A 55237-nucleotide genomic window follows, 5' to 3' on the forward strand; every position below is an offset into this window, starting at 1 on the left:
GACAGCAAATGGCCGACCTCACCCTGACCACCTTCAATTGGGTTCCCGAAGCGCCGCGAGGATTCGTGCGCGACCTTCGCGTGCGCTGGGCGCTCGAAGAGGCCGCGCTGCCCTATCGCGTCGCAAGCGCCCCGTTCGACGATCGCGGCGCCGCACATTTCGCGCACCAGCCTTTCGGCCAGGTGCCGTGGCTGACCGACGGCGACCTCTCGATCTTCGAGACCGGCGCGATCCTGCTGCATGTCGGCGGGCTCAGCGCGAAGCTGATGCCAACCGATCCGCGCGGTCGCACTGAGGCGACGGAATGGGTGTTCGCGGCGCTCAATTCGGTGGAGATGGCGAGCCTGCCCTGGGGAATGTCGAAGTTCATGGGCCATCCGACCGACACGGCGGCGTGGAAATTCGTCGACGACTTCCTCAAGCTGCGGCTGAAGCATCTCGAGCCGGTGCTGGCCGGCCGTGAATGGCTGGCGGGCTCCTTCTCCGTCGCCGACATCCTGATGTCGGACGTGCTGCGCGTCGTCGATGGTTTCGACGGGCTGGCGGACAGTCCTGCCTGCCGCGCCTACGTCGCGCGCGCGACGGCCCGCCCGACCTTCGCAAAAGCCCACGCCGACCAGATGGCGCATTTCGCTGCGGCGGATAAGGCACGCTCGTAATTCGTAGGGCGGATTAGGCGAAACCGTAATCCGCCAACGCCTGCATCCGGCGATAAAGACATTGGCGGATTACGCTGTCGCTAATCCGCCCTACACCTCACACCAGCTTCAGCGGCGCGTCGGCGACGACGCGCAAGTCGATGCTGCCAATCAACGCCGCACGTCGCGCCTCCGCAGCGCTGATAGCGTCGTCCGTCTGCCGCAACGTGGAGACGTTCGAGCCGAGCGACACAATCCCGCCCAGCACCAGCGCGATCGATCCGAGCGCTGCGGTCTGGCCAAATCCAAACAATCCGACGATCGTGATCAGCAACAGCGCGGCCCCACCGCCGATCGCGATCTTGGACGCCAGGATGTACTTCCGGCACCGCTCGGCGATCTCAGCCAGCCGCTCGATGCGATCTTCAATCTCGGAGATTTCGTCGGTCGGATCGTCTTCGGTCATCGGGATTCAACCAGCGATGCTAGCGAAGATAAGGCAATGGCTTGGCCATACCAGCATCGGCTAGCTGCAAATACTCTCTTTTCAGGATGGACCCAATAAGTCCCATGCCCACTGCGCGTTTTGTAGGCTCAGGTGTTCAATAAACGAAACCCCGATCGCGTTTTGCAATTGATCGTTTCCATCCCTGTAGAATTTCTCGGCGAACTCGAAGCACGACGCGACGTCTTTTGCATGCCCCACGGCGATGGCTCGTTGCACGAAGTCGGCAAACACGTGCATTTCCTGATGCAGCAAGCCATATTGCGCATTAATTTCAGATATCAGATCTGGAAAGGTGTCCTTCAGCTCCTTCAGGAAGATGCTTCGATGAAGGTCGCCCACTTGGTGTCCTCAAGGTTTTCGTGGGATGGGTAACCCGGATGTCGCTGCGCTCATCCGGGCTACGTTCCCTCACAACGGCAAATTGTCGTGCTTCTTCGCCGGGGCTTCCACCTTCTTGTCCTTCAGCATCGCCAGCGCGCGGGCGATGCGCTTCCGCGTCGAGTGCGGCATGATGACGTCGTCGATGTAGCCGCGCTCGGCGGCGATGAACGGCGACAGGAAGCGGTCTTCGTATTCCTTGGTGCGCGCGGTGATCTTGTCGGGGTCGCCGATGTCGGAGCGGAAGATGATCTCGACCGCGCCCTTGGCGCCCATCACCGCGATCTGGGCGGTCGGCCAGGCGTAATTCATGTCGGCGCCGATTTCCTTCGAGGCCATGACGTCGAAGGCGCCGCCATAGGCCTTGCGGGTGATGATGGTGACGAGCGGCACGGTGCACTGCGAATAGGCGAACAGGAGCTTTGCGCCGTGCTTGATCAGGCCGCCATATTCCTGCGCGGTGCCCGGCAGGAAGCCCGGCACGTCGACGAAGGTGACGATCGGGATGTTGAAGGCATCACAAAAACGAACAAAGCGCGCCGCCTTGCGCGATGCGTCGCTGTCGAGCACGCCGGCCAGCACCATCGGCTGGTTCGCGACGAAGCCGACGGTGCGGCCCGCGATGCGGCCGAAGCCGGTGACGATGTTCTTGGCGAACATGTCCGCGATCTCGAAGAAGTCGCCCTCGTCCACGACCTTCAGGATCAATTCCTTCATGTCGTAGGGCTTGTTCGGATTGTCGGGGATCAGCGTGTCCAAGGACATGTCGACGCGGCCGATGTCGTCGAAGCTCGGCCATTCCGGCACGCCGTCACTGTTGTTGGACGGCAGGAAGTCGATCAGGCGACGCATCTGCAGCAGCGTCTCGACGTCGTTCTCGAAGGCGCCGTCCGCGATCGAGGAGCGCGTCGCGTGCACCGAGGCGCCGCCGAGCTCCTCGGCGGTGACGACCTCGTTGGTGACGGTCTTCACCACGTCGGGGCCGGTGACGAACATGTAGCTGGTGTTCTTCACCATGAAGATGAAGTCGGTCATCGCAGGCGAATAGACGTCGCCGCCGGCGCAGGGGCCCATGATGACGGAGATCTGCGGGATCACGCCGGAGGCCAGCACGTTGCGGCGGAACACGTAGGAATAACCGGCGAGCGCAGCGACGCCTTCCTGGATGCGGGCGCCGCCCGCGTCATAGAGGCCGATGATGGGCGCCCGCGCCTTCATCGCCATGTCCTGGAGCTTCGTGATCTTCAGCGCGTGCGTTTCCGACAGCGACCCGCCGAACACCGTGAAGTCCTTGGCGAACACGAACGTCTTGCGCCCGTTGACGGTGCCCCATCCCGTGACGACGCCGTCGCCGGGCACCTTGTTCTTCTCCATGCCGAACTCGGTGGAGCGGTGCTCGACGAACATGTCGAATTCCTCGAACGATCCCTTGTCGAGCAGCAGCTCGATACGCTCACGCGCGGTCAGCTTGCCGCGGGCGTGCTGCGCCTCGATGCGCTTCTCCCCGCCGCCGAGCTTTGCGCCGGCGCGACGATCTTCAAGGGCGTCCAGGATGTGTTTCATTTGCTCCCGCCAGTTCTTAAGTGATGCGGGGTTCTAACACGGCATTTTGCGGACCGGAAAGCGCCTTTCCGCGCCGCAGAGCTGCCCTGTCCGGGCTAAAAGCGTGAGAGATTACAAAGTTTTGCCCGGGAGGCGAGCATGGACGAGAGAATGGCCGAGACTGGTGCGGCGACGGGCGGCGTCAACATTCTGCTGCGGTTGGAGGGCCTCACCCTGTTTATCGGGATGGTGATGCTTTACTGGGCCTGGGACGGCTCCTGGCTGGTCTTTGCCCTGCTCTTCTTCGTGCCCGATCTCAGCTTCCTGGCATACCTGTCCGACGCCAAATTCGGCGCGCTGGTCTACAACGCCGCCCACAGCTACATGGCGCCGGTGTCGCTGCTGACGCTGGGCTTCGGCCTCGGCTCGCCGCTCACCTTGTCCATCGCCTTGATCTGGCTCGCCCATATCGGCATCGACCGCGCGCTCGGCTATGGCCTGAAATATTCCGCCGGGTTCGGCTTCACCCATCTGGGCCGGATCGGGCGGCAAAAGGACGCCTGACGACGGCGAATTTGGTGGCCCGGCCCGGTTGACCGGGCCTGCCGATTCAGGCTTGCTTCGCGCTCGCGATCAGGCGCCGAATGTTGCGTGAGCTCAGTTGGTACGGCGGCGGTCATTACGCCTTGGCTCGAGCATCACGCAAGCATCACTGAGATGTCCGCGACGGTCGTCCCCCTGCCGCCGAACTCGTCATCCCAAACCATCGACTTCCTGCGGCGGATGGCCAGCATGGTGTCGGGGCGGAACGGCGAGATGCTGCTGCGTGCCGCAAGCCTGATCGAGTCGCTGGCACAGCGGGCAATGTCGGCCGAGCGGCTCTATCATGAGCAGCTGGATGCGAGCACGCGTAACGCCGAGCTGCGCGAGGCCGCCGATCTCGCCTCCGATGCCATGGTCGGCCAGATCGAGGTGCTGCGCGCACAACTTGCCGAGGTCACCGCGGCAGCCGCCGCCGAGCGCGCCGCCTTCGATGCGGAGCGCGGCAAGCTGATCGGCGTGATGCAGAATGCCGAGAGCCATATCGGCAAGCTCACGACCGAGCTGGACGGCTTGCGCGCCTCCGTCGACAGCTTCAACGCGACCGCGGTCTCGGTACCGATCGAGGTGCTGCGGCTGGCGCGCACGCAGTTCGATTTCCTCTCCGCGGGCTTTGCCCGCAAGGGGGACGTGATCTCGCAGGCGATGAGCGAGATCGGCGGCTTTGCGATCGACCAGGCGCTGACGGCGAAGAAGGCGGACACCGCCTGAGGCGGTCGCCCCTTGCGTCAAATTGACAGCGCGCGGGCCCCTTGTTCTACTGAATCAAAATCATCAGGGAGGATCCGATGCCGACGGCATTCCGCATCGCAGCCGCGCTCATCGCGCTTTGCGTTTCAACTGAGCTGGCGAGCGCGCAATCCCTGCCGAAGGAAGTCGCCACCCGGGCCGAGATCTATCCGATCCCCTCGCTCACCCTCTCCGACCAGCAATTCCTCAGCGGCGATGCGACGGTCGGCAAGCCGGTGACAGTCGCCGGCGAATTCCGCGTCGCGCAAGGCAGCGGAAAACTCCCCGTCGTGGTGCTGATGCACGGTTCCAGCGGCGTCGGCGCCACCACCGAGGCCTGGGTGCACGCGTTCAACGCCATGGGCATCTCGACCTTCGTGATCGACGGTTTCACCGGCCGCGGGCTGACGGTGGTGGGACCAAATCAGGCCCTGCTCGGCCGGCTCAATTTGATCATCGACATCTACCGCTCGCTGGAAATTCTGGCAAAGCACCCGCGTGTCGATCCGGACCGCATCGTGCTGATGGGCTTTTCGCGCGGCGGACAGGCGACGCTCTATGCTAGCCTCGCGCGCTTCAACAAGCTCTGGAACAAGTCCGGCATCCAGTTCGCCGCCTATATCCCGTTCTATCCGGACTGCTCGACGACGTATCGGAGCGACGACGAGGTCGCGGCGCGCCCGATCCGCATCTTCCACGGCACGCCTGATGACTACAACCCCGTCAAGAGCTGCAAGGCCTTCATCGAGCGGCTCAAGGCTGCGGGCCGCGACGTGGTGCTGACAGAATATCCTGATAGCGCGCACGGGTTCGACAGCGGCCTGCTTGGTGCCAACACCGTGGCCGTATCAGCCAATGCGCAGACCGTGCGCAATTGCCAGATCAAGGAAGGCGACGGCGGCGTGCTGATGAACGGTGATACCAATGCGCCCTTCAGCTACAAGGATGCCTGCGTCGAGCTCAACCCGCATGTCGGCGGCAATCCGAAGACGGCCGCCGAGTCGCGCAAGGCGGTGGAGGAGTTCTTGCAGGTGTTGTTCAAGTTGGGGTGAGAGGCATCTCGGCCTGCACCGGTGCCGTAGGGTGGGCAAAGCGACTTGTCCGCCGTAGCTCGAAGAGCGAAGGCGGAAGCGTGCCCACGAATCGTCGCTTACGGCATAAAGATCGTGGGCACGGCGCTACGCGCCTTTGCCCACCCTACGGCGGCTGCGCTCGACGAGAACGATTGCACGACTGACAGCACTAGATCGCGCCGATCTCGGAAAGGCAGGCTTGCGTCAGCGTCATGCGCTCGCCGACGAGTCGCGGCTCCTTGCAATCCATGTTGAGCGCGAACACCGTGTGCGCCTCGCCCTTCTCGGCCCAGCCCACCATCCAGCCGAGCGACGGCTCGCCGCGTTCGGCCCCCAGTAGTCCGGACTTGGCGCGAATGACGCTGTCGCCGACCTTGGTCACCGGCAGAATGTCGGCGACGAGATCCTGGCTGCGCTTGCTGATCGGCAGCGCGCGGCGCCGCAGCCGGTCGACGAAATCGATCTGCTCGACCGGATCGATGCGTAAATTCCCGGTCAGCCAGAACTGGTCGATGCCGCCGCCGATGTCGCGATTGCCGTAGTCGAACTCGTCGACATATTTCTGCATGCGCTCCTGCCCGATCCGGCGCGCAATCTCCTGATAGACCGGCACTGCGCTGACAGCGATCGCGCTACGCAGCGTGTGATCCTTGTTCCAGGCCTCGATCGAACGCTTCACGCCATCCCAGGCAAACACGTCCTTGTCGGGGTCAGTGACGACGCCCGTCTCCAGCGCAATCAGCGAGTTCGGAATCTTGAAGGTCGAGGCCGGCAGCTTGCCCTCGCCCGAGCGCTCCTTGTCGCTGGCGACGACCAGATAGTCCTCCACCTTGTAGCCGACGAAGGTGCCCGCCGTGCCGAGATCGGTGAAGCGCTTTGCGAGACTGTCGCGGATCTCATTGCGCGGCGGCGCGACATGGGCGAGCGCGCGCTGGGGCAGGATGGCGGATGCGGCGAGAAGGCCGAGGGTAGAACGGCGGGTGAGCAAGAGCGATGTCCATTGAGTCATGAAAGCGGCGCGACCATGCAGCCGCTCCGTGGTGAAACGATGACAGTTGAGTTCTATCGCCCCCGGCCCGACAGCCGCAGCACGAACACCAGCACCTCGGCGACGGCCTTGTAGAGGTCCGGCGGGATCTCCTCGCCGAGCTCGACCTTGGACAGCGCCCCGGCCAAAACCTCGTTCTCCTCGATCGGAATGTCGTGAGCCTTAGCGATCTCGACGATCTTCTCGCCGATCGTGCCCTTGCCCTTGGCGACGACGACGGGCGCGCCAGAGCCTTTCTCGTAATGCAGCGCGATGGCGAGCTTGGATGGGTCGCTCATGTCGCCCGATCCAGGAAGTGGCCGGCGCGGGCCGGTGCCGGCTGCGGCGGCGTGCCCTCACGGACCAGAATGTCGCCGGGCTTCAGCTCGGCTCGCGTCAGCGCCTGATTGAGCTCGCCGATGCCGGCGCGGAGCTGCTGCACCGTCGCCGGCCGCTCCGCCCACATCCGCACGAAAGTCTTGTCGCCGTTCAGCGTGATCAGCGCGTGCACAGGGCCGGCCGGCTCGACGTTGAGCGAGAAGCGCGCGCGCCAGGCGCGCTTGGCGGCATCGGCGGATTCGCCAGCGCCATCGCGCGAGATCTCGAACTGCGCCATCGCGGTGCCCTGCGGCGTTGCGAACGGAATCTCGAAATTCCACTGCGGCACGGCCGGGTCGATGCGGTGGCCAGAGGCGTCGGTGCGATCGGGGAGCGAAGCGATTTGCAACAAGGTCTGCCGCGCGATCGCGGCGTCGGTGTCGTCGAGCAGGCGATGCACGGTTGCGGAAAGCGGCGTGTCCGGCGCGAGCGAGGGCGAGGCAATCGCCTGCGGCGAGGGCAATGCGCCGCGGAACGGCGGTGGCGTCGCGCGTGCGGCTGCTTCGAAGATGTGGCCGTCCGGCACCGCCTTATTGGAGCCGGGAACGTTGCCGGTCAGACGCGGCAGGTTTTGCGTGGCCTCCTGCAGCAGGCTCGCGGCAAGGCCGGCGGACATGGTGCGCGGCATCGCGGCTTGCTGAGCGTTGCCGACAACGTCCGCCAGCACCGCGGCCGCGAGATTGGCGTTGCGCGACGTCTGCGCGATCTCGGGGCCGGAAGGGGACGCGGACTGCGCGGCTTCACCTGCGGCCTGAGCAGGCGCAGTGGCGACCTGCGGTGTCCCCGTCGTCGCAGCCGGAATTGCAGCGCCCTGTGGCGCGGCAGTCTCGAGCGTGGTCAGCGTCTGGCGCAGCACCAGCAGCGCCGCCTTCAGGTCGGGCGTCGTGCCGGCGGGCGGCCTCGCGCCCGCGGCCAGCGAAGCCTCGAAGAACAAGCCGCATTTCTGGAATGCGGTTTCGACATCGGCGCCATCGAGCCCGGGACTGAGCGGCGTCTGCTGCGCCAGCACGTCCAGCACCGCCTGCTTCAAGCCCGCAGGCAAATCGCTGCCGGTGACGACGGACGCCAGATTGGCGAACAGCGGCGCCTGGCTGCCCTGTTTTGTGGCAGCCTCGGCCGAGGCCGCGGTGACGGCGACCTGCTCCAATGGCGTCAGCGTGTTGCGTGTCGCGGCCGCGGACGGCGCCAGCGGCGGGCTTTCCACCAGCGAAGCCGCACGCGGCGTCAGCGTGATCTGATCGGCGGCTGACTCCCCTGCCCCGTTCATCACGGCGAGCCGGATCGTGTCGTCGTTCTGCGACACCGCGAGCTGGAGATTCTGCCCAGGCGTCAGCGCCACCTCCGACATCACATCCATCGAAAGGTTGGCGATCGCGATCCGCACCAGATTGTCGGCCAGCACACTGACGACCCTGGCATCGACGACGCTGCCGGCCTGCAGCACGAGGTCGCGCGTCGTCGCATCAGCCACAGGGCTGGCGGCACTGACGGGGAGGATGGAAGTGACCGGCGTCGGCATCTCAGGGGGCCCATGGAGCGCTGGCCACACCCTAAGGCCGCCGTCGTAAACCTCTCGTTAAGGACCTTCGGCCGCGGACGCCTTTGCCGCCGCCAGAACCGCCACGGCGGCCTCGAAATCCCTGAGACGGGTGGCCCGACGGCTGGCAGCCTCCTCGTCCACGCCCCATTGGTCGATGTTCCAGTCCTCATCGACATGGGCGGCGGCCCAGACCTGGCCAGCATCGCGCACGCCATGAGCCAGCGCCAGCGCCAGCAGCGCCGAGCCGGTCAGGGTCGTCACCACGTGGAGCGCGGCGACCGACCAGGCGTCGCCCGGCAGCGCCGCGCGCGCGGCCTCGACCGCCTCGTCGGGCTGCTTCACATGCATGACGCCCTCGGACAGGATGAAATGCGCGCCCAGCGTGTCCGCGGCCCAGAACAGCACGGGATCCCAATGCGCGGCCTCGCGGGCGACCAGCCCTTCGGGATGGCCGGCACGATAGAACAGCAAATCGGACTCGAAATATTTCGCGAGGTCGTCGCTGACCAGCTCGACCTTATCGACCACGCCCTCGACCACGCTGTTGGCGATCCGCGTCAGCGGCATGGTCACGGGGTCGATGCTCTCGCCCTGAGCCGCCCATTCCGCGGCCACCGCATCGGCGAGCGCGCGCGACGGAATCACCACCTGGCGGCCGGAGGGCGTGCGGATCGGCTTGCCGTCGAGCGTGATGGCGAAACCGCGTTCGGCTTCGGTCGCGCGCGCCTCCTTGTAGAAGCGCTTGCGCTGCGGCGGGCGTGCGGACGCGCGCGCCGATTCCCGCGGATCCGGCGGGGGCTGCCCTGCTGCTTCTTCGAACAATTCGCGCATGTGAGTTTTCGGTCCCGGTCGCTGGATGCTAGGCCTTTAAGATAAGAGCGGCGGCCGATAAAGCGAGCGTGGGCATGAGGGAACTTGCGGGCATTGCGGCCCTGCTGACCGGGCTATGGCTGGCCGCGGCGGAAGCAGGCTTTCGCACCCCGGAATCGCTGGTCCGCAACGTCTACGCCCATTACGGCGACGGCGCGCCGGAGCTGTCCAAAGGCCTGCCGCGGGATGCGGCGACCGCCCGGCATTTCTTCGATGCGCCCCTGCGCAAGGCCTGGAGCGCGCCCCGGGTCGAGCCCTACGACTTCCTGGTGCAGAGCCCGAGCTGGCAGCTCGGCCCTGTTACGATCGCGGTCGTGCGCAGGCAATACGACAAGACCTATGTCGCGGCGAATTTCGACAATCGCGGCCGGAAGGTCGCGCTGAACTTCGTCCTGGTCGACGGCCCCGAGGGCTGGCTGATCACGGACATCGAGAGCGCGCATGACAGTCTGCGGATGTTTCTGGAGCAGTTTCGGAAGTGAGCGGATGAACATCGCTGCTTCCGCTCGCAATGACGGGGTTAGCAGCGGAGCCTACTCCTCCGGCGCGTTCTCGATCGGATCAAACCGGCTTGCATCCAGCCCGAGCAGATTCCACGACTGCTGCATGTGCGGCGGCAACGGCGCGGTGGCGTCGATCACGCCGCCGCGCGGATGCGGAATGACGATGCGGCGTGCCAGCAGATGCAGCCGGTTTTGCAGGCCGCCTGGCAGCTGCCAGTTCTCGATGTTGAAATATTTGGGATCGCCGACGATGGGATGGCCGATATGCTCCATGTGGGCGCGCAGCTGGTGTGTGCGGCCTGTCACCGGCTTCAGCGAGACCCAGGTCAGCTTGTTGCCGGCGGTCTCGACCACCGCATAATAGGTCACCGCGTGGCTCGCGCCCTCGTCGCCATGCTGGGCGATGCGCATGATGGTGTCGTCCTCGCTCTCTTCCTTGGCCAGGAAGGTCGAGATGCGGCCCTGCTTCGGCTTCGGCAGGCCCGGCACCAGCGCCCAATAGGTTTTTCGCGCCGAGCGCGAGCGGAACGCGCCGGTCAGATGCGAAGCGGCGAAGCGCGTCTTGGCGACCAGCAGACAGCCTGACGTCTCCCGGTCGATACGATGCACCAGGCGCGGCTTCTGCCCCTTTGAATCGCGCATCACCTCCAGCATCTGGTCGATGTGCCGCGTCATGCCCGAGCCGCCCTGCACGGCAAGGCCGGCCGGCTTGTTCAGGACGAGGACGTCGTCGTCCTCAAAGATCGTCATCTCCTTCAGCGTCTTGAGCGTCTTCTGGGCGGCTTCCGAGAGCTCGCCGACGGCCTTCGGCGTGTCGAGCTTGAGCGGCGGAATGCGGACGCTCTGGCCCTCCTCCAGGCGGTCCTTGCTGTCGACACGCTTGCCGTCGACGCGCAACTCGCCTTTGCGGACGACGCGCTGGATGTGGGAGAACGACAGGCCGGGAAAGCGCGCCTCGAGGAAACGATCGACGCGCATGTTGTTCTCGTCGGCAGTCACCTTGACGGTCTGCACCTTGGCCGGCAGCAGCGCCTCGACGGGCTTCTCGGGCGCGGCCCTTTCCAACTCAGCCTTCTCCAGCCTAGCCTTGGGCGCGCGCCGCTCGGCACGCTCGCCGGCAAAACGCGGCGGCTTGCTGCCGCCGGGCTTGCCACCCGGCCGCGGTCCCGCGGTCTTCGCGCTACGCGCCTTGAACGGGCGGGATTCCTTGCGCTCGTCGCGCGAGCGGGGCTTTGGATCGGTTCTTTTGATGCGGCGGCTCATGGTTGCCTGCGTACCCTAAAAGCCGGGTCCCGTCACGGCGAAATGGCCGTTTTTAGCGCGAGCCGCCCCGCTCCTTCCGCAGCTTGGCCCAGTAATCCAACCGCTTCCTGATCTCGCGCTCGAAGCCGCGCTCGGGTGGGTCGTAGAAGGTCTGGCGGCCCAGGGCTTCCGGAAAGTAGTCCTGCCCGGAGAAGGCATCGGGGGCGTCGTGGTCGTATTCGTAAGACGCGCCGTAGCCTTCGGACTTCATCAGTTTGGTCGGGGAATTGAGGATGTGCTTTGGCGGCAGCAGCGAGCCGGCCTGCTTGGCGACCTGCATCGCCGTGCCGAAGGCGGTGTAGACCGCGTTCGATTTCGGCGCGGTGGCGAGATAGACGACGGCCTGCGCGATGGCGAGCTCGCCTTCGGGATGGCCGAGGAAGTCGAACGCGTCCTTGGCCGCATTGGCGATGACGAGCGCCTGCGGATCGGCAAGGCCGATGTCCTCCACCGCCATGCGCACGACGCGGCGGGCCAGGAACAGCGGATCCTCGCCTGCATCTAACATGCGCGCGAGATAATACAGCGCGGCATCGGGATCGGAGCCGCGCACCGATTTATGCAGCGCCGAGATCAGATTGTAATGGCCATCGGCCGATTTGTCGTAGATCGGCGCGCGACGCTGCAGGATCTCCTGCAACTGCGCGGCATTGAAAATCTCGTCCGCCCGCGCCGAACGCCAAACCTCTTCGGCAAGCGTCAGCGACGCCCTTCCGTCGCCATCGGCCATGCGCACCAGCACCGCGCGCGCCTCGGCATCGAGCGGCAGCTTCTTGCCTTCGACCTCCTCGGCATGCGCGAACAGTTTTTCGATCGCGGCGGCATCGAGCGAGCGAAACACCAAGACGCGCGCGCGAGAGAGCAACGCCGCGTTGAGCTCGAAGGACGGATTCTCGGTGGTGGCGCCGACCATGACTACGGTGCCGTCTTCCATGACGGGCAGAAACGAATCCTGCTGGGCACGGTTGAATCTGTGCACCTCGTCGACGAACAGAAGCGTGCCCTTGCCCATCTCGCGGCGGGCGCGCGCGGCGTCGAAGGCTTTCTTCAGATCGGCGACGCCGGAGAACACCGCGGAAATCTGCTCGAAATGCAGGTCCGTCGCATCCGCCAGCAGCCGCGCCACCGTGGTCTTGCCGGTGCCGGGCGGGCCCCAGAACACCAGCGATCCCAATGTGCGCGTCTCCAGCATGCGCGTCAGCGCACCGTCGGGACCGAGGATGTGGTCCTGGCCGACGACCTCCGACAGCGCGCGCGGGCGCAGCCGGTCCGGCAGCGGATGCGGAGCTTCGTGGTCGAGCCCCGCCGCGGCAAAGAGCGTTGGCGTTTGTGGTCGCTTCGGACTCATCCGCCCAGCGTGACGTTGATCTGCTGGCCGCCGCGCACCAGCGTGATACGCCAGACGCGCGGGCGCTCACCTGCCGCCTTCTCGAGGTCGCCGGTCCTGCTGATCTTCTGGTTGTTGACCGCCAGAATGATATCGCCCTTCTGGAAGCCGACATTTGCGGCCGCACTGTCGCCGCCGAGATCGGTGATCACGACACCCTCGGTATCGGCGTCGAGATGCAGCTCGTCGGCCACCGCCGGCGTGATGGTCGAAACCTTCGCGCCCTGGAACGGCGATCGCGCGGTGACGACGAGCTCGTTACGTCCCGTATCGGGCGCGGTCTCCAGCGCCACCGTCAGCTTGAGCGGCTTGCCGCTGCGCTGCACGTCGATCTGCGCGCTGCCGCCGAGCGGACGGGTGGCGAAGCGATAGTCGAAGGCATTGGGATCATCCACGGTCTGGCCGTCGATCCCGGTGATGAGATCGGAGGATTTCAGGCCGGCCTTCGCGGCGGGGCCGTTCGACACCACGCTCGCGACCAGCGCGCCGGTCGGCGAGCGCAGGCCGAGGCTCTCGGCGATCTCGGGCGTCACCGCCTGCAATTTTGCCCCGAGCCACGGCCGCTTCACCGCCTTGCCGCCGCTCTTGGCGGAGGCGACGACGACACGCACCATGTTGGCAGGGATCGCAAAGCCGATGCCTTGCGAACCGCCGGAGCGCGAATAGATCGCGGTGTTGATGCCCGCGAGCTTGCCAGCCATGTCGACGAGCGCGCCGCCGGAATTGCCGGGATTGATCGCCGCATCGGTCTGGATGAAAAACTGATAATCGGTGATGCCGACCTGCGTGCGCGCCAGCGCCGAGATGATGCCGTGAGTCACGGTCTGGCCGACGCCGAAGGGATTGCCGATCGCGAGCACGACGTCGCCGACCAGCAATTCGTCGGAATTGGTGAAATCGAGGGTCGGGAATTTCTCCTTGGTGTCCTTCAGGCGCAGCACGGCAAGATCGGTGCGCGTATCCTTCAGCAGGATCTCCGCCTCGAACTCGCGCTTGTCCGACAGCGACACCTTCACCTGGTCGGCGCCCTCGATGACGTGGACGTTGGTGACGACGAGGCCGGACGCATCGACGATGACGCCGGAGCCGAGCGAGCGCTGCATCTGCTCGGGCTGCTGGCCCGGCACGCCGAAGAAGCGGCGGAAGATCGGATCGTCCAGCAGCGGGTTGCGGTTCTGCACCACCTTGGCGGCATAGACGTTGACCACGGCCGGCTGCACCCGCTGCACGATCGGCGCATAGGACAGCCGCAGCTCGGCCGGCGACGACGGGACTCGACGGTCCTGCGCCGCAGCCGGGTTGAAGTGGGCGGAAAAGCCTATGCACAATGCCGTGACGACGGCAGTCCGGATCGATCGAAACATTCCTACCTCTTGGAAAAGACGCCGGAATATAGGCGCGTTCGCCCCCCAATAGAAGGGCGCCGGGCGGCAATATTCGGCCTTCATCGGGCGCCTGCTTCCTGCAAGCCAAACGTGCGAAACGGCGATTTGCCTCGCCTCGTGGATTGGCATGACGCGCATCATCTTGCATTCTTGCTCACGGTGGATTCGGTTGCGGCGAATTTGCACCAGTGGGAACCCACGCAACCGATGCGCGTCGTCGCGGGGCAGTCATCAATCGTTCCTAGCCTCACCGCCTGCGACTTGGGGAATTGGTCAAACCATGGAGTCATGACGTGAGCAGGATAAGGATTGCAGCCACGGCGATCGGCCTCGCCGGAGCGTTGGCGGCCTCGCAGGCCCAGGCCCAATCAGCAAGCAGCAGCGAACAGGAGATCGCGCTGCTCAAACAACAGTTGAAGATGCTGGAGCAGAAGCTCGACAAGCTCCAGAGCCAGACCGCCGCGAACACGGCGGCCACGGCCAAAGCCAAAGCCGAAGCAAAGGCCGAAGCCAAAGCCGAAGCGCGCTCGGAGGCGAAGGCGGTGGTGGCCAATGCGAACGCGGCGATCCCCGTCAAGGGACCGGCGCCTGCGTCCGGCGTCGTCGTGACCATGCCGAACAACCGGCCGACCATCTGCACCGCCGATCAGGCCAATTGCGTCGCCATCACCAGCCGCCTGCACTGGGATGTCGGCGGCTATGACTATCGTCCGAACACGGCGGCGACCGTGCCGCAGAAGCTCGACAGCGGCCAGAACGTCCGCCGCGCGCGCATTGGCGTCACCGGCAAATTCTTCAACGACTGGAACTTCGCGCTGGTCTACGATTTTGGCGGCTCGTCCGACGGTTTTGGCGGCACGGCTCCTGGATCACTGCCGGGCGGCGGCGTCTCCGGCGTCGAAAACGCCTATCTCAGCTACACCGGCTTGAAGCCGTTCGGCGGCAAGATGGCGATCGAAGCCGGCATCATGGACCTGCCCTACACGCTCGATGAGGCCACGAGCTCCAACGACATCATGTTCATGGAGCGCGCCTCGGCCGGCATCATCGCCACCAATATCGCCGCCGGCGACTTCCGCTCCGCGGCCGGTACGCGCTGGTACAACGACCAGCTTTGGATCGGCGGCTATGTCACGGGACCCTCGACCGGCGCGATCCACTCGGCTTCGAGTGCGGCGCCGGCAGGCACGAGCGAGCAATACGGTGCTGTGGCGCGCATCGCCGGCAACCCCATCAGCGGCAAGGACTATTCGGTGCATATCGGCGCCGACGCCCAGTGGCTGATCCAGCCGCCGCGCAATCTCATCGCCAACACGCAAACCGTCACGCTCAGCGATCGTCCGGAATTGCGTCTCGATCCGACCACGCTGATCTCGACCGGCGCGATCGCCAATGCCTCGGGCGCGCAGGTCTACAGCGTCGAAGCCGCGGCAACCTACGGCCCGCTCATCGTTCAGGGCGAGTACTTCTGGTACAATGTCGACCGGACCGCCAACACCGGCGTGCCGCTGGTCGGCGCACCCAGCCTGAAATTCCAGGGTGGCTACGCGCAGGCCGGCTACGTGTTGACGGGCGAAGGCCGCAGCTACAACGCGGCGAACGCGGCCTATAGCGGCGTCAAGCCGGCGCATCCGTTCTCGCTCGAAGGCGGCGGCTGGGGTGCGTGGGAAATCGCGGGGCGCTTCTCGACGGTCGACCTCAACAATCAATTGGGCGCAGCGACCGGCATCGCCGGCGGCCGACAGACCGTCTACACGCTGGCACTCAACTGGTACGTCAACGGCAACGTCCGCTTCATGCTCGACTATCTGCACGGCACGGTGTCGAGGCAAGCCTCGCCGATCGCGACCGCAGATGTCGGCTCGAAGTTCGATGCGGTCGCGATGCGCACGCAGTTCGCGTTCTGAGGGGTATCTCTCCCGGGAGCGGCACGCCGCTCCCGGATCTCTAAGCTGCGCGCTTCGGCTTCTTCACGATCGCCGGCGGCGACGCACCGGACAGCCGCTGCTGGTGGCTCTCGCCCCAGGCCTTGAGGATATCGATCACCGGCCTGAGGCTCTCGCCGAGTTCGGAGAGGCAGTATTCGACGCGCGGCGGCACCTCGGCATAGACCTTGCGGATGACGAGCTTGTCCTCCTCCAGCGCGCGTAGCTGCTTCGTCAGCATGCGCTGGGTGATGCCGGGCATCCGGCGGCGCAATTCGCCGAAGCGCTGGGTGCCGCTCTGGAGGTGATAGAGGATCACGCCCTTCCATTTGCCGTCGATCAGGTCCAGCGTCGCCTCGACCGAGCAGCCCGGGCGCCGGGTAAACTCGCGCCGTTTCATGCGTGTTTTCCCAATAGTATCCAAACAGGGACTATATCCCCGAATTTACAGTACTTGCCAAATTGGAGCTAGCGCGACAGTTAGCAGGCTAGGCGCGCCCATGCCAAGCTGCGCCCCATCTGATGGAGACAAGCCATGAAGGCCGTCGGCTACAAGAAATCGCTTCCGATCGAGGATCAGGACGCGCTGATCGATTTCGAGACCGCAAAGCCCGAGCCCGGAGGGCGCGACATCCGCGTCGCCGTGAAGGCGATCTCGGCCAATCCTGTCGATTACAAGGTGCGCAAGCGCGCAGCGCCGCCCGAGGGCGAGACCAAGATCCTGGGTTATGACGCGGCCGGCGTGGTCGATGCGGTCGGGCCCGAGGTCACGCTGTTCAAGCCGGGGGAGGAGGTGTTTTACGCCGGCTCGATCCTGCGCCAGGGCACCAATTCCGAATTCCATCTGGTCGACGAGCGCATCGTCGGCAACAAGCCGAAGAGCCTGTCGTTCGCGCAAGCCGCCGCCCTTCCCCTCACCTCCATCACCGCCTGGGAATTGCTGTTCGATCGGCTCGGCGCGGTGCCCGGCAAGAGCGTCGATCCGCGTACGCTCTTGATCACGGGCGGCGCCGGCGGCGTCGGCTCGATCCTGATCCAGCTCGCCCGCCGCCTCACCGGCCTCACGGTGCTTGCGACCGCGACGCGGCCGGACTCGCAAAAATGGTGCCTCGATCTCGGCGCACACGCCGTGATCGATCACGGCAAGCCGATGAAGGAGCAGATCGAAAAATTGAAACTGCCGCCGGTCGCGCTGGTGGCGAGCCTCACCTTCACCGATCAGCATTACAAGGCGATCGCCGAGTTCATGGCGCCACAGGGCCGGTTCGGCCTGATCGACGATCCCCCGGAATTCACCATGAGCACGTTCAAGGGCAAGGCGATTTCGGTGCACTGGGAATCGATGTTCACGCGCTCCTCGTTCCAGACATCAGACATGATCGCGCAGCATCATTTGCTCAACGACGTCGCCGACCTCATCGACAAGGGCGTGCTGCGCACCACGCTCGACCAGACTTTTGGCACGATCAACGCCGCCAACCTCAAGCGCGCGCATGCGCTGCTCGAGAGCGGCAAGTCCCGCGGCAAGATTGTGCTGGAGGGGTGGTAGGCGAAAGCCTCGTAGGGTGGGCAAAGGCGCATTAGCGCCGTGCCCACCACTCACCTTTGACGCGCTCGATCAAAGTTGGTGGGCGCTTTGCCCACCCTACGGCAGCTATATTTCCGCCGCGCCCTCGACGAACAGCAGCCGCCGCTCCAGCGCGGTCTGCCGCAGCTTGAGCGCCTCGGCATATTCCGGCGAGGCGTACCATTCCTTCAGCCGAGCCATCGACGCGAATTCGACGATGACGATGGCCTTCGCTGGAAGGTTGCCTTCGGCAAGCTCGGCCTTGCCGCCGCGGACGAGATAGCGCCCGCCATACTGCGCGATCGTCTCTGCGGCGAGCACACGATAGGCTTCGAACCCCTCGGGATCGCGCATCTCGACTTCGGAAATCACATAGGCTGTCATGCGCGGCTCAGGCGATGGTGTTGACGATGCCGCCCTCGGCCCGCAGCGCCGCACCGTTGGTCGCGGACGCCTCCTTCGACGCAACATAGACCACCATGTTGGCGATCTCGTCGACGCTGGCGAAGCGTTGCAGCAGCGAGCTCGGGCGATGCTGCTTGACGAAATTGGCCGCAGCCTCGTCGACCGACTGGCCGTTCTGCTTCGCGAGATCCTTCACAAAGGTCTCGACGCCCTCCGACATTGTCGGGCCCGGCAGCACGGAATTGACGGTGACGCCGGTGCCGCGGGTGAGCTGCGCCAGACCGCGCGCGACCGAGAGCTGGGCCGTCTTGGTCATGCCGTAGTGGATCATCTCGACGGGAATGTTGAGCCCGGACTCTGATGAGATGAAGACGATGCGGCCCCAATTGCGCTTGAGCATGCCCTTCAGATAAGCGCGCGACAGCCGCACGCCGCTCATGACGTTGACCTCGAAGAAGCGGCTCCAGTCATCGTCCGGAATCTCGAAGAAGTCCTTGGGCTCGAAGATGCCGGCATTGTTGATGAGGATGTCGACTTCTGGCAGCGCCGCAACGAGCGCCTTGCAGCCCGCTGCGGTCGAGACGTCGGCGGCGATACCGCGCACCTTCGCGCCCGTCCCTTCCAGCTTGCGCACGGCGGCATCGACCTTGTCCTGGCCGCGCCCGTTGATCACGACACTCGCACCTGAGGCCGCGAGGCCTTTGGCGATGGCGTGGCCGATGCCGGCGGTCGAGCCGGTCACGAGGGCGGTCTTTCCGGAAAGGTCGATCTTCATGTCTCATCTCCATCGATGTCGGTGGAAATATCGGGCTCTCGACATGAGACCGCAATTGGCGCTCACTCAGGCGTGAGAAAGACATGGGCTCGTCGTCACGGCGAAAGCCGGGACGATACCGCAAGCACCGATAAGGTACCGGCGCCGGCCAAAAAAAAGCGGCGCCCGAAGGCGCCGCTCTCTGAATTCAATACCGATCGGCTTACGCCGCCTCGGCTTCCTTCTCCTGCACCGGACCGGAATCCTGGCCCTTGGCATCGACGTCGCGATCGACAAACTCGATCACGGCCATCGCGGCATTGTCGCCGTAGCGGAAGCCGGCCTTGATGATGCGGGTGTAGCCGCCCTGGCGATCCTTGTAGCGAGGCGCCAGCACGTCGAACAGCTTCTTGACCTGGTCCTTGTCGCGCATCTCGGAGATGGCCTGGCGGCGCATGGCCAGCCCGCCCTTCTTGCCGAGGGTGACGAGCTTCTCGACGATCGGACGCAATTCCTTCGCCTTCGGCAGCGTGGTGACGATCTGCTCGTGCTTGATCAGCGCGGCGCACATATTGGCGAACATCGCGCGGCGATGCTCGGCAGTGCGGTTGAGCTTCCGATGAACCTTGCCGTGACGCATGTGACTATTCCTTACGTAAAAACTGCCGCGACGGTTCGTCGGACATGTTGCTCAGGTGGGCTGCCTGCGTTCGCCCGTTAGAAGCGAGTGGTGAGTAGCGAAATGGCGAATAGTCGTCTCACAACGCTATTCGCCACTCCCTATTCGCCATTCGCTCAGTAGTGATCCTCGAAGCGCTTGGCGAGCTCGTCGATGTTCTCCGGCGGCCAGCCCGGCACTTCCATGCCGAGATGCAGACCCATCTGGGCCAGCACTTCCTTGATCTCGTTCAGCGACTTGCGGCCGAAGTTCGGAGTGCGGAGCATTTCCGCCTCGCTCTTCTGCACGAGGTCGCCGATGTAGACGATGTTGTCGTTCTTCAAGCAGTTGGCCGAACGCACAGACAGCTCGAGCTCGTCCACCTTCTTGAGGAAGGCCGGGTTGAAGGCGAGGTCCGGGATGATCTCCTGGGCGACTTCCTTGCGCGGCTCTTCGAAGTTGACGAACACGTTGAGCTGATCCTGCAGGATGCGCGCGGCGTAAGCCACGGAGTCATCCGGCGAGATCGCGCCGTTGGTCTCGATCGTCATGGTCAGCTTGTCGTAGTCGAGGATCTGGCCCTCGCGGGTGTTCTCGACCTTGTAGGAAACCTTGCGGACCGGCGAGTACAGGCTGTCGACCGGGATCAGGCCGATAGGCGCGTCCTCGGGGCGGTTGCGCTCGGCGGGTACGTAGCCCTTGCCGGTGGCGACCGTGAACTCCATGCGGATCTCCGCGCCCTCGTCGAGGGTGCAGATCTGCAGATCGGGGTTCAGCACCACGACGTCGCCGACGGTCTGGATATCGCCGGCGGTGACGACGCCCGGACCCTGCTTCTTCACGACCATGCGCTTGGGGCCTTCGCCCTGCATCTTGATCGAGATGTCCTTGATGTTGAGCACGATGTCGGTGACGTCCTCACGAACGCCAGCGATCGAGGAGAACTCGTGCAGCACGCCGTCGATGTGCACCGACTGCACCGCCGCGCCCTGGAGCGAGGAGAGCAGGATACGGCGCAGCGCGTTGCCGAGCGTCTGGCCGAAGCCGCGCTCAAGCGGCTCGGCGACGATGGTCGCGAAACGGTTCGAATCGCTGCCGGGCGTGACCTGGAGCTTGTTCGGTCGAATCAGTTCTTGCCAATTTTTCTGGATCGTCACTGTTTCACCCATACAGGCCAGTCAATTTGAGAGTTCAAATACTGGCGTTGGAGAAAGGCCGCAGATCATTCCCGCGGCTTCTTAGAAAAGTCATTGCGGGCGCCAATGCGCCCGCAACTCGGGATCAAACGCGCCGACGCTTGCGGGGACGGCAACCGTTGTGCGGGATCGTGGTCACGTCACGGATCGAGGTGACGGTGAAGCCTGCGGCCTGAAGCGCGCGGAGCGCCGACTCGCGGCCCGAACCGGGACCTGCGACTTCGACTTCCAGCGTGCGCATGCCGTGCTCCTGCGCCTTCTTGGACACGTCCTCGGCGGCAACCTGCGCGGCGTACGGGGTCGATTTGCGCGAGCCCTTGAAGCCCATCGTGCCGGCGGAAGACCATGCAATCGTGTTGCCCTGCGCGTCGGTGATGGTGATGGTCGTGTTGTTGAACGAAGAGTTCACGTGCGCGACGCCGGAGGCGATGTTCTTGCGCTCACGACGACGAACGCGGGTGGCTTCCTTGCCCATGGAGTACCTTTCCTGAAGATCTCAAACGCCGCCGTAATGCCAGCGGCTACACCTGTGGAACGAAAGGCGCGTGGCGAACGGGTCATCCCTGTTCGCCACACGCCGCGATTGGATTCGAAAACTTACTTCTTCTTGCCGGCGATGGCCTTGGCCGGACCCTTGCGCGTGCGCGCATTGGTGTGGGTGCGCTGGCCGCGCACCGGCAGGCCGCGACGATGACGCAGGCCGCGATAGCAGCCGAGGTCCATCAGACGCTTGATGTTGATGCCGACCTCACGACGCAGGTCGCCCTCGACGAGATAGTCGCGGTCGATCACTTCGCGGATCTGGAGCACTTCGGCGTCGCTCAGCTGATTGACGCGACGATCCACGGGGATCTTCACCTTCTCCAGGATCTCACCGGCGATCTTCTGACCGATGCCATGGATGTACTGGAGCGCGATCAGCACGCGCTTGTTGGTCGGGATGTTCACGCCGGCAATACGGGCCACGGCCTTCTCTCCTGTTGCCGATCCCTCGTCAGGAACCGGTCTTTAAGTGCTTGGTTTCTCGGGCAGGTGTTCACAAACGCGAACACGACGCCCACCCCTAGTCTTCCTGGGGCCCGGCATCGTTTGAAACTATCCGACTTGGATGCGGGGCTTATTAGGGGATTCCAGGGGCTTTCGTCAACCGCTGCTAGCGCTTAGCTCGCTTTTTCGTGACCTTTTTTGCGGCCTTCTTGGCACCCTTTTTGACAGCCTTCTTGGCGGTCTTTGGGGCTGCCTTTTTCGCCGCTTTCTTGACGGTCTTCCTGGCCGCCTTCTTGCCGGCTTTGTTGGCCGTCTTCTTGGGGCCCCTCACCGCCGTCTTGGCGGCCTTTTTGGCCGATTTGGCGGGTTTTTTGGTCGTTTTGGCCGGCTTTTTGGCTGTTTTCCTGGCTTTCTTGCTCGCCTTGGCCTTCTTGGCCGGGCCCGCCTTGGCTGCGCTTTTGGCGTGGGTCTTGGGCTCGACCGCCCCCAGCGCCAGGAGCTGGCGATGGATGGCGCGGGTGACCTCGTCGATGGCCATCATACCGTCGATGGTCGAAAGCTTGCGCCGCTCGGAATAGTAGTGAATCAGCGGTTCCGTCTGGTTGCGGTAGCTGGCTAACCGCTTGGTCAGGACCTCCGGCGTGTCGTCGAGTCGGACCTCCTCCCCGCGCTCACGCATCTGGGCGACGCGGGTCTCGACACGATTCAGCAGCGCGCTCTCGTTGACGCGAAGCTCGATCACGGCGTCGAGCTTGAGGTGCTTGTGCTTGAGCAGCTCGTCCAGCGCCTCGGCCTGCGGCACGGTGCGCGGGAAACCGTCGAGGATGAAACCGTTCTTGGCGTCCGGCTGGTCGATCCGATCGGAGATGATTCCGACCACGACCTCGTCGGGTACGAGACCACCGCTGGCCATGATCTCCTTGGCCTTCAGCCCGACCGGCGTACCGGCCGCAACCGCGGCACGCAGCATCTCGCCGGTCGAGAGTTGGACGATGCCATAGCGTTGCACCAGCAACTGCGCCTGGGTCCCCTTGCCCGACCCCGGCGGTCCCAGAAGTATAATTCTCATCGGCGTACGCCCCCCGGATTGGTGAGCGATACGTCGCGCACCTGTGCTTTGATATCAAGAGCGGTGCAAACCACAACCAGCGCCCCACCGCCATTGATCATCATACTATAAGGCAGCCCGATCCCGTAAAGCTCGAAGACCTCCGGAATCAACTGCAACACAGTCAGGTAGACGGCTCCGACGACTGTCGTCAATGACACGACGCGATCGAGATAGTCGGCGGTCGCCGCGCCCGGTGCGACACCGGGAATCGTGCCGTCGCGCGCGGCCAGGGATTTGGCCGCGTGCTCGGGATCGACGACGTAGGCAGTGTAGATGAATGCCAGCACGAACACGGCGATCGACACGAGGATGAGATGCGCCGGCTGCCCGAGCTGAAGATGCCGGTACGCCGCGGCGACCAGGGGATGATCGCCGCCAAGGATGAGGCCCGCAAGGGCGAGCGGCAGAAAGAAGATCCACGGCGCCGCGGTGACCGGAATCAGAAAGCCCGCGCTGTTGAGCTTGATCGGCAGCACGGCGTCGCGCGCCGGCAGTTGCCGCGCTCCAACGCTGAGCGCGCCGAATTCGACGCGCACATTTCGCCGCGCACCTTCGACGAGCACGATCACAGCGACGGTCACGATCCAGAACACGGCGTGGGCGAAGACGAGATTGCCCGAGATCGCTCCTCTCCGCACGAGTTCCACGATGGCGGCAGCGTCCGGCGGAATGGAGACGAGAATGCCGAGGCTCAAGATCAGCGCCAAGCCGTTGCCGATGCCGTAGCGGGTGATCTGTTCGCTCAGCCATACCAGCACGAAGACGCCGCCGACCATGGAGGCCGTAGCCGTCACCACGAACCAGCCGCCGGGATTCTTGACCAGCCCTGGGATGGACGTCAGCGCGGTGGCGATGCCGTAGGCCTGAAAGGCAGCAAGAGCCAGCGTGAGTCCGAGCGTGGCACGGGCGATCCTGCGCCGGCCGCGCTCGCCTGACCGTTCGAGCGTATTCAGGCCGCGCCAGACCACGGACAGCAGCCGGATGAGGATCGCAGCGGTCAGATAGGGAATGAGGCCGAGCGCAAAGAGCGAGAGACGGGCGATCAGGTCCGACGTCGGCGAGAAGCTAGACGTGCTCACCCCCGGGACCGGGATCTGGGTGCCGAGCCTGAAGAGGAGCAGCGCGCCAATCGTGAAAGCGATCCGGCGCGCGAGCTCCCTGCTCATCTACGGCGGCCGCGGAGCTTCGACTTGCGGATCAGGCCTTCGTACTGATGCGCCAACAGATAACCCTGCACCTGTGCCACCGTGTCCATGGTGACGCTGACCACGATCAGCAGCGAGGTGCCGCCGAAGTAGAACGGCACCGAGGCGTAGGAGATCAGGATCTCCGGGATCAAGCAGACGATCGCCAGATAGACCGCGCCGAGCACGGTGATGCGCGAGAGCACGTAGTCGATGTATTCCGCGGTGCGCTCGCCGGGACGGATGCCCGGAATGAAGCCGCCGTGCTTCTTCAGATTGTCCGCGGTCTCGGTCGGGTTGAACACGATCGCGGTGTAGAAGAAGGCGAAGAACACGATCAGCGCCAGATACATGATCAGGAACAGCGGACGGCCATGGCCGAGCTGGGTCGTGATCCACTGGAACCATTCCGGCCCGCTGCCCGCGTTGAAGTTCGCCACCGTGGTCGGCAGCAGCAGCAGCGAGGACGCGAAGATCGGCGGGATCACGCCGGAGGTGTTGAGCTTGAGCGGCAGATGCGAGGACTGGCCCTCGAACATCTTGTTGCCGACCTGGCGCTTCGGATACTGGATCAGGAGGCGGCGCTGCGCGCGCTCCATGAACACGATGAAGGCGATCACGGCGACCGCCATGATGATCACGACCAGGATCAGGCCGGTCGACATCGCGCCCTGACGGCCGAGTTCGAGCATGTTGGCGAGCGCGGCGGGCAGCTCGGCGACGATGCCGGCGAGAATGATCAGCGAGATACCATTGCCGATGCCGCGCGAGGTGATCTGCTCGCCCAGCCACATCAGGAACATGGTGCCGCCGGTCAGCGTGATCGCCGTGGACAGGCGGAAGAACAGGCCAGGGTCGCTGACGACATTGCCGGCGCCCTCGAGGCCCACCGCGATGCCGTAGGACTGGAACGCGGCCAGGATCACCGTGAGGTAGCGGGTGTACTGATTCAGCAGCTTGCGGCCGGACTCGCCTTCCTTCTTCAGCGCCTCGAGTTGCGGCGAGACGGTGGTGAGGAGCTGGATTATGATCGAGGCCGAGATATACGGCATGATGTTCAAGGCGAAGATCGCCATGCGGTGGATGCCGCCGCCGGCGAACATGTTGAACATGCCGAGGATGCCGCCCGCCTGGGAGCGGAACACCTGCTCCCAGATATTGGGATCGATGCCGGGGAGCGGGATGTAGGTCCCGAGCCGATAAACGAGCAGCGCACCCAGGGTGAACCAGATGCGCTTCTTCAGTTCGTCAGCCTTGGCAAACGCACCGAAATTGAGATTGGCTGCCAGTTGTTCCGCTGCAGAGGCCATCTTGGACTTTCTCCCGCCGCCTGTTGCGCCGTCATGCCCGCGGCCGGGCTACATTATACCGGACACCGGACATTATCTGGGGCTCGGCTTCGATAAGTCCACGTCCCGCACGCGTAAAGGCCCGCGAGCCGCGGGCCAATGACGCAGTTGTTACGCCGCCTCGCCTTCTTCCTTGGCAGGGGCGAGGATCTTCACCGAGCCGCCGGCCTTCTCGACCGCGGCGATCGCGGTCTTGGTGGCGCCGTGGACTTCGATGTTGAGCTTGGACTTGAGCTCGCCGCGGCCGAGCAGCCGCAGGCCACCCTTAGGCCGGCGCAGCACGCCGCCCTTCACCAGGGCCTCGACGTTCACGACGCTGCCGGCGTCGATCTTCTTGGCATCGACCGCTTCCTGCAGCCGGTCGAGATTGATCTCGGCGAACTCGACGCGGAAGATGTTGTTGAAGCCGCGCTTGGGCAGACGGCGATGCATCGGCATCTGGCCGCCTTCGAAACCCTTGATGCGCACGCCCGAACGCGCGGTCTGGCCCTTGCCACCGCGGCCGGACTGCTTGCCCTTGCCCGAACCAATGCCACGGCCGACGCGCATACGCTTCTTGCGCGAGCCGGCGTTGTCGGCGATATCGCTGAGCTTCATCGCCCTTCTCCTTATTTACTTCTCGTCGACGATGCGAACGAGATGGTGAACCTTCTCGATCATGCCGCGGACCGCCGGAGTGTCCGGCAGTTCGCTGGTGCGGCCGATCTTGTTGAGCTTGAGCCCGATCAGCGTCGAGCGCTGCGAGTGATGGCGGCGGATCGCGCTGCCCGTCTGCTCGAGCTTGATCGTCTTTGCGGCCTTGGCCATGGGAGTCTACTCCGAAAGCTTCCGTTAGTCGGCAGCCGCCTCGGCATCGCCACCGATACGGCGCGACTGCAGAGTGGACACCTTGATGTTGCGGCGGGCTGCGACCGAACGCGGCGAATCCTGATGCTTCAGCGCGTCGAAGGTCGCGCGAACCATGTTGTAGGGGTTCGACGAGCCGATCGACTTGGCGACCACGTCCTGGACGCCGAGCGTCTCGAACACGGCGCGCATCGGGCCGCCGGCGATGATGCCGGTACCGGCGGGAGCTGCACGCAGGTAGACACGGCCCGCGCCATGACGGCCGGCGATGTCGTGATGGAGCGTGCGGCCCTCGCGCAGCGAGACGCGCGTCAGGTTGCGCTTGGCGGACTCGGTAGCCTTGCGGATCGCCTCCGGCACTTCGCGCGCCTTGCCGTGACCGAAGCCGGCGCGGCCCTTCTGGTCGCCGATCACGACCAGCGCTGCGAAACCGAAGCGCTTGCCGCCCTTGACGACCTTGGCCACGCGGTTGATGTGGACGAGCTTGTCGACGAACTCGCTGTCGCGCTCCTCGCGCTCCCTGCGTTCACGTCCGCCGCCGCCGCGTTGATCGCGTCCACCACGTTGTTCGCGTTCTGCCATTTTTCCAATCCTTCAGAGGCTTGCGCCTCAATCCTCAAATTCTGTTAGAAGCTCAGCCCGCTCTCACGCGCTGCGTCGGCGAGAGCCTTGACGCGCCCGTGGTAGAGGTAGCTGCCGCGATCGAACACGACTTCCTTGACGCCCTTCTCGGCAGCGCGCTCGGCCAGCAGCTTGCCGACCGCCTTCGCCGCATCGATGTCGGCGCCGGTCTTGCCGCCGTCGCGCATCGACTTCTCGAGCGACGAGGCTGAGGCCAGCGTCTCGCCCTTCAGGTCGTCGATGACCTGGGCGTAGATGTGCTTGGACGAGCGGAACACCGACAGGCGCGGACGACCACCACCGGAGCGGCGCAGCTTCAGCCGTACACTGCGCTTGCGCCGGGCATTCGTAACCTTGGCTTTCGACATGACCGGCTCCGTTACTTCTTCTTGCCTTCCTTGCGGAAGATGAATTCGCCAACATACTTCACGCCCTTGCCCTTGTAGGGCTCCGGCGGACGATAGGAGCGAATCTCGGCGGCGACCTGGCCGACGCGCTGGATGTCGCTGCCGGTTACCGTGATCTCGGTCGGCTTCGGCACCGTGATCGTGATCCCTTCCGGGATCGCATAGACCACGTCGTGGCTGTAACCGAGCGCGAGCTGCAGGTTCTTGCCCTGCATCGCGGCGCGGTAGCCGACGCCGGTGATCTCGAGCTTCTTCTCGAAGCCCTTGGTGACGCCTTCGACCAGATTCGCGACCTGGGCGCGAGCGGTGCCGTACAGCGCCCGGGCGCGATTGGTCTCGACCCGCGGGTTCACCTTCACCTGGCCGTTCTCGAGCTTCACCTCGACGTCGTCATGGACGACGAACTGAAGCTGGCCCTTCGGGCCCTTCATCTTGACGGTCTGCCCATCGACGGTCGCGGTCACACCCGACGGAACCGGCACAGGCCTTTTGCCAACACGTGACATGGATCAAAAATCCTTCTCAGAACACCGTGAAGAGGACTTCACCGCCCACATTCGCGTCGCGCGCGCTGTGGTCGGCCATGATCCCCTTCGGCGTCGACAACACCGAAATGCCGAGCCCGTTGTTGACCCGCGGCAGGTTCTTCACCGAGGCGTAGACGCGACGCCCGGGCTTGGAAACACGTTCGATCTCGCGGATGACGGGCTCGCCGTCGAAATACTTCAGCTCGATCTCGATCTCGCTGCGGCCCGAGGAGTGCTCGAGCGTGGCGTAACCGCGGATGTAGCCCTCGGTCTTCAAGACCTCGAGCACGTTCTCGCGCATCTTCGAACCAGGCGTGGAGACCTTGCTCTTGGCGCGCATCTGCGCGTTGCGGATACGGGTGATCAGATCGCTGATTGGATCGTGCGTAGACATCTAAACGACCCTCCTTACCAGCTGGACTTCACGAGGCCCGGGACCATGCCCTTGGAGCCAAGTTCGCGCAGCGCGATACGGGACAGCTTGTTCTTGCGGTAGTTCGAGCGCGGACGACCCGACAGCTCGCAACGCAGGCGGATGCGGGTTGCCGACGAATTGCGCGGCATTTCCGCCAGCTTCAGGGTCGCGGCGAACCGCTCCTCCATCGGCAGCTTCTTGTCGGCGATGATCGCCTTCAACCGCTCGCGCTTCGGAGCGGCGTTCTTCACCATCCGCTTGCGCCGGTTGTTCTTCTCGACTGAACTCTTCTTTGCCATGCTTGGCTCCTGGGTATCCGCGTTTGAGAGGCTTTAGGTCAGCGTCTCACTGCCGGAACGGGAAATTGAAAGCGGTCAACAAGGCCCTCGCCTCTTCGTCGGTCTTGGCCGTGGTGCAGACGGTGATGTCCATGCCGCGGGCTTCCGTGACCTTGTCGAAGTCGATCTCGGGGAAAATGATGTGCTCCTTGATGCCGAGCGAGTAGTTGCCGCGGCCGTCGAAGCTCTTCGGGTTCAGGCCGCGGAAGTCGCGGACGCGCGGCAGCGCGACCGTCACCAGGCGATCGATGAACTCGTACATGTGGGCCTTGCGCAGCGTGACCTTGCAGCCGATCGGCTGGTTTTCACGCAGCTTGAAGGTCGCGATCGCGATCCGCGAATAGGTCACGATCGCCTTCTGGCCGGCGATCTGGGTCAGCTCGGCAGCGGCGGTCTCGGCCTTCTTGCGATCGTTGACGGAATCGCCAACGCCCATGTTCAGCACGACCTTGTCCAGGCGAGGAACCTGCATGACGTTCTCATAACCGAACTTCTCGGTCATGGCCGTGCGGATCTTCGCATCGTATTCCGCGCGCAGGCGCGGGGTGTAAGCGGCCTCAGCCATCGATCTCAGCTCCCGAGCTCTTGGCGATGCGGACCTTCTTGCCGTCCGCCAGAATCTTGAATCCGACGCGGGTCGGCTTTCCGTCCTTGCCGACATACGCGATGTTGGACAGTTGGATCGGCGACTCCTTCGAGATGATGCCGCCCTCCTGGGCCTGCGTCTGCTTCTGGTGACGCTTGACCATGTTGATGCCGCGCACGAGCGCCGTGCCGGCGTCGGGACGCACTTCGAACACTTCGCCGGTGCGGCCCTTGTCGCGGCCGGTCAGCACGACGACTTTGTCGCCCTTGCGGATCTTGGCAGCCATCACAGCACCTCCGGCGCGAGCGAGATGATCTTCATGTGGTTCTTCGCGCGCAGCTCGCGCGGCACGGGCCCGAAGATACGGGTGCCGACCGGCTCGGACTGGTTGTTGATCAGGACGGCGGCGTTACGGTCGAAGCGGATGACCGAACCGTCGGCGCGGCGGATGTCCTTGCGGACGCGCACCACGACGGCCTTCATCACGTCGCCCTTCTTCACCTTGCCACGCGGAATTGCTTCCTTGATCGAAACGACGATGATGTCGCCGATCGTGGCGTAGCGGCGCTTGGAGCCCCCGAGCACCTTGATACACATGACACGGCGTGCGCCAGAATTGTCGGCCACGTCGAGGTTGGTCTGCATCTGAATCATTGATGCACCTCGTCCTCTTCTCTTTGCGCCAGCCCAGCCGGCGCTCAACATTTCCCTGAAGTCAGTCGGCTAAAGCCAACAGATCAGGCGCTTTTCTTGTGTTCGCCCCGGATCACGACCCAGCGCTTCAACTTCGAAATCGGCTTCGATTCCTCGATCCACACCATGTCGCCCGGCTTGAACTCGTTGCTCTCGTCGTGCGCGTGGTAGTTCTTCGAACGGCGGATCGTCTTCTTGTAGATCGGGTGCGTGAAGCGGCGATCAACGCGCACCACGATGGTCTTGGCTTGCTTGTCGCTGACGACCACGCCCTGCAAAGTACGTTTCGGCATCTTCGTAAGCCTCTTACTTCTTCTTCGCGCGCGTCTGCGCGGCGACGGTCTTGATCCGGGCGATATCACGGCGAGCCTCGCGCAGGCGCGAGGTGTTCTCGAGCTGCCCGGTGGCGCGCTGGAAGCGCAGGTTGAAGCGCTCCTTCTTCAGGTTCAGGACGGCGTCGTCCTGCTGGTCGGGGCTCATCGCGCGGATGTCTTCGATCTTCATCTGGGCCATGGCCATTACTCCGCAATGCGCTCGACGAAGCGCGTCTTGATCGGCAGCTTGGCGGCCGCCAGGGTCAGCGCCTCACGCGCCGTCTGGGTGTTGACGCCGTCGATCTCGAACAGCACCCGGCCCGGCTTGACGCGCGCGACCCACAATTCCGGCGAACCCTTGCCGGAGCCCATGCGGACTTCGGCCGGCTTCTTCGACACCGGAACGTCGGGGAACACGCGGATCCAGACGCGGCCGGCGCGCTTCATGTGGCGGGTCAGCGCGCGGCGAGCGGCTTCGATCTGGCGCGCGGTGACGCGCTCAGGCTCCGTCGCCTTCAGGCCGAACTGGCCGAACGCCAACGTCGCGCCCGAAGACGCAACGCCGTGGATGCGGCCCTTATGCGCCTTCCGGAACTTCGTTTTCTTAGGTTGCATCATGGCTTTAAGCCCTCAAATTCCTGTGCGGCTTTAGGCTGCAGCCGTATCGCGGCGCTGACGGCCACCACGATCACCACTGCCACCCGTCTCGCCTTCGGCCATTCTCTTGTCCTGAGCCATCGGATCGTGCTCGAGGATCTCGCCCTTGAAGATCCAGACCTTGACGCCGCAGGTGCCGAAGGTCGTGAACGCGGTCGCAACGCCGTAGTCGATGTCGGCGCGCAGCGTGTGCAGCGGCACGCGACCTTCGCGGTACCACTCCATGCGCGCGATTTCCGCACCGCCCAGACGTCCCGAGCAGTTGATGCGGATGCCTTCCGCGCCGAGACGCATCGCCGACTGAACAGCGCGCTTCATGGCACGGCGGAACGCCACGCGGCGCTCGAGCTGCTGCGCGATCGACTCGGCCACCAGCGTCGCATCGAGCTCCGGCTTGCGGATTTCGACGATGTTGATGACGACGTCGGACGAGGTGATGTCCGCGACCTTCTTGCGCAACTTGTCGATGTCGGCGCCCTTCTTGCCGATCACCACGCCCGGACGAGCCGAGTGGATGGTGACGCGGCACTTCTTGTGCGGACGCTCGATCACGATGCGGGCGACGGCCGCCTGCTTGAGCTCCTTGTGCAGGATCTCACGGATCTTGACGTCTTCGTGCAGCAGCTTGCCGTATTCCTGCTTGCCGGCGAACCAGCGGGAATCCCAGGTGCGGTTGATGCCGAGACGCAGACCGATCGGATTGATCTTTTGACCCATCGTGTTCTCCTGCGCCCTTAAGCGGCTGCTTCGGCTTCGACCTGACGAACGATGATCGTCAGCTGCGAAAATGGTTTGTAGACACGGCCCGAGCGGCCACGGCCGCGAGCGGCGAAGCGCTTCATCACGAGGCCGTTGCCGACGAAGGCCTGAGCCACGACGAGATCGTCGACGTCGAGATCGTGGTTGTTCTCGGCATTGGCGATAGCCGATTCCAGGCACTTCTTCACGTCGACCGCGATCCGCTTGCGCGAAAACTGCAGATCGGCGAGCGCAGCAGCTGCCTTCCGGCCGCGAATGAGCTGGGCGACCAGGTTGAGCTTCTGCGGGCTCACCCGCAGCATCCGGGCGACCGCCTTGGCCTCGTTCTCGGCGAGGCTCCGTTCGCGCTTAGGTTTGCTCATCGTTTAATCCTCAAGCCTTCTTGGCTTTCTTGTCGCCGGAGTGGCCATGGAAGGTCCGGGTCGGCGAAAACTCGCCGAACTTGTGACCGACCATTTCCTCGTTGACGGCCACCGGCACGTGCTTCTGACCGTTGTAGACGGCGAAGGTCAGGCCGACGAACTGCGGCAGGATCGTCGAGCGACGGCTCCAGATCTTGATGACGTCGTGACGGCCGGACGCACGGGCGGCATCTGCCTTCTTGAGCAGAGAACCCTCGACGAACGGGCCTTTCCAGACTGAACGAACCATGTCCGGCGTTCCTTACTTCTTCCGCTTGTGGCGGCTTAGGAGAATGAATTTGTTGGTCGACTTGTTGGTGCGGGTCTTCTTGCCCTTGGTCGGCTTGCCCCACGGGGTGACCGGGTGGCGACCGCCCGAGGTACGACCTTCACCACCGCCGTGCGGATGGTCGATCGGGTTCATCGAAACACCGCGGTTATGCGGCTTGCGGCCCAGCCAACGGTTGCGGCCGGCCTTGCCGATCGAGGTGTTCATGTGATCCGGGTTCGACACCGCGCCGATCGTGCCGCGGCAGCGGCCGTGCACCAGGCGCTGCTCGCCCGAGTTCAGGCGGATGATCACGTAGTCCTGGTCGCGACCGACGAGCTGGGCATAGGTGCCCGCGGAACGGGCGAGCTGGCCGCCCTTCCCGATCTTGAGCTCGATGTTGTGAATGATCGTCCCGACCGGCATGTTGCCGAGCGGCATGACGTTGCCCGGCTTCACGTCGACGTAGTTGCCGGCGATGATGGTGTCACCCACGGCCAGACGCTGCGGCGCCAGGATGTAGGCCTGCTCGCCGTCCTGATACTTGATCAGCGCGATGAAGCCGCTGCGGTTCGGATCGTATTCCAGCCGCTCGACGGTCGCGGGAACGTCGATCTTCTCACGCTTGAAATCGACGGTGCGCAGCGTCCGCTTGTGACCACCGCCGCGGAAGCGCACGGTGATGCGACCGGTGCTGTTGCGGCCGCCCGAGGAGTGCTTGCCCTCGGTGAGCGCCTTGACCGGCTTGCCCTTGTAGAGGGCCGAACGATCGACCATGACCAGCTGGCGCTGGCCCGGCGTCGTGGGATTGAATGTCTTCAGTGCCATCGTCGTGCGACCTTACAGACCGGTGGTCACGTCGATCCGGTGACCCTCTTCGAGGGTCACGATCGCGCGCTTGGAGTTCGACTGCGAGCCGAGATTGCCGCGGAAGATCTTGGTCTTGCCCTTGCGGACCAGCGTGTTGACGCTCTTGACCTTGACGTCGAACAGCTTCTCGATCGCTTCCTTGATCTGCGGCTTGGTCGCCTTCGCAGCCACCTTGAACAGCACCTTGTTGTGCTCCGAGGCGATCGTCGCCTTTTCGGTCACGACCGGCGACAGGATCACGTCGTAGTGGCGAGCCTCGATGTTCTTCGTCATTTGAAGCGCGCCTCCAGCGCATCGATGGCGGCCTTGGTCAGAACGAGCTTCTGACGGCGCAGGATGTCGTAGACGTTGATGCCCTGGATCGGCAGCACGTCCATGTTCGGGATGTTGCGGGCCGCAGCGGCAAAGCCGTTGTTGAGCTCGGCGCCGTCGATGATCAGCGCGTTGGTCAGACCCAGGCCCGAGAAGTGACCGAGCAGCGCCTTGGTCTTGGCGGCTTCCAGCGCGGCCCTCTCGATCACGACGAGATCGCCGTCCTTGGCCTTGGCCGAGAGCGCATGCTTCAGCGCCAGCGCGCGGACCTTCTTCGGCAGGTCGGTGGCGTGCGAACGCACCACCGGACCGAAGGCACGGCCGCCGCCGCGGAACTGCGGCACGCGGGCCGAGCCGTGACGAGCACCGCCGGTGCCCTTCTGCTTGTACATCTTCTTGCCGGTGCGCCAGATCTCGGCGCGGCCCTTGGCCTTGTGCGTGCCGGCCTGACGCTTGTTGAGCTGCCACTGCACGCAACGCGCAATGATGTCCTGGCGCGGCTCGAGGCCGAAAATGGTGTCGGACAGCTGGACCGAGCCGGCTTCCTTACCTTCGAGGGTGGTGACCTTCAATTCCATCTCACGCACCCTCCTGCTGGGCCGCAGCCTCGGCTTCGCCACCGGCAACCTTGAACTTGCCGGGCTTCGGAGCTTCCTTCGGCAGCGGCTTCTTGACGGCGTCGCGCACGCGGATCCAGCCGCCCTTGGAGCCGGGAACGGCGCCTTCGACGAGGATCAGGCCGCGCTCGACATCGAGCTGAACGACGCGAAGGTTGAGCGTGGTGATGCGGTCGACACCCATGTGGCCGGGCATCTTCTTGTTCTTCCAGGTCTTGCCGGGGTCCTGACGGCCGCCGGTCGAACCGATCGAGCGGTGCGAGACCGAGACGCCGTGGGTGGCGCGCAGACCGCCGAAGTTCCAGCGCTTCATGCCGCCGGCGAAGCCCTTACCGACCGAGGTGCCGGTGACGTCGACGAACTGGCCGACGACGAAGTGGTCGGCAAGGATCTCGGCGCCGACCGGGATCATGGCATCCGCTGTGACGCGGAATTCCTCGACCCGGCGCTTCGGCTCGACCTTGGCGACCGCGAACTGGCCGCGCTCAGCCTTGGGCATGTAAACGGTCTTGCGGGCACCAGAACCAAGCTGGAGCGCCACGTAACCGTTCTTCTCTTCGGTACGGTGGCCCACGACCTGGCAATTGCCGAGCTTCAGCACGGTCACGGGGATATGTTCGCCGGCCTCAGTAAAGACCCGCGTCATCCCGACCTTTTGTGCGATCACTCCGGAGCGCATCGGCTTGCTTCCTGTTCTTTCTGTCCGCTTGCGCGAACGGGATCCAAAAATCTTAGAGCTTGATCTCGACGTCAACACCGGCGGCCAGGTCGAGCTTCATCAAAGCATCGACGGTCTGCGGGGTCGGATCGACGATGTCGAGCAGGCGCTTGTGAGTGCGCATCTCGAACTGCTCGCGGCTCTTCTTGTCGACGTGAGGCGAACGGTTGACGGTGAACTTCTCGATGCGGGTGGGCAGCGGAATGGGTCCGCGGACCTGCGCGCCGGTGCGCTTCGCCGTGTTCACGATCTCGCGGGTCGACGTATCGAGGATACGATGGTCGAACGCCTTGAGACGGATACGAATGTTTTGGCCGTTCATTGCCGTGCTTTCTTTAGTGAGTGGCGAGTAGCGAGTAGCGAATAGAAATCCCTATTCGCCACTCACCATTCCCTATTCGCTTGTTACTCGATGATCGAGGCGACGACGCCGGCGCCGACGGTGCGGCCGCCTTCGCGGATCGCGAAGCGGAGCTTCTCTTCCATCGCGATCGGCACGATCAGGTGCACTTCCATCGCGATGTTGTCGCCCGGCATCACCATCTCGGTGCCTTCCGGCAGGTGCACGACACCGGTCACGTCGGTGGTGCGGAAGTAGAACTGCGGACGGTAGTTGGTGAAGAACGGGGTGTGGCGACCGCCCTCTTCCTTGGTGAGGATGTAAGCCTCAGCCTTGAACTTGGTGTGCGGCTTGACCGAACCCGGCTTGCACAGCACCTGGCCGCGCTCGACGTCTTCGCGCTTGGTGCCGCGGAGCAGCGCGCCGATGTTGTCGCCGGCCTGGCCCTGATCGAGCAGCTTGCGGAACATTTCGACGCCGGTGACGGTCGTCTTCTGGGTCGCACGGAGACCGACGATCTCGATTTCCTCGCCGACCTTGACGATGCCGCGCTCGACACGGCCGGTCACGACGGTGCCGCGGCCCGAGATCGAGAACACGTCTTCAACCGGCATCAGGAACGGCTGGTCGATCGGACGCTCCGGCTGCGGGATGTACTCGTCGACGTTCTTCATCAGCTCGAGGATGGCGTCGTGGCCGAGCTTCTTGTCGGAATCTTCGAGAGCGGCCAGCGCCGAACCCTTGATGATCGGGATCTTGTCGCCCGGGAAGTCGTACTTCGAGAGCAGCTCGCGGACTTCGAGCTCGACGAGCTCGAGCAGTTCCGGATCGTCGACCATGTCGCACTTGTTGAGGAACACGACGAGCGCGGGCACGCCGACCTGGCGCGCGAGCAGGATGTGCTCGCGGGTCTGCGGCATCGGGCCGTCAGCGGCCGACACGACCAGGATCGCACCGTCCATCTGGGCGGCGCCGGTGATCATGTTCTTGACGTAGTCGGCGTGGCCGGGGCAGTCGACGTGGGCGTAGTGGCGGTTCGGCGTCTCGTACTCGACGTGCGCGGTCGAGATGGTGATGCCGCGCGCCTTCTCTTCCGGCGCCTTGTCGATCTGGTCGTACGCGGTGAACGTCGCACCGCCGGCTTCGGCGAGAACCTTGGTGATCGCCGCGGTCAGCGACGTCTTGCCATGGTCGACGTGACCGATGGTGCCGATGTTGCAGTGCGGCTTGTTACGTTCAAACTTTGCTTTGGCCATTTGACTCTCCGTTCAATCGTCAGTTCGTGACCGACGACAATCAGGCAAACTTCTTCTGGACTTCTGCCGACACGTTGGCCGGCGCTTCTGCGTAGTGGTCGAACTGCATGGTGAAGGTTGCGCGACCCTGGCTCATCGAGCGCAGGTTATTCACGTAACCGAACATGTTCATGAGCGGCACCATCGCATTGATGACGTTGGCGTTGCCGCGCATGTCCTGACCCTGGATCTGACCGCGCCGCGAATTCAGGTCGCCGATGACCGAGCCGGTGTAGTCTTCCGGGGTCACCACTTCGACCTTCATGATCGGCTCGAGCAGGACGGACTTGCCCTTCTGCAAGGCTTCGCGGAATGCCGCGCGCGATGCGATTTCGAAGGCGAGCGCCGACGAGTCGACGTCGTGATACTTGCCGTCGACGAGCTGAACCTTGACGTCGACCACGGGGAAGCCCGCGACGACACCAGAGCTCATCACGCTGTTGAGGCCCTTTTCAACGCCGGGGATGTATTCCTTCGGAACCGCACCACCGACGATCTTGGACTCGAACTCGTAGCCCTTGCCGGGTTCATTCGGCTCGACCACGATCGACACTTCCGCGAACTGACCGGTACCGCCGGTCTGCTTCTTATGGGTGTACTTGACCTCGGCCTTCTTGGTGACGCGCTCACGGAACGCAACCTGGGGCGCGCCGATGTTGGCGTCGACCTTGTAGGTGCGGCGGAGAATGTCGACCTTGATGTCGAGGTGGAGTTCGCCCATGCCCTTGAGGATGGTCTGGCCGGACTCCTGGTCGGTCGACACGCGGAAGGACGGATCCTCCGCAGCGAGCTTGGCCAGAGCCACGCCCAGCTTTTCCTGGTCGGCCTTGGACTTCGGCTCGATCGCGATCTCGATGACCGGCTCGGGGAATTCCATCTTCTCGAGGATCACCTGCTTGTCGGGATCGCACAGCGTGTCACCGGTGCGCGCTTCCTTCAGGCCGGCCAGTGCGACGATGTCGCCGGCATAGGCTTCCTTGATGTCTTCGCGGTTGTTCGCATGCATCAAGAGCATGCGCCCGATGCGCTCCTTCTTCTCACGGGTCGAGTTCACGACGCCGGTGCCGCTCTGCAGAACGCCGGAGTAGATGCGGCAGAAGGTGATGGTGCCGACGAACGGGTCGTCCATGATCTTGAACGCGAGCAGCGCGAGCGGCTCCTTGTCGTCCGCCTTGCGCACGACTTCGTTGCCGCGATCGTCGGTGCCCTTGATCGCGGGCACGTCGATCGGCGACGGCAGATAGTCGACGACGGCGTCGAGCAGCGGCTGGACGCCCTTGTTCTTGAAGGCCGAGCCGCACAGCACGGGATAGAACGCACCGGTCAGGACCGCCTTGCGGATCAGCCGCTTCAGCGTCTCTTCGTCCGGCTCCTTGCCGTCGAGATAGGCGGCCATGGCGTCGTCGTCGAGCTCGACGGCGGCTTCCACCATCTTCTCGCGGTATTCCTTGGCCTGCTCGACCAGATCTTCCGGGATGTCGACATAGTCGAACTTCGCGCCGAGCGATTCATCGTTCCAGATGATGCCCTGCATCTTCACGAGGTCGACGAGACCCTTGAAGTTGTTCTCGGCGCCGATCGGAAGCTGGATCGCGATCGGCTTGGCGCCGAGGCGGTCGACGATGTCGGCCAGGCACTTGAAGAAGTCAGCGCCGGTCTTGTCCATCTTGTTGGCGAAGACGATGCGCGGAACCTTGTACTTGTCGCCCTGGCGCCAGACGGTCTCGGTCTGGGGCTCAACGCCCTGGTTCGAGTCGAGCACGCAGACGGCGCCGTCGAGCACGCGCAGCGAACGCTCGACTTCGATGGTGAAGTCGACGTGGCCGGGGGTGTCGATGATGTTCAGGCGCTTGCCGGCCCAGAATGCAGTGGTCGCAGCTGAGGTGATCGTGATGCCACGCTCCTGCTCCTGCTCCATCCAATCCATCGTCGCGGCACCTTCGTGCACTTCGCCGATCTTGTGGCTCTTGCCGGTGTAATAAAGGATGCGCTCGGTGGTCGTGGTCTTACCGGCATCGATATGCGCCATGATACCGAAGTTGCGGTAATTCTCTATGGCATGAACGCGGGGCATAGGGTGTTCCTTAGATTCCGTGTGTCGCCGTTACCAGCGATAGTGCGAGAAGGCGCGGTTGGCTTCCGCCATCCGGTGCACGTCTTCGCGCTTCTTGACGGCATTCCCGCGGTTGTTCGACGCGTCCAGGAGCTCGGCCGAGAGCCGCTCGGTCATGGTCTTCTCGTTGCGATCACGCGCAGCGGAGATCAGCCAGCGGATGCCCAGCGCCTGACGGCGGGTCGAACGAACTTCGACCGGAACCTGGTAGGTCGCGCCGCCGACGCGGCGGGAGCGCACTTCGATCGTCGGCATGACGTTCTCGAGTGCCTGCTCGAACACGCCGAGCGGGTTCTGCTTGGTCTTGGTTTCGATGATACCGAACGCACCGTAGACGATGCCTTCGGCGACCGACTTCTTGCCGGCGTACATCACCGAGTTCATGAACTTCGTGACGATGATGTTCCCGAACTTCGGATCGGGAAGGACTTCGCGCTTTTCCGCTGAGTGGCGACGAGACATGGACCTGGTTCCCGCTTACTTCGGACGCTTCGCGCCGTACTTCGAACGACGCTGCTTACGGTTCTTGACGCCCTGGGTATCCAGAACGCCGCGGAGGATGTGGTAGCGCACGCCGGGCAAGTCCTTGACGCGACCGCCGCGGATCATGACCACCGAGTGCTCCTGGAGGTTATGGCCCTCACCGGGGATGTAGCCGATCACCTCGAAGCCGTTGGTCAGGCGCACCTTGGCGACCTTACGAAGCGCCGAGTTCGGCTTCTTCGGGGTCGTGGTGTAGACGCGGGTGCAAACACCACGCTTCTGCGGCGACTGCTGCAGCGCCGGCACCTTCTTGCGCGACTTCTGCACTTCACGCGGTTGAGCGATCAGCTGGTTGATCGTCGGCATCCTGGCCTTACCCTTTGTTCTGTCGCAGACCCTTTTCGGATCCGCTGTCTTGCCGCAGCCCGTTGCCGGGACTGCAAATTCTTTCGAGCTACCCGCCCGACGAGGTCGCCTTCCGCGGAACAATCCGCACAAAGCGAAATCGCGCCAACCGCCCCATCAACGGGCGGAAAGCGCTTCGACGCCACAGAGGACCGCAGTATTGAGGCCGGTCAGCATAAAGCCGCGGCCCGCGCACTGAGGTCATGCATCCGAATTCGATCTCAAGAGAATAAGCTCAAGAGAACTAGAATCGCACTGGCATTGCCTAGCTATGATCGACAGCGTTTGAGCGGCATTCGTCGAGGTTGGTGCCCGCCTTGAGCGATCCCTATTGGCTTTAGTCCTTGGGGATCTAGCGGGTGGCCCGTTCCGACGCTGGCGATGCTCACCGCCTGTCGTTAAGTGAGGCGCTTTCTATAAGTGAGAATCGATCAAGTCAAGGCGAAACGACAGCCACGAAGCGCTTCAGGAGCCTGTCAAAATCGTTGTTTGCCGCCCTCGCCGCGTTACTCCGATATGGGAACGGACTCTCGGTTCCGCCAGCCTGAGAATTATTATATCCGGGTGAAAAGTACTTTTATAACCAGAGCTAAGGCTTTTTTTCCCGTTGATGCGTCAATCTGGGCCCTTCGGCAGAGATGGGCGCCATGCGGTACACCGACATTGCCATTATCGGCGGCGGATTGGCTGGCTCGACCGCCGCCGCGATGCTCGGCCGGGCCGACATTTCGACCGTCCTGGTCGATCCGCATGTGAGCTATCCGGCGGACTTTCGCGTCGAGAAACTCAGTGGCCAGGAGCAGGTCGGGCGATTTCTGAGGACCGGAATCGCAGAATCAGTGCTGCGCCGGGCGACCTTTGCCGGCGAGAACTGGATCGCCCGCTTCGGCCGCCTGCTCGACAAGGCGCCGAGCCGGCAGTTCAACATCCTGTACGATTCCCTGGTCAACGCTGTCCGCGACGAAATCCCCGCTTCCGTCGAGCGCATCTGTGCCAAGGCCATAGCCGTCGAGACGAGCGAGGAGCGGCAAAGGGTCGTGCTCTCCAATGACGAGACGATCTCGGCCCGCCTGGTGGTGCTCGCCAATGGCTTGAATGTCGGCCTGCGCCACCAGCTCGGCATCGTCCGAAAAGTCATCAGCGCCTGCCATTCGATCTCGATCGGGTTCGACATCGTTCCGGTCGGGTGCCCAGCATTCGCCTTCCCGGCCCTGACCTACTTCTCCGAACGTCCGAGCGACCGCATCCCGTACATCACGCTGTTTCCGGTCGGCACGCGGATGCGCGCCAATCTGTTCGTCTATCGCGCCTGCGACGACCCCTGGCTGCGCGAGCTGCGCCGCGCCCCGACCGAGACGCTGGATGCGGCCCTGCCCCGGCTCAAGGCCATCACGGGCCCGTTCGATATCCCGGGCGAGATCAAGATCCGCCCGGTCGATCTCTATGTGAACGATTGCCGCGGCCAGCCCGGCCTCGTGCTGGTGGGCGATGCCTTCGCGACCTCCTGCCCCGTCGCCGGCACCGGCTGCGACAAGGTCTTCACCGACGTCGAGCGGCTCTGCAACGTCCACGTCCCGGACTGGCTCGCCTGCGACGGGATGAGTGCGGCCAAGATCGCTGCCTTCTACGCAGATCCGGTCAAACGGGCCTGCGACGAATGGTCGGCGGCGAAGGCGTTCGACTTCCGCTCAGTCTCAACCGCGACGAGCCCCTACTGGACGGCGCAGCGCTGGGCCCGCTTCATCGCCTGGTCGGCTCAAGGCCTGCTGCGGCCGCTTGGAGGCGCCTTCGAGCTGGAGCCGAACTTGCTCGGTCATTGCTCCTCGTCGTCCTCGTCCTCGGCATCCTCGAGGTCGTCTTCGTCCTCATCGTCCCTGCCGTCGTCGGCGTGAGCCGCCGCGCCGTGCGGCTGGTGGATCTGGTCGTTCCAGAGCTTGCGATAAGTCCCGTTCTTGGCGAGCAGCTGGGCATGCGAGCCGCGCTCGATCGCCCTGCCCCCTGAGATCACGATGATCTCGTCCATCTCCACCACCGAGGTCAGGCGGTGGGTCGACCAGATCATGGTGCGGCCCTTCGCGACCTTGAGCAGCGTGCGGTTGATCGCGGCTTCCGTGGTCTGGTCCAGCGCCGAGGTGGCTTCGTCCAGCAGCAGCACCGAGGGGTTGCGGATGACCGCGCGCGCGATCGCGATGCGCTGGCGCTGGCCGCCCGACAGGGTGTCGCCGCGCTCGCCGACCGGCGTGTCGTATCGCTGCGGCAGGCTCATGATATAGCGGTGGATCTCGGCCTTCTTGGCGGCCTCCTCCACCTCCTCATCGGTCGCGCCCTCCTTGCCGAGCCGGATGTTCTCGCGGATCGACATGTTGAACAGCATGTTCTCCTGGAACACCACCGCCATGCTCCGGCGCAGCGAATCCAGCGTCACCTTGCGGACGTCGACACCGTCGATGGTGACCCGCCCCTCGTCGGGCACGTAGAGCCGCAGGATCAGGTTGAGCAACGTGCTCTTGCCGGAGCCGCTCGGGCCGACGATCGCGATGCGCTTGCCCGCGTTGAGCTTGAGACTGAGATTGTCCAGCACCGGCGTCTGGCTGCCCTCGTACTGGAAGGTGACGTGATCGAAGGTGATGTCGTTGGTGATGCGCGGCAAATCGGGCGCGCCGGGGCGGTCGGCGGCGCGGGTCGGCTCGTCCAGCAGCTCCTGCATGTGCCGGATCGCCGCCGCCGAGGAGATCGACACCGGGATGAAATGCATCACATGGGCGATGTTGTAGGAGACCTCCCAGAACGCGCTCTCGAAGGTGACGAAGGTGCCGATGGTGATCTGGCCCTTGGTGGCGAGATAAGCGCCGATCGCGAGCACCACGAGGTGCAGCATCAGCACCGAGATGGTGACCGTCCGCTCCACCATGGTCGACAGGAACGCGGCGGAGGCGATCTTGTCGCGCGCCTCGTGGTTACGGAAGGTGAAGAAGCCGAACATCTTGCGCTGCAGGCTGAACGCCTTGATCACGGCCTGCGCCGCCACGTTCTCCTGCACCATGCCGAGCAGCGCGCTTTCGTTGAGCTTCTGCTCGTAATTGGCCTGCACCGCCTTGGGCGTCAGGATCCGCGGGCCGATCAGTGTGATCGGGAACACGAGCAGCGCGACCGCCGCGAGCTGCCAGTTCAGGAACACCATCAGGATGATGCCGGCGATCAGCTCCAGAAACGGCAGCGCGGCACTGTTGGCAAACGTCTTGACCGAGCCTTCAAAGGCCGAGAGGTCGACGGAGAAGCGCGACAGGATCTCCCCGCGCTTGGTGCGGCCGAAATAGGCCGCCGGCAGGTCCTGAACGTGCTCGAACAGGCGCTTGCGGACGTCGGAGATGATGCAGGCCGCCAATCGCGCGTCCCAGCGCTCGTACCAGACGGCGACGATCGAGGTGAAGATGCCGGCGACGGCGAGCACGCCGAGGATCTTGTACAGCGCCTGGAAGTCCTCCTCCCCGAGCGCGTCGTCGATCAGGTACTTGAGGCTGAGCGGCATGATGACGTTGAACAGCGTCTCGACGCAGACGCCAAACGCCACGAAAGACAGCATCCGCTTGTAGTTCGCCAGGAACGGCTTGACGAACCCGACGATGGTCGCGAGCGCGCCGGCGGCTTCGCGGGCGGTAAAGACGACGAGGTCCTCGTCCTCATCATCGTCGTCGAGCTCCACCTCGTCATCCGCCTCGTCTTCGGCATCCTCGTCGTCTTCGAGGTCCGGCTTGGCAGTCGAGGCGAGCTTGTCGTCGAGCTCGGCCGCCTCATCGGCGGCGAGCTTCTGTTTGTCGGGCGAAAGAGGCTTGGATGCCATGAAACCAACCGATGCTGACGGCCGGCATGACCGCAGAGAAAGCAGGACATAGCGGAAAGCCGCTATTGCACCGATTCTATGCGATCAGGATGAATTCGGCAAAACAATTGGCGAATTCAACGCGCGCCCCGCGGCTAGTCCTCGTCCTCCTCCTCGACCTTGTCGAAGAAGGAATAGCGCAGACTGTCGGCGTCGGCGTACCACTGCCCCGGCCCCTTGTTGGCGGCGAGCGTGGCCTCCCAGAGCGCATCGGTGCAATCCTTGCGGTGCATCGAGAGGTCGAAACCGTTGCCGAAGAACAGTTCGGACCATTCCCACCACGTGCCGAGTTTCTTGACCCCGCGCAGGAGGTCGTAGCGGTCGATCAGCGCCGGCGCCATGTCCGAGGTAATCGAGCCGAACACGAGGCCGGTCTTGACCACGCGGTTCAGTTCCTTGATTGCGCGGACCACCTGCTTCGGGGAAACGTGGCAAAGGCTGGTCTCGAACACGAAGTCGAACGCGCCGTCCTTGAACGGCATGTCGGTGATCGAGCCGAGCTTGTTGTACTTCTTCAGCGCCTTCGGTGTCCTGGCGTGGATGGCGCGGTTGCTCTCGATGCCGAAGGCATCGATGCCGCGCTCGCGCAGCGCGCCGACCAGTTCGCCGCTGGCCGAGCCCGCGACGAGCAGCTTGGCGCCCTTGGTCTTGCCCCAGACGATGCCGAGCAGCCGGGTGAGGTAATCGGGATCGGTGAAGTGGCGCCACGCCTCATGATAGGGGCCGAGGCCGCGATAGTTCTCGAAATAGTCGCGATCGATCTTGTCGGAGAGCGGCTTGTCGTCCTGCGCGCGCTCGCGGCGCAGGCGCATCATCTCAGTCAGGATGATGTCGGTTGCCGCATCCGAGGAGTCGAGCAGGCCGTTCAGCGTCGAATCGAACAGATAGTCGCCGACCACCACGATGCCGGGATGCTCCTTCGGCTCAGGCCGGTGATTGGTCATGACGTCGCGCACCGGCAGGCCGCCCGGAATCGCGTTCACCGACGACAACCAGCGATGGATCTTGCCTTCCATGAAATGCAGGCGCGCATCGCCGAGCGAGACCGGCAGCGATTTCAGCGCGGCATCGATCAGCTCCTGGTCCGACAGATTGGCGAAGGCCAGCGCGTCGGAGCCGGGAATCAGCCAGTTCAGCACGCCGTGCTTGCCGACGTCGTGGCGCGCACCCTCGTTGTAGACGCAGCAGCCGCCGAAGGCTTCCGACATGAACCAGGCGCCTGGAATCTTCTCGCCCCAGAACGGCGTATCGAACAGGATCGAGACGCGCAGGTAATGCGCGGGACGGTCGAAGTAAGAAACGTGCTTGACCATCGACTTGCGGAGCTGTTCGCCTTCCCACCCCATGGTGGCGAGCCAGGAATGCGGCAGGCAGACCAGCACGAGATCGAAGTCGCGCGTCTCCGGCCCTTTGCCGTTCATCATCTTGAGCTGGTAGCGGCCGGTCGGCGCCTTGCCAACGGTGAGCACGCGGTGATTGAGCTGGATGTCGGCGTTGACCTCCGACTGCAGACACTCGATCAGCTGCTCGTTGCCGTTCTGGATGGAATAAAGGCCGATATAGCCGTCGACATCCATCAGATAGTTCTTGAGCGCGTTGAGGCCGTTGGTGTTGTGGCTCTCGGTGGCGATGTCGGAGCGCGCCATCACCTTGAAGAAGCGCTTTGCGGTTTCGTCCTCGACCTCCTCGTCGAGCACCTGCTCGGCGGTCTTGTAGGCCCACGGGTTCTCGTTGTCGTGCGCGCCGACGCCCTCGTAGTATTCGATCGGCGACATCGCCTCGGCACAGCGCTTGCGGAACGCCTCGATCGCCGCGGCGGTCTTGGCGCCATACTTGCGGCGCATGCCCGGCACGTCGTCGAGAAGCTCGCCGCCGAACTGCACCTGCTCGGCGTCCATCGGTATCGTCTGCAGCCCGAAATGCTGGATCAGCTCGCGCAGCGGATCCGGCCCGGTCATCGAGTAGTCGTAGATCTCGGCGACGCCGGCCTCGTACATCGCGGGCGCGGAATCGAACTTGCGCGTGACGATCTTGCCGCCGAGCCGATCGGAGGCCTCGTAGATGGTGACGCGACAGAGATCGCCGAGTTTGCGCTTCAGATACCAAGCGCTCATCAGCCCGCCGGGGCCGCCGCCTACGATTGCAAGATCAAGCATGTGAGTTCCGTGGTCTCCGGCCCGCCCCCTTCACGGGACCACCGGTCTAAACTCTCCTAGCAGAAGCGCTTTTGCGGCTGAAGGAAAGATGAACGAAGGTTGATCCCGCATCGCAACAGACAAGCAAAGCAACAAAAAGGCCGGCTTTCGCCGGCCTTTTCATTGTCCTCGGTAGTCCTACGGATGAACGATCATTCCGCGGGCGGCAGCGCAGGAAGCTCCGCTTCCGGCGCGGGCGACACGACCGCCGCCTGCTTCTCGCGCTCGTCCAGGATCAGCTTGTCGCGCTTCATGGCGACTTCGCGAATCTTGGCCATGGAGGCGCCGGTGCCTGCCGGAATCAGCCGGCCGACGATGACGTTCTCCTTGAGGCCTTCGAGCGGATCGACCTTGCCGTTGACCGCCGCTTCCGTGAGGACGCGGGTGGTCTCCTGGAACGAGGCCGCCGAGAAGAAGGAGCGGGTCTGGAGGCTCGCCTTGGTGATGCCGAGCAGAACCGGCGTACCCGTGGCGATCTTCTTGCCCTCTTCCTTCGCCTTCTCGTTGAGCGCGTCGAACTCGATCTTGTCGACCTGCTCGCCGGAGATCATGTCCGTGTCGCCCTGGTCGGTGACTTCCACCTTCTGGAGCATCTGACGGACAATCACCTCGATGTGCTTGTCGTTGATGAGCACGCCCTGGAGCCGGTAGACCTCCTGGATCTCGTTGACCAGGTAGGCCGCGAGTTCCTCGATGCCCTTGACCGCAAGGATGTCGTGCGGTGCCGGGTTGCCTTCCACGATGAAGTCGCCCTTTTCGACGACGTCGCCGTCCTGAAGGTGGATGTGCTTGCCCTTCGGGATCAGGTACTCGCGCGGCTCGTCGGTCTTGTCCATCGGCTCGATCGAGATGCGACGCTTGTTCTTGTAGTCGCGTCCGAACCGGATGGTGCCCGAGATTTCGGCAATGATCGCCGCATCCTTCGGACGCCGTGCCTCGAACAGTTCCGCCACCCGCGGCAGACCGCCGGTGATGTCACGCGTCTTGGCGCTTTCGGTCGAGACACGGGCCAGGATGTCGCCCGGGTTGACCTTGGCTCCGACGTCGACCGAGAGAATGGCGTCGACCGACAGCATGTACCGGGCATCGCCGCCACGGGCGAGCTTGAGCACCTTGCCGTCCTTGCCCTTGACCACGATGGCCGGACGCAGGTCCGCGCCGCCGCGGGTGGAGCGCCAGTCGATGACCACGCGCTTGGCGATACCGGTGGCCTCGTCGAGCGTTTCCGAGATCGACTGCCCCTCGACCAGATCCTCGAAGCCGATCGTACCTTCGACTTCGGTGAGGAGCGGACGGGTGTAGGGATCCCACTCGACGATGCGCTGGCCACGCTTGACCATGTCGCCTTCATCGACGTGCAGGCGCGAACCGTACTGGACACGGTGCGTCGCACGCTCGGTGCCGTCGGCATCGACGATCGCCACCACCATGTTGCGCACCATCGCGACCAGATGGCCTTCGCTGTTGCGGGCGATGGCCTTGTTCCGGATCACGATCTTGCCGTCGAAGTTGGCTTCGACGAACGACTGCTCGTTGAGCTGCGCCGCACCACCGATATGGAAGGTGCGCATGGTGAGCTGGGTGCCCGGCTCGCCGATCGACTGCGCCGCGATGACGCCGACCGCTTCGCCGTGGTTGACCGGCGTGCCGCGGGCGAGGTCGCGGCCATAGCACTTGCCGCAGATGCCGTTGACGAGTTCGCAGGTCAGCGCCGAGCGGATCTTCACCTCCTGCACACCACCCTGCTGGATGGCGTCCAGATGGCTTTCTTCCATCAGCGTATCGCGCTTGATGATCACTTTGCCGGAGCTGTCACGGATATCTTCGCAGGCCGTGCGTCCGAGGATGCGCGAACCGAGCGAAGCCACCACGGTGCCGGCATCGACGATGGCGCGCATCTTGATGCCGAGCTTGGTGCCGCAGTCGCTCTGCGTGATGATGCAGTCCTGCGCCACGTCGACGAGACGACGGGTCAGGTAGCCCGAGTTCGCGGTCTTCAACGCGGTGTCCGCGAGGCCCTTGCGGGCGCCGTGGGTCGAGTTGAAGTACTCGAGAACCGAAAGGCCTTCCTTGAAGTTCGAGATGATCGGCGTCTCGATGATCTCGCCCGACGGCTTGGCCATCAGGCCGCGCATGCCCGCGAGCTGGCGCATCTGGGCCGGCGAACCGCGGGCGCCGGAGTGAGCCATCATGTAGATCGAGTTGATGTCGGCATCCGCTCCGGCCGCCGTCTTCTTGGTGGAGGAGATTTCCTTCATCATCGCCTTGGCGATTTCTTCCGTGGCCTTCGACCAGGCGTCGACGACCTTGTTGTACTTCTCGCCATGGGTGATCAGGCCGTCGTTGTACTGCTGCTCGAAATCCTTCGCCAGCGTACGGGTGGTGTCGACGATCTTCCACTTGGAGTGCGGCACGACCATGTCGTCCTTGCCGAACGAGATGCCGGCCTTGAACGCGTTGTAGAAGCCGAGCGCCATGATGCGGTCGCAGAAGATCACCGTCTCCTTCTGGCCGCAGTGACGGTAGACCTGGTCGATGACGCCGGAGATCTCGCGCTTGGTCATCAGCTTGTTGATGATCTCGTAGGGGACGCGCGGGTTCTTCGGCAGCAGGTTACCCAGCATGACGCGGCCGGCGGTGGTCTCGATCCAGCGCTTGGAGATCTTGCCGGTCTCGTCGATGCCTTCCCACCGGTACTTGATCTTGGTGTGAAGGTGGATGACCTTCGCGTGCAGCGCGTGCTCGAGCTCGGCCATCTCGCCGAACACCTTGCCCTCGCCGGGCAGGCCTTCGCGCATGATCGACACGTAGTAGAGACCGAGCACGATGTCCTGCGACGGCACGATGATCGGCTGTCCGTTCGCCGGATGCAGGATGTTGTTGGTCGACATCATCAGGACGCGCGCTTCCAGCTGCGCTTCGAGCGACAGCGGGACGTGCACGGCCATCTGGTCGCCGTCGAAGTCGGCATTGAACGCGGAGCAGACCAGCGGGTGAAGCTGGATCGCCTTGCCCTCGATCAGCACGGGCTCGAACGCCTGGATGCCGAGACGATGCAGCGTCGGTGCGCGGTTGAGCAGCACCGGGTGCTCGCGGATGACCTCATCCAGGATGTCCCAGACCTCGGGCCGCTCCTTCTCGACCAGCTTCTTCGCCTGCTTCACGGTGGTGGACAGGCCCTTGGCGTCAAGCCGCGAGTAGATGAACGGCTTGAACAGCTCGAGCGCCATCTTCTTCGGCAGGCCGCACTGATGCAGACGCAGCTCGGGACCGACCACGATCACCGAACGGCCCGAATAGTCGACGCGCTTGCCGAGCAGGTTCTGACGGAAGCGGCCCTGCTTGCCCTTGAGCATGTCGGCGAGCGACTTCAGCGGACGCTTGTTGGCGCCCGTGATGACGCGGCCGCGGCGGCCGTTGTCGAACAGCGCATCGACCGCTTCCTGAAGCATGCGCTTCTCGTTGCGGATGATGATGTCGGGCGCGCGCAGCTCCATCAGCCGCTTCAAGCGGTTGTTGCGGTTGATGACGCGGCGGTAGAGGTCGTTGAGGTCCGAGGTCGCGAAGCGGCCGCCGTCGAGCGGCACCAGCGGACGCAGGTCCGGCGGGATCACCGGAACCACGGTCATGATCATCCACTCCGGCTTGTTGCCGGAGTGGCGGAACGCTTCCACGATCTTCAGGCGCTTGGCGAGCTTCTTGTGCTTGATGTCGGAGTCGGTCTCCTGCATCTCGAGGCGCAAGGTCGCCTCGAGCTTTTCGAGGTCCATGCCCTTGAGCAGCTCGCGGATCGCCTCCGCGCCGATCATGGCGGTGAAGCTGTCCTGGCCGTACTCGTCCTGCGCCTTCAGATACTCGTCTTCCGACAGCAGCTGGCGGTCCTTCAGCGCGGTGAGGCCCGGCTCGAGCACGACGTAATATTCGAAGTAGAGGATCCGCTCGAGATCCTTCAGCGTCATGTCGAGCAGGAGGCCGATGCGCGAGGGCAGCGACTTCAGGAACCAGATGTGGGCGACGGGGGCAGCGAGCTCGATATGGCCCATGCGCTCGCGCCGGACGCGCGACAGCGTGACCTCGACCGAGCACTTCTCGCAGATGATGCCCTTGTACTTCATGCGCTTGTACTTGCCGCACAAGCACTCGTAATCCTTGATCGGCCCGAAGATGCGGGCGCAGAACAGGCCGTCGCGCTCGGGCTTGAAGGTGCGGTAGTTGATGGTCTCCGGCTTCTTGATCTCGCCGTAGGACCAGGACAGAATCTTCTCTGGAGACGCGATCGAGATCCGGATCTGGTCGAAGACCTGAGCCGGCGTCGTCGGGTTGAAGAGATTCATAATTTCTTGGTTCATCGTCTTCTCCTCGCGTGCCGGTCGCCTCCGGCCGCAAATTCGAAAATCACTTAGCAGGGCGCCCTGCCCTCAAGGCATCGGGAGGGGCGCCAATGCCCGGCCGTGAAGGCCGGGCATGACAGGTCGTATTACTCGGCCGCTTCCGACGTCGGCGCCGGTCCAACCTTGGAGTTGTGCAGGTCGACGTTGAGGCCGAGCGAGCGCATTTCCTTGACCAGCACGTTGAACGATTCCGGAATACCGGCCTCGAACGTATCGTCGCCGCGCACGATCGCCTCGTACACCTTGGTACGGCCGGCGACGTCGTCCGACTTCACCGTCAGCATTTCCTGGAGCGTGTACGCCGCGCCGTAAGCCTCGAGCGCCCACACCTCCATTTCGCCGAAGCGCTGGCCACCGAACTGCGCCTTGCCGCCCAGCGGCTGCTGGGTGACGAGCGAGTACGGACCGATCGAACGCGCGTGGATCTTGTCGTCCACGAGATGGTGCAGCTTGAGCATGTAGATGTAGCCCACTGTCACCTTGCGATCGAACGCATCGCCGGTACGGCCGTCATAGACGGTCGACTGACCCGAAGCGTCGAGGCCGGCAAGCTTCAGCATCTCCTCGATGTCGGCTTCCTTGGCGCCGTCGAACACCGGCGTCGCGATCGGCACGCCGCGGCTGAGGTTATGGCCGAGCTCGATCAACTCGTTGTCGTTGAGCGTCTTGATCGTCTCGTCCTCGCCGTAGACCTTCTTCAAGGTCTCCTTCAGAGGCTTGATGTCCTGCTTCGACAGGTACGCATCGACGGTCTGGCCGATACGTTTGCCGAGGCCGGCGCAGGCCCAGCCGAGATGGGTCTCGAGGATCTGTCCGACGTTCATGCGCGAAGGCACGCCGAGCGGGTTGAGCACGATGTCGGCGTGCGTGCCGTCTTCGAGGAACGGCATGTCCTCGATCGGCACGATCTTCGACACCACGCCCTTGTTGCCGTGGCGGCCGGCCATCTTGTCGCCGGGCTGGATCTTGCGCTTCACCGCGACGAAGACCTTGACCATCTTCATCACGCCGGGCGGCAATTCGTCACCGCGCTGAAGCTTCTCGACCTTGTCGAGGAAGCGCTGTTCAAGCCCCTTCTTCGACTCGTCGTACTGCTTCCGCATGGCCTCGATCTCGGCCATCAGCTTGTCGTTCGGCGAGGCGAACAGCCACCACTGCGACTTCGGGTACTCCTCGAGCACCGCACGGGTGATCTTGGTGTCCTTCTTGAAGCCCTTCGGGCCGGCAATGCCCTGCCGCCCCTCGAGGAGCTCGGCAAGACGGTTGTAGACGTTGCGGTCCAGGATCGCCTGCTCGTCGTCGCGGTCCTTGGCCAGACGCTCGATCTCTTCCCGCTCGATCGCCAGCGCACGCTCGTCCTTGTCGACGCCGTGACGATTGAACACGCGAACTTCCACGATCGTGCCCTGCACGCCCGGAGGAACGCGCAGCGAGGTATCGCGAACGTCGGAAGCCTTCTCGCCGAAGATGGCGCGCAGGAGCTTCTCTTCCGGCGTCATCGGGCTCTCGCCCTTCGGCGTGATCTTGCCGACCAGGATGTCGCCGGCGCGGACTTCCGCACCGATGTAGACGATACCGGCTTCGTCGAGGTTCTTCAGCGCTTCTTCCGAGACGTTCGGAATGTCGCGGGTGATTTCCTCAGGTCCGAGCTTGGTGTCGCGGGCCATCACCTCGAATTCCTCGATGTGGATCGAGGTGAAGACGTCTTCCTTCACGATCCGCTCGGAGAGCAGGATCGAGTCTTCGAAGTTGTAGCCGTTCCACGGCATGAACGCGACGAGCACGTTCCGCCCCAGCGCGAGCTCGCCAAGATCGGTCGACGGACCGTCGGCGATGATGTCGCCCTTTCTGACGATGTCGCCGACCTTCACCAGCGGACGCTGGTTGATGCAGGTCGACTGGTTGGAGCGCTGGTACTTCATCAGACGGTAGATATCGACGCCCGACTTGGTCGGATCGAGATCTTCCGTGGCGCGGATGACGACGCGGGTGGCGTCGATCTGGTCGATCACGCCCGAACGACGCGCCGCGATCGCGGCACCCGAGTCACGCGCAACCACGCCTTCCATGCCGGTGCCGACGAACGGCGCCTCGGCGCGAACCAGCGGCACCGCCTGGCGCTGCATGTTCGAGCCCATCAGCGCGCGGTTTGCGTCGTCGTTCTCGAGGAACGGGATCAGCGCCGCGGCGACCGAAACGAGCTGCTTCGGCGACACGTCCATGTAGTCGACCTTGTCCGGCGTCACCGGCAAGACTTCGCCAGCGTGACGGCAGACCACGAGGTCTTCGGTGAAACGGCCCTTCGGGTCGAGCGGCACGTTGGCCTGCGCGACCGTGTAGCGGCCCTCTTCCATCGCCGAGAGGTACACGACCTCGTCGGTGACGCGACCGTCCTTGACCTTGCGATACGGCGTCTCGACGAAGCCGTACTTGTTCACGCGCGCGAAGGTCGCGAGCGAGTTGATCAGGCCGATGTTCGGACCTTCCGGCGTCTCGATCGGGCAGATGCGGCCGTAATGCGTCGGATGCACGTCGCGCACCTCGAAGCCCGCGCGCTCGCGGGTCAGACCGCCCGGTCCAAGCGCCGAGAGACGGCGCTTGTGGGTGATCTCGCTGAGCGGATTGGTCTGGTCCATGAACTGCGAGAGCTGCGAGGAGCCGAAGAACTCGCGCACGGCGGCAGCCGCCGGCTTCGCGTTGATCAGGTCCTGCGGCATGACCGTGTCGATGTCGACCGAGGACATGCGCTCCTTGATCGCGCGCTCCATGCGCAGGAGGCCGATGCGGTACTGGTTCTCCATGAGCTCGCCGACCGAGCGCACACGGCGGTTGCCGAGATGGTCGATGTCGTCGATCTCGCCCTTGCCGTCGCGCAGGTCCACCAGCGTCTTGATGACGGAGAGGATGTCTTCCTTGCGCAGCGTGCGTTGGGTGTCGGGCGCATCGAGGTCGAGGCGCATGTTCATCTTGACGCGGCCGACCGCGGAGAGGTCGTAGCGCTCGGCATCGAAGAACAGCGACTGGAACATGGCCTGCGCCGAATCCAGTGTCGGCGGCTCGCCCGGACGCATCACGCGGTAGATGTCGAACAGCGCGTCTTCACGCGTCATGTTCTTGTCGGCCGAGAGCGTGTTGCGGATGTAGGGGCCGATATTGACGTGGTCGATGTCGAGGAGCGGCAGCTCCTTGTAGCCGTGCTCGTTGAGCACCTTCATCGACTTGTCGGTGATTTCCTCGCCGGCTTCGGCGTGGATCTCGCCCGTCTTCGGGTTGACGAGGTCCTCGGCGATGTAATTGCCGACCAGCTCCTCATCAGCCAAACGCAGCGCCTTCAGCCCCTTTTCCTGGAGCTGGCGGGCGGCACGGACGGTGAGCTTCTTGCCGGCCTCGAGCACGACCTTGCCGGTATCGGCGTCGATCAGGTCGTTGACGGTCGAGTAGCCGCGGAAACGGTTGGCGTCGAACGGAACGCGCCAGCCTTCCTTGGTCCGCTTGTAGAGGATCTTCTTGTAGAACGTGGACAGGATCGCCTCGCCGTCGAGGCCGAGGGCGAACATCAGCGACGTCACCGGAATCTTGCGGCGACGGTCGATACGCGCATAGACGATGTCCTTGGCGTCGAACTCGATGTCGAGCCAGGAACCGCGATACGGGATGACGCGGGCAGCGAACAGCAGCTTGCCCGAGGAATGGGTCTTGCCCTTGTCGTGATCGAAGAACACGCCGGGCGAGCGGTGCATCTGCGAGACGATGACGCGCTCGGTGCCATTGACGATGAAGGTGCCGTTCATCGTCATGAGCGGGATATCGCCCATGTAGACGTCCTGCTCCTTGATGTCCTTCACCGACTTCGCGCCGGTTTCCTCGTCGATATCGAACACGATGAGGCGCAGCGTCACCTTGAGGGGAGCCGCGAAGGTCATGCCGCGCTGGCGGCACTCGTCGACGTCGTATTTCGGCTGCTCGAACTCGTAACGGACGAATTCCAGCATCGAGGTGCCCGAGAAATCGGAGATCGGAAACACCGAGCGGAATACCGCCTGCAGACCCTCGTCGAGACGGCCACCCTGGGGTTCATCGACCATCAGGAACTGGTCATAGGACGCCTTCTGAACCTCGATGAGGTTCGGCATCTCGGCGACTTCCTTGATGTGTCCGAAGAACTTGCGAACGCGTTTGCGACCGGTGAATGTCTGCTGCGCCATCGTGGCCTCTCATTTTCGTCGCCCGCTCTGGGCGCGCCCTCCGGAACGCGGCTGCCACCGCTCCCCGGGTTGAATTTTTCGAACCCGCTTTGGGGGCCGGAGACTCAAGTTCAGGCCGGAATGTCCTGAATCTGTTCTTCAGACCTTCAAAACGCAAAACGACGCGCGGGGCGCTGGTGCGCGCCCGCCCGTCACAACCATCCTCTTCACGGACTGCAAAAGCCCGAAATAGCCTGCTCTCCCAACGGCTTACAGAGAATCCGGTATCCCTGCCCACCGCGCTTTCGTGCTGCCGAACCGATATGGGGCGACAATAGTGGAGATTCGAGGGGCGAACCCTCAAATCCCCACACTTTTTCGTGTTCGGCCTGCGTCGGGACGTTCCGTCGCACGCCTTTTGCATCAGGCCCACCCCTTTTTGAGGGGCAAGCCAGGATCTCGGGCCTGCTTACGCTCGCCCGAGACCTCGCCAGTAAGCGGTGCTTACTTGAGCTCGACCTTCGCGCCAGCCTTCTCGAGCTGGGCCTTGATCTTCTCGGCTTCGTCCTTGTTCACGCCTTCCTTGACAGGCTTCGGCGCGCCCTCGACGAGGTCCTTTGCTTCCTTCAGGCCCAGGCCGGTGATGGCGCGGACTTCCTTGATGACCTCGATCTTCTTGTCGCCGGCGCTGGCGAGAACGACCGTGAACTCGGTCTTCTCTTCCGCCGGAGCGGCGGCAGCGCCACCACCAGCCGGGCCGGCCACGGCGACAGCCGCGGCAGCCGAAACGCCCCACTTCTCTTCGAGGAGCTTCGCGAGTTCAGCAGCTTCGAGCACGGTGAGGCTCGAGAGGTCGTCAACGATCTTCTGCAAGTCAGCCATTGTTCAGTTTCCTTACGTGTAAGTCTGGTTCGGGTTTGAGTTTTGCGAAGGGCGTCAGGCCGCTTCGCCCTTTGAGGCATGAGCCTGGATGACGCGCGCGAGCTTGCCCGCGGGCGCATTGGCGAGCTGAGCGATCTTGGTCGCCGGGGCCACAAGCAGGCCGACGATCTTGGCGCGCAGTTCATCAAGCGACGGCAGCGAGGCGAGAGCCTTCACACCGTCGACATTCAGGACGGTCTTTCCCATCGAGCCGCCAACGATGACGAACTTTTCGTTCGCCTTGGCGAATTCGACGGCGACCTTTGGCGCCGCTACCGGATCGTTCGAAGTGGCGATCACAGTCGGTCCCTTCAGCATGGGGCCGATGGCAATGACGTCAGTGCCTTCAAGAGCAATTTTGGCGAGACGGTTCTTCGAGACCTTCACCGAAGCGCCAGCCTGCTTCATCTGCATGCGCAGCTTCTGCATCTGGGCAACGGTCAGGCCGGAATATTGAGCAACGACCGCGACGCTCGTGGTCTTGAAGACCCCGTTGAGCTGTTCGACCGCTTCCTTTTTTGCCGCTCGTTCCACAGCAAGCTCTTTCCGGTTGGCGGTCATCGCGAAAAGCGGGACCGCCGGGTTGCACCCATCGTCCCACCCAAAACCTGAACCTCCGGGTCAATACCCATCGGACACGCGCCGGGCGAGACGACGATTCAAAGCCTGCCCTCCGGGAGCTCGT

General features: G+C 63.9%; 59 protein-coding genes. 8 read left to right on the top strand and 51 right to left on the bottom strand.

Annotated features, from left to right (window positions below):
• Positions 1 to 8: 8 nt before the first annotated feature.
• On the top strand, positions 9 to 659 hold the full coding sequence (locus CV770_RS01670) for a glutathione S-transferase family protein (protein ID WP_091957387.1): 651 nt from the start codon (positions 9 to 11) through the stop codon (positions 657 to 659).
• Positions 660 to 756: 97 nt separating this feature from the next.
• Here the strand turns inward: CV770_RS01670 and CV770_RS01675 are convergent, their stop codons facing one another.
• From CV770_RS01675 to CV770_RS01685, 3 genes are all read right to left on the bottom strand, one after another.
• Positions 757 to 1104 (bottom strand): hypothetical protein, encoded by a 348-nt coding sequence (locus tag CV770_RS01675; RefSeq protein WP_091957390.1) that lies wholly within the window; start codon positions 1102 to 1104, stop codon positions 757 to 759.
• 81 nt (positions 1105 to 1185) lie between these two features.
• Positions 1186 to 1485 (bottom strand): DUF7674 family protein, encoded by a 300-nt coding sequence (locus tag CV770_RS01680; protein ID WP_104461115.1) that lies wholly within the window; start codon positions 1483 to 1485, stop codon positions 1186 to 1188.
• A 69-nt stretch (positions 1486 to 1554) separates the two neighbouring features.
• Positions 1555 to 3087 carry an acyl-CoA carboxylase subunit beta gene (locus tag CV770_RS01685; protein WP_091957395.1) on the bottom strand — a complete coding sequence of 511 codons (1533 nt, stop codon included), beginning with the start codon at positions 3085 to 3087 and terminating at the stop codon, positions 1555 to 1557.
• Positions 3088 to 3225: 138 nt separating this feature from the next.
• Here CV770_RS01685 and CV770_RS01690 point away from each other — a divergent pair, with 138 nt between their 5' ends.
• The 3 genes from CV770_RS01690 (at position 3226) to CV770_RS01700 (ending at position 5447) form a co-directional block, all read left to right on the top strand.
• Positions 3226 to 3630: a DUF4260 domain-containing protein gene (locus CV770_RS01690; RefSeq protein WP_028140985.1), complete on the top strand. Its 405-nt coding sequence runs from the start codon at positions 3226 to 3228 to the stop codon at positions 3628 to 3630.
• 153 nt (positions 3631 to 3783) lie between these two features.
• Positions 3784 to 4377 carry a hypothetical protein gene (locus CV770_RS01695; protein ID WP_165637391.1) on the top strand — a complete coding sequence of 198 codons (594 nt, stop codon included), beginning with the start codon at positions 3784 to 3786 and terminating at the stop codon, positions 4375 to 4377.
• Between the two features lie 77 nt (positions 4378 to 4454).
• Positions 4455 to 5447 (top strand): dienelactone hydrolase family protein, encoded by a 993-nt coding sequence (locus tag CV770_RS01700; protein ID WP_091957400.1) that lies wholly within the window; start codon positions 4455 to 4457, stop codon positions 5445 to 5447.
• A 190-nt stretch (positions 5448 to 5637) separates the two neighbouring features.
• On the opposite strand, the gene blaOXA is transcribed toward CV770_RS01700, so the two are convergent.
• The 4 genes from blaOXA to CV770_RS01725 form a co-directional block, all read right to left on the bottom strand.
• Positions 5638 to 6456, bottom strand: coding sequence for a class D beta-lactamase (gene blaOXA / locus CV770_RS01705; RefSeq protein ID WP_091957403.1), 819 nt, complete (start codon positions 6454 to 6456; stop codon positions 5638 to 5640).
• A 74-nt stretch (positions 6457 to 6530) separates the two neighbouring features.
• Positions 6531 to 6794, bottom strand: coding sequence for an EscU/YscU/HrcU family type III secretion system export apparatus switch protein (locus CV770_RS01710; protein WP_063195078.1), 264 nt, complete (start codon positions 6792 to 6794; stop codon positions 6531 to 6533).
• Positions 6791 to 8392: a flagellar hook-length control protein FliK gene (gene fliK, locus CV770_RS01715; protein WP_201759654.1), complete on the bottom strand. Its 1602-nt coding sequence runs from the start codon at positions 8390 to 8392 to the stop codon at positions 6791 to 6793. The genes CV770_RS01710 and fliK overlap by 4 nt, the downstream gene beginning before the upstream one ends.
• A 57-nt stretch (positions 8393 to 8449) precedes the next feature.
• Positions 8450 to 9244, bottom strand: a complete 795-nt coding sequence (locus CV770_RS01725; protein ID WP_104461116.1) for an ATP12 family chaperone protein — start codon at positions 9242 to 9244, stop codon at positions 8450 to 8452.
• A 74-nt stretch (positions 9245 to 9318) separates the two neighbouring features.
• On the opposite strand from CV770_RS01725, the gene CV770_RS01730 reads away from it, so the two are divergent.
• Positions 9319 to 9765, top strand: a complete 447-nt coding sequence (locus tag CV770_RS01730) for a hypothetical protein (RefSeq protein WP_104461117.1) — start codon at positions 9319 to 9321, stop codon at positions 9763 to 9765.
• A 51-nt stretch (positions 9766 to 9816) separates the two neighbouring features.
• On the opposite strand, the gene CV770_RS01735 is transcribed toward CV770_RS01730, so the two are convergent.
• From CV770_RS01735 to CV770_RS01745, 3 genes are read right to left on the bottom strand one after another with little or no spacing between them, the layout of a single operon-like run.
• Positions 9817 to 11049 carry an RluA family pseudouridine synthase gene (locus tag CV770_RS01735; protein ID WP_104461118.1) on the bottom strand — a complete coding sequence of 411 codons (1233 nt, stop codon included), beginning with the start codon at positions 11047 to 11049 and terminating at the stop codon, positions 9817 to 9819.
• A 52-nt stretch (positions 11050 to 11101) separates the two neighbouring features.
• Positions 11102 to 12436 (bottom strand): replication-associated recombination protein A, encoded by a 1335-nt coding sequence (locus tag CV770_RS01740; protein ID WP_038950214.1) that lies wholly within the window; start codon positions 12434 to 12436, stop codon positions 11102 to 11104.
• Complete coding sequence (locus CV770_RS01745; protein WP_201759655.1) at positions 12433 to 13839, bottom strand: DegQ family serine endoprotease; 1407 nt, start codon at positions 13837 to 13839, stop codon at positions 12433 to 12435. The genes CV770_RS01740 and CV770_RS01745 overlap by 4 nt, the downstream gene beginning before the upstream one ends.
• 314 nt (positions 13840 to 14153) lie before the next feature.
• Here CV770_RS01745 and CV770_RS01750 point away from each other — a divergent pair, with 314 nt between their 5' ends.
• Positions 14154 to 15767 (top strand): OprO/OprP family phosphate-selective porin, encoded by a 1614-nt coding sequence (locus tag CV770_RS01750; RefSeq protein WP_104461119.1) that lies wholly within the window; start codon positions 14154 to 14156, stop codon positions 15765 to 15767.
• 40 nt (positions 15768 to 15807) lie between these two features.
• Here the strand turns inward: CV770_RS01750 and CV770_RS01755 are convergent, their stop codons facing one another.
• Positions 15808 to 16185: a winged helix-turn-helix transcriptional regulator gene (locus tag CV770_RS01755; protein ID WP_104461120.1), complete on the bottom strand. Its 378-nt coding sequence runs from the start codon at positions 16183 to 16185 to the stop codon at positions 15808 to 15810.
• A 135-nt stretch (positions 16186 to 16320) separates the two neighbouring features.
• Between CV770_RS01755 and CV770_RS01760 the strand changes: the two genes are divergently transcribed.
• Entirely contained in the window at positions 16321 to 17334 is a 1014-nt protein-coding gene (locus tag CV770_RS01760) for a zinc-binding alcohol dehydrogenase family protein (protein WP_104461121.1), read from the top strand.
• Positions 17335 to 17439: 105 nt separating this feature from the next.
• Here the strand turns inward: CV770_RS01760 and CV770_RS01765 are convergent, their stop codons facing one another.
• From CV770_RS01765 to rpsL, 34 genes are all read right to left on the bottom strand, one after another.
• Entirely contained in the window at positions 17440 to 17736 is a 297-nt protein-coding gene (locus CV770_RS01765) for a DUF1330 domain-containing protein (protein WP_104461122.1), read from the bottom strand.
• Between the two features lie 7 nt (positions 17737 to 17743).
• Positions 17744 to 18532, bottom strand: coding sequence for an SDR family NAD(P)-dependent oxidoreductase (locus tag CV770_RS01770; protein ID WP_104461123.1), 789 nt, complete (start codon positions 18530 to 18532; stop codon positions 17744 to 17746).
• Between the two features lie 202 nt (positions 18533 to 18734).
• On the bottom strand, positions 18735 to 19151 hold the full coding sequence (gene rplQ, locus CV770_RS01775) for a 50S ribosomal protein L17 (RefSeq protein WP_018322277.1): 417 nt from the start codon (positions 19149 to 19151) through the stop codon (positions 18735 to 18737).
• A 155-nt stretch (positions 19152 to 19306) separates the two neighbouring features.
• Complete coding sequence (locus tag CV770_RS01780; RefSeq protein WP_008136316.1) at positions 19307 to 20338, bottom strand: DNA-directed RNA polymerase subunit alpha; 1032 nt, start codon at positions 20336 to 20338, stop codon at positions 19307 to 19309.
• 112 nt (positions 20339 to 20450) lie between these two features.
• The gene (gene rpsK, locus CV770_RS01785) at positions 20451 to 20840 is read right to left on the bottom strand and encodes a 30S ribosomal protein S11 (RefSeq protein WP_007603045.1); all 390 of its coding nucleotides are present in this window, start codon (positions 20838 to 20840) and stop codon (positions 20451 to 20453) included.
• Positions 20841 to 20962: 122 nt separating this feature from the next.
• Positions 20963 to 21331, bottom strand: a complete 369-nt coding sequence (gene rpsM, locus CV770_RS01790) for a 30S ribosomal protein S13 (protein ID WP_008549231.1) — start codon at positions 21329 to 21331, stop codon at positions 20963 to 20965.
• Between the two features lie 187 nt (positions 21332 to 21518).
• Positions 21519 to 22421, bottom strand: coding sequence for an adenylate kinase (locus CV770_RS01795; RefSeq protein ID WP_091957426.1), 903 nt, complete (start codon positions 22419 to 22421; stop codon positions 21519 to 21521).
• The gene (locus tag CV770_RS01800) at positions 22418 to 23629 is read right to left on the bottom strand and encodes a preprotein translocase subunit SecY (RefSeq protein WP_104461124.1); all 1212 of its coding nucleotides are present in this window, start codon (positions 23627 to 23629) and stop codon (positions 22418 to 22420) included. The genes CV770_RS01795 and CV770_RS01800 overlap by 4 nt, the downstream gene beginning before the upstream one ends.
• A complete protein-coding gene (gene secY / locus CV770_RS01805) occupies positions 23626 to 24957 on the bottom strand; it encodes a preprotein translocase subunit SecY (RefSeq protein WP_028141002.1) in 1332 nt (443 codons plus the stop codon). The genes CV770_RS01800 and secY overlap by 4 nt, the downstream gene beginning before the upstream one ends.
• Before the next feature lie 150 nt (positions 24958 to 25107).
• Entirely contained in the window at positions 25108 to 25593 is a 486-nt protein-coding gene (gene rplO / locus CV770_RS01810) for a 50S ribosomal protein L15 (RefSeq protein ID WP_028141003.1), read from the bottom strand.
• Between the two features lie 15 nt (positions 25594 to 25608).
• Positions 25609 to 25803: a 50S ribosomal protein L30 gene (gene rpmD / locus CV770_RS01815; RefSeq protein WP_011088137.1), complete on the bottom strand. Its 195-nt coding sequence runs from the start codon at positions 25801 to 25803 to the stop codon at positions 25609 to 25611.
• Between the two features lie 24 nt (positions 25804 to 25827).
• Positions 25828 to 26424, bottom strand: coding sequence for a 30S ribosomal protein S5 (gene rpsE / locus CV770_RS01820; protein WP_018322271.1), 597 nt, complete (start codon positions 26422 to 26424; stop codon positions 25828 to 25830).
• A gap of 44 nt (positions 26425 to 26468) precedes the next feature.
• On the bottom strand, positions 26469 to 26831 hold the full coding sequence (gene rplR, locus CV770_RS01825; protein ID WP_007603036.1) for a 50S ribosomal protein L18: 363 nt from the start codon (positions 26829 to 26831) through the stop codon (positions 26469 to 26471).
• An 11-nt stretch (positions 26832 to 26842) separates the two neighbouring features.
• Positions 26843 to 27376, bottom strand: a complete 534-nt coding sequence (gene rplF / locus CV770_RS01830) for a 50S ribosomal protein L6 (RefSeq protein WP_008136336.1) — start codon at positions 27374 to 27376, stop codon at positions 26843 to 26845.
• 16 nt (positions 27377 to 27392) lie between these two features.
• Positions 27393 to 27791 carry a 30S ribosomal protein S8 gene (gene rpsH / locus CV770_RS01835; protein WP_091957431.1) on the bottom strand — a complete coding sequence of 133 codons (399 nt, stop codon included), beginning with the start codon at positions 27789 to 27791 and terminating at the stop codon, positions 27393 to 27395.
• A 14-nt stretch (positions 27792 to 27805) separates the two neighbouring features.
• The gene (gene rpsN / locus CV770_RS01840; RefSeq protein WP_074116736.1) at positions 27806 to 28111 is read right to left on the bottom strand and encodes a 30S ribosomal protein S14; all 306 of its coding nucleotides are present in this window, start codon (positions 28109 to 28111) and stop codon (positions 27806 to 27808) included.
• Positions 28112 to 28157: 46 nt separating this feature from the next.
• Positions 28158 to 28715, bottom strand: coding sequence for a 50S ribosomal protein L5 (gene rplE / locus CV770_RS01845; protein WP_018322267.1), 558 nt, complete (start codon positions 28713 to 28715; stop codon positions 28158 to 28160).
• Positions 28708 to 29022 carry a 50S ribosomal protein L24 gene (rplX, locus tag CV770_RS01850; protein ID WP_007603031.1) on the bottom strand — a complete coding sequence of 105 codons (315 nt, stop codon included), beginning with the start codon at positions 29020 to 29022 and terminating at the stop codon, positions 28708 to 28710. Before rplX ends, rplE begins: the two co-directional genes overlap by 8 nt.
• Positions 29022 to 29390, bottom strand: coding sequence for a 50S ribosomal protein L14 (gene rplN, locus CV770_RS01855; RefSeq protein WP_007603030.1), 369 nt, complete (start codon positions 29388 to 29390; stop codon positions 29022 to 29024). Before rplN ends, rplX begins: the two co-directional genes overlap by 1 nt.
• 83 nt (positions 29391 to 29473) lie before the next feature.
• Positions 29474 to 29722: a 30S ribosomal protein S17 gene (gene rpsQ / locus CV770_RS01860; protein ID WP_007603028.1), complete on the bottom strand. Its 249-nt coding sequence runs from the start codon at positions 29720 to 29722 to the stop codon at positions 29474 to 29476.
• A gap of 13 nt (positions 29723 to 29735) precedes the next feature.
• Positions 29736 to 29942 carry a 50S ribosomal protein L29 gene (gene rpmC, locus CV770_RS01865; RefSeq protein WP_026202715.1) on the bottom strand — a complete coding sequence of 69 codons (207 nt, stop codon included), beginning with the start codon at positions 29940 to 29942 and terminating at the stop codon, positions 29736 to 29738.
• Between the two features lie 5 nt (positions 29943 to 29947).
• The gene (gene rplP / locus CV770_RS01870) at positions 29948 to 30361 is read right to left on the bottom strand and encodes a 50S ribosomal protein L16 (RefSeq protein ID WP_008136349.1); all 414 of its coding nucleotides are present in this window, start codon (positions 30359 to 30361) and stop codon (positions 29948 to 29950) included.
• Positions 30362 to 30391: 30 nt separating this feature from the next.
• Positions 30392 to 31117, bottom strand: coding sequence for a 30S ribosomal protein S3 (gene rpsC / locus CV770_RS01875; protein ID WP_014494500.1), 726 nt, complete (start codon positions 31115 to 31117; stop codon positions 30392 to 30394).
• Positions 31118 to 31134: 17 nt separating this feature from the next.
• Positions 31135 to 31521, bottom strand: coding sequence for a 50S ribosomal protein L22 (rplV, locus tag CV770_RS01880; protein WP_008136353.1), 387 nt, complete (start codon positions 31519 to 31521; stop codon positions 31135 to 31137).
• 10 nt (positions 31522 to 31531) lie between these two features.
• Positions 31532 to 31810, bottom strand: coding sequence for a 30S ribosomal protein S19 (gene rpsS, locus CV770_RS01885; RefSeq protein WP_104461125.1), 279 nt, complete (start codon positions 31808 to 31810; stop codon positions 31532 to 31534).
• Positions 31811 to 31822: 12 nt separating this feature from the next.
• Positions 31823 to 32656, bottom strand: coding sequence for a 50S ribosomal protein L2 (rplB, locus tag CV770_RS01890; protein ID WP_091957434.1), 834 nt, complete (start codon positions 32654 to 32656; stop codon positions 31823 to 31825).
• 12 nt (positions 32657 to 32668) lie between these two features.
• Positions 32669 to 32971, bottom strand: a complete 303-nt coding sequence (locus CV770_RS01895; RefSeq protein WP_063195096.1) for a 50S ribosomal protein L23 — start codon at positions 32969 to 32971, stop codon at positions 32669 to 32671.
• A complete protein-coding gene (gene rplD / locus CV770_RS01900; RefSeq protein WP_104461126.1) occupies positions 32968 to 33588 on the bottom strand; it encodes a 50S ribosomal protein L4 in 621 nt (206 codons plus the stop codon). The genes CV770_RS01895 and rplD overlap by 4 nt, the downstream gene beginning before the upstream one ends.
• A 1-nt stretch (position 33589) precedes the next feature.
• The gene (gene rplC, locus CV770_RS01905; protein ID WP_018322262.1) at positions 33590 to 34306 is read right to left on the bottom strand and encodes a 50S ribosomal protein L3; all 717 of its coding nucleotides are present in this window, start codon (positions 34304 to 34306) and stop codon (positions 33590 to 33592) included.
• A gap of 52 nt (positions 34307 to 34358) precedes the next feature.
• Positions 34359 to 34667: a 30S ribosomal protein S10 gene (gene rpsJ / locus CV770_RS01910; RefSeq protein WP_002712302.1), complete on the bottom strand. Its 309-nt coding sequence runs from the start codon at positions 34665 to 34667 to the stop codon at positions 34359 to 34361.
• An 83-nt stretch (positions 34668 to 34750) separates the two neighbouring features.
• Positions 34751 to 35941 (bottom strand): elongation factor Tu, encoded by a 1191-nt coding sequence (gene tuf, locus CV770_RS01915; protein ID WP_008136415.1) that lies wholly within the window; start codon positions 35939 to 35941, stop codon positions 34751 to 34753.
• Positions 35942 to 35981: 40 nt separating this feature from the next.
• A complete protein-coding gene (gene fusA, locus CV770_RS01920; protein ID WP_038950207.1) occupies positions 35982 to 38054 on the bottom strand; it encodes an elongation factor G in 2073 nt (690 codons plus the stop codon).
• 30 nt (positions 38055 to 38084) lie between these two features.
• Entirely contained in the window at positions 38085 to 38555 is a 471-nt protein-coding gene (gene rpsG, locus CV770_RS01925; protein ID WP_018322260.1) for a 30S ribosomal protein S7, read from the bottom strand.
• A gap of 15 nt (positions 38556 to 38570) precedes the next feature.
• The gene (gene rpsL / locus CV770_RS01930; protein ID WP_007603006.1) at positions 38571 to 38942 is read right to left on the bottom strand and encodes a 30S ribosomal protein S12; all 372 of its coding nucleotides are present in this window, start codon (positions 38940 to 38942) and stop codon (positions 38571 to 38573) included.
• A gap of 686 nt (positions 38943 to 39628) precedes the next feature.
• Between rpsL and CV770_RS01935 the strand changes: the two genes are divergently transcribed.
• Positions 39629 to 40873 carry an FAD-dependent oxidoreductase gene (locus CV770_RS01935; RefSeq protein ID WP_104461226.1) on the top strand — a complete coding sequence of 415 codons (1245 nt, stop codon included), beginning with the start codon at positions 39629 to 39631 and terminating at the stop codon, positions 40871 to 40873.
• On the opposite strand, the gene CV770_RS01940 is transcribed toward CV770_RS01935, so the two are convergent.
• From CV770_RS01940 to rplJ, 6 genes are all read right to left on the bottom strand, one after another.
• The gene (locus CV770_RS01940; RefSeq protein ID WP_104461127.1) at positions 40795 to 42822 is read right to left on the bottom strand and encodes an ABC transporter ATP-binding protein; all 2028 of its coding nucleotides are present in this window, start codon (positions 42820 to 42822) and stop codon (positions 40795 to 40797) included. The two genes, CV770_RS01935 and CV770_RS01940, sit on opposite strands and share 79 nt — an antisense overlap.
• A gap of 134 nt (positions 42823 to 42956) precedes the next feature.
• The gene (locus tag CV770_RS01945; RefSeq protein ID WP_104461128.1) at positions 42957 to 45017 is read right to left on the bottom strand and encodes an FAD-dependent oxidoreductase; all 2061 of its coding nucleotides are present in this window, start codon (positions 45015 to 45017) and stop codon (positions 42957 to 42959) included.
• Positions 45018 to 45208: 191 nt separating this feature from the next.
• Complete coding sequence (gene rpoC, locus CV770_RS01950) at positions 45209 to 49405, bottom strand: DNA-directed RNA polymerase subunit beta' (protein ID WP_091957448.1); 4197 nt, start codon at positions 49403 to 49405, stop codon at positions 45209 to 45211.
• Positions 49406 to 49533: 128 nt separating this feature from the next.
• Positions 49534 to 53652: a DNA-directed RNA polymerase subunit beta gene (gene rpoB / locus CV770_RS01955; protein ID WP_091957451.1), complete on the bottom strand. Its 4119-nt coding sequence runs from the start codon at positions 53650 to 53652 to the stop codon at positions 49534 to 49536.
• A gap of 483 nt (positions 53653 to 54135) precedes the next feature.
• On the bottom strand, positions 54136 to 54513 hold the full coding sequence (gene rplL / locus CV770_RS01960) for a 50S ribosomal protein L7/L12 (protein ID WP_091957455.1): 378 nt from the start codon (positions 54511 to 54513) through the stop codon (positions 54136 to 54138).
• 54 nt (positions 54514 to 54567) lie between these two features.
• Complete coding sequence (gene rplJ, locus CV770_RS01965; protein WP_091957815.1) at positions 54568 to 55086, bottom strand: 50S ribosomal protein L10; 519 nt, start codon at positions 55084 to 55086, stop codon at positions 54568 to 54570.
• Positions 55087 to 55237: the final 151 nt, after the last annotated feature.

Source organism: Bradyrhizobium sp. AC87j1 (genome assembly GCF_002936975.1).
GTDB lineage: Bacteria > Pseudomonadota > Alphaproteobacteria > Rhizobiales > Xanthobacteraceae > Bradyrhizobium > Bradyrhizobium shewense.

Bases quoted from the DNA above. Each gene is read 5' to 3' on its own strand.
- CV770_RS01710 (WP_063195078.1), bottom strand. From the start codon at position 6,794: ATGAGCGACCCATCCAAGCTCGCCATCGCGCTGCATTACGAGAAAGGC.
- rpmC (WP_026202715.1), bottom strand. From the start codon at position 29,942: ATGGCCCAGATGAAGATCGAAGACATCCGCGCGATGAGCCCCGACCAG.
- rpsJ (WP_002712302.1), bottom strand. From the start codon at position 34,667: ATGAACGGCCAAAACATTCGTATCCGTCTCAAGGCGTTCGACCATCGT.
- CV770_RS01690 (WP_028140985.1), top strand. From the start codon at position 3,226: ATGGACGAGAGAATGGCCGAGACTGGTGCGGCGACGGGCGGCGTCAAC.
- rpsS (WP_104461125.1), bottom strand. From the start codon at position 31,810: ATGGTTCGTTCAGTCTGGAAAGGCCCGTTCGTCGAGGGTTCTCTGCTC.
- secY (WP_028141002.1), bottom strand. From the start codon at position 24,957: ATGGCCTCTGCAGCGGAACAACTGGCAGCCAATCTCAATTTCGGTGCG.
- CV770_RS01675 (WP_091957390.1), bottom strand. From the start codon at position 1,104: ATGACCGAAGACGATCCGACCGACGAAATCTCCGAGATTGAAGATCGC.
- rplP (WP_008136349.1), bottom strand. From the start codon at position 30,361: ATGATGCAACCTAAGAAAACGAAGTTCCGGAAGGCGCATAAGGGCCGC.
- rpsQ (WP_007603028.1), bottom strand. From the start codon at position 29,722: ATGCCGAAACGTACTTTGCAGGGCGTGGTCGTCAGCGACAAGCAAGCC.
- rplB (WP_091957434.1), bottom strand. From the start codon at position 32,656: ATGGCACTGAAGACATTCAATCCCACGACGCCGGGCCAGCGCCAGCTG.
- rpsC (WP_014494500.1), bottom strand. From the start codon at position 31,117: ATGGGTCAAAAGATCAATCCGATCGGTCTGCGTCTCGGCATCAACCGC.
- rplR (WP_007603036.1), bottom strand. From the start codon at position 26,831: ATGTCGAAAGCCAAGGTTACGAATGCCCGGCGCAAGCGCAGTGTACGG.
- fliK (WP_201759654.1), bottom strand. From the start codon at position 8,392: ATGCCGACGCCGGTCACTTCCATCCTCCCCGTCAGTGCCGCCAGCCCT.
- CV770_RS01670 (WP_091957387.1), top strand. From the start codon at position 9: ATGGCCGACCTCACCCTGACCACCTTCAATTGGGTTCCCGAAGCGCCG.
- CV770_RS01700 (WP_091957400.1), top strand. From the start codon at position 4,455: ATGCCGACGGCATTCCGCATCGCAGCCGCGCTCATCGCGCTTTGCGTT.
- CV770_RS01945 (WP_104461128.1), bottom strand. From the start codon at position 45,017: ATGCTTGATCTTGCAATCGTAGGCGGCGGCCCCGGCGGGCTGATGAGC.
- rpmD (WP_011088137.1), bottom strand. From the start codon at position 25,803: ATGGCCAAGGCCGCAAAGACGATCAAGCTCGAGCAGACGGGCAGCGCG.
- CV770_RS01795 (WP_091957426.1), bottom strand. From the start codon at position 22,421: ATGAGAATTATACTTCTGGGACCGCCGGGGTCGGGCAAGGGGACCCAG.
- rplD (WP_104461126.1), bottom strand. From the start codon at position 33,588: ATGGAATTGAAGGTCACCACCCTCGAAGGTAAGGAAGCCGGCTCGGTC.
- CV770_RS01730 (WP_104461117.1), top strand. From the start codon at position 9,319: ATGAGGGAACTTGCGGGCATTGCGGCCCTGCTGACCGGGCTATGGCTG.
- rpsL (WP_007603006.1), bottom strand. From the start codon at position 38,942: ATGCCGACGATCAACCAGCTGATCGCTCAACCGCGTGAAGTGCAGAAG.
- CV770_RS01695 (WP_165637391.1), top strand. From the start codon at position 3,784: ATGTCCGCGACGGTCGTCCCCCTGCCGCCGAACTCGTCATCCCAAACC.
- rpoB (WP_091957451.1), bottom strand. From the start codon at position 53,652: ATGGCGCAGCAGACATTCACCGGTCGCAAACGCGTTCGCAAGTTCTTC.
- rplE (WP_018322267.1), bottom strand. From the start codon at position 28,715: ATGGCTGAGGCCGCTTACACCCCGCGCCTGCGCGCGGAATACGATGCG.
- rplX (WP_007603031.1), bottom strand. From the start codon at position 29,022: ATGGCTGCCAAGATCCGCAAGGGCGACAAAGTCGTCGTGCTGACCGGC.
- CV770_RS01800 (WP_104461124.1), bottom strand. From the start codon at position 23,629: ATGAGCAGGGAGCTCGCGCGCCGGATCGCTTTCACGATTGGCGCGCTG.
- CV770_RS01940 (WP_104461127.1), bottom strand. From the start codon at position 42,822: ATGGCATCCAAGCCTCTTTCGCCCGACAAACAGAAGCTCGCCGCCGAT.
- rplV (WP_008136353.1), bottom strand. From the start codon at position 31,521: ATGAGCAAACCTAAGCGCGAACGGAGCCTCGCCGAGAACGAGGCCAAG.
- CV770_RS01755 (WP_104461120.1), bottom strand. From the start codon at position 16,185: ATGAAACGGCGCGAGTTTACCCGGCGCCCGGGCTGCTCGGTCGAGGCG.
- rplL (WP_091957455.1), bottom strand. From the start codon at position 54,513: ATGGCTGACTTGCAGAAGATCGTTGACGACCTCTCGAGCCTCACCGTG.
- CV770_RS01735 (WP_104461118.1), bottom strand. From the start codon at position 11,049: ATGAGCCGCCGCATCAAAAGAACCGATCCAAAGCCCCGCTCGCGCGAC.
- CV770_RS01745 (WP_201759655.1), bottom strand. From the start codon at position 13,839: ATGTTTCGATCGATCCGGACTGCCGTCGTCACGGCATTGTGCATAGGC.
- CV770_RS01895 (WP_063195096.1), bottom strand. From the start codon at position 32,971: ATGACGAAGAACATCGAGGCTCGCCACTACGACGTGATCCTGTCGCCG.
- rpsN (WP_074116736.1), bottom strand. From the start codon at position 28,111: ATGGCAAAGAAGAGTTCAGTCGAGAAGAACAACCGGCGCAAGCGGATG.
- rplN (WP_007603030.1), bottom strand. From the start codon at position 29,390: ATGATTCAGATGCAGACCAACCTCGACGTGGCCGACAATTCTGGCGCA.
- rpsK (WP_007603045.1), bottom strand. From the start codon at position 20,840: ATGGGCAAGGAAGCCACCCGCGTTCGTCGTCGTGAGCGCAAGAACATC.
- CV770_RS01770 (WP_104461123.1), bottom strand. From the start codon at position 18,532: ATGAAGATCGACCTTTCCGGAAAGACCGCCCTCGTGACCGGCTCGACC.
- CV770_RS01685 (WP_091957395.1), bottom strand. From the start codon at position 3,087: ATGAAACACATCCTGGACGCCCTTGAAGATCGTCGCGCCGGCGCAAAG.
- rpsH (WP_091957431.1), bottom strand. From the start codon at position 27,791: ATGTCTACGCACGATCCAATCAGCGATCTGATCACCCGTATCCGCAAC.
- rplQ (WP_018322277.1), bottom strand. From the start codon at position 19,151: ATGCGTCACGGCAAGGTTCATCGGAAGCTCAACCGCACTGCCGAGCAT.
- fusA (WP_038950207.1), bottom strand. From the start codon at position 38,054: ATGCCCCGCGTTCATGCCATAGAGAATTACCGCAACTTCGGTATCATG.
- CV770_RS01725 (WP_104461116.1), bottom strand. From the start codon at position 9,244: ATGCGCGAATTGTTCGAAGAAGCAGCAGGGCAGCCCCCGCCGGATCCG.
- rplF (WP_008136336.1), bottom strand. From the start codon at position 27,376: ATGTCACGTGTTGGCAAAAGGCCTGTGCCGGTTCCGTCGGGTGTGACC.
- tuf (WP_008136415.1), bottom strand. From the start codon at position 35,941: ATGGCCAAAGCAAAGTTTGAACGTAACAAGCCGCACTGCAACATCGGC.
- rplC (WP_018322262.1), bottom strand. From the start codon at position 34,306: ATGCGCTCCGGAGTGATCGCACAAAAGGTCGGGATGACGCGGGTCTTT.
- CV770_RS01780 (WP_008136316.1), bottom strand. From the start codon at position 20,338: ATGGGTGAAACAGTGACGATCCAGAAAAATTGGCAAGAACTGATTCGA.
- rplO (WP_028141003.1), bottom strand. From the start codon at position 25,593: ATGAAGCTCAGCGATATCGCCGACAACGCCGGCTCGCGCAAGAAGCGT.
- CV770_RS01765 (WP_104461122.1), bottom strand. From the start codon at position 17,736: ATGACAGCCTATGTGATTTCCGAAGTCGAGATGCGCGATCCCGAGGGG.
- rpoC (WP_091957448.1), bottom strand. From the start codon at position 49,405: ATGAACCAAGAAATTATGAATCTCTTCAACCCGACGACGCCGGCTCAG.
- CV770_RS01935 (WP_104461226.1), top strand. From the start codon at position 39,629: ATGCGGTACACCGACATTGCCATTATCGGCGGCGGATTGGCTGGCTCG.
- CV770_RS01740 (WP_038950214.1), bottom strand. From the start codon at position 12,436: ATGAGTCCGAAGCGACCACAAACGCCAACGCTCTTTGCCGCGGCGGGG.
- rpsE (WP_018322271.1), bottom strand. From the start codon at position 26,424: ATGGCAGAACGCGAACAACGTGGTGGACGCGATCAACGCGGCGGCGGC.
- rpsG (WP_018322260.1), bottom strand. From the start codon at position 38,555: ATGTCTCGTCGCCACTCAGCGGAAAAGCGCGAAGTCCTTCCCGATCCG.
- CV770_RS01760 (WP_104461121.1), top strand. From the start codon at position 16,321: ATGAAGGCCGTCGGCTACAAGAAATCGCTTCCGATCGAGGATCAGGAC.